The 57,671-nt window shown below is 41.3% G+C and carries 50 protein-coding genes, 6 tRNA genes, 1 pseudogene and 1 riboswitch (1 of these 58 running past the window's edge); of the genes and pseudogenes, 32 read left to right on the top strand and 25 right to left on the bottom strand.

Annotation, left to right across the window (positions count from 1 at the left end; all coding sequences use genetic code 11):
* The 4 genes from FTU16_RS11270 to FTU16_RS11255 form a co-directional block, all read right to left on the bottom strand.
* Positions 1 to 213, bottom strand: the 5' portion of a protein-coding gene (locus tag FTU16_RS11270; protein WP_180163269.1) for a hypothetical protein. Its footprint begins 9 nt before the window's first position; 213 of the gene's 222 nt are visible here — the first part of the coding sequence; its start codon is at positions 211 to 213; the stop codon falls past the left edge of the window.
* A gap of 125 nt (positions 214 to 338) precedes the next feature.
* Complete coding sequence (locus FTU16_RS11265; RefSeq protein ID WP_180163268.1) at positions 339 to 1,205, bottom strand: lysophospholipid acyltransferase family protein; 867 nt, start codon at positions 1,203 to 1,205, stop codon at positions 339 to 341.
* Positions 1,206 to 1,520: 315 nt separating this feature from the next.
* Entirely contained in the window at positions 1,521 to 3,305 is a 1,785-nt protein-coding gene (gene aspS / locus FTU16_RS11260) for an aspartate--tRNA ligase (RefSeq protein ID WP_180114450.1), read from the bottom strand.
* A 160-nt stretch (positions 3,306 to 3,465) separates the two neighbouring features.
* Entirely contained in the window at positions 3,466 to 4,245 is a 780-nt protein-coding gene (locus tag FTU16_RS11255) for a DUF4184 family protein (protein ID WP_180163267.1), read from the bottom strand.
* 146 nt (positions 4,246 to 4,391) lie between these two features.
* Here FTU16_RS11255 and znuD point away from each other — a divergent pair, with 146 nt between their 5' ends.
* A complete protein-coding gene (gene znuD, locus FTU16_RS11250; RefSeq protein ID WP_180163266.1) occupies positions 4,392 to 6,476 on the top strand; it encodes a zinc piracy TonB-dependent receptor ZnuD in 2,085 nt (694 codons plus the stop codon).
* 109 nt (positions 6,477 to 6,585) lie between these two features.
* Complete coding sequence (locus FTU16_RS11245; protein WP_111885364.1) at positions 6,586 to 8,052, top strand: phospholipase D family protein; 1,467 nt, start codon at positions 6,586 to 6,588, stop codon at positions 8,050 to 8,052.
* An 87-nt stretch (positions 8,053 to 8,139) separates the two neighbouring features.
* Here FTU16_RS11245 and FTU16_RS11240 read toward each other — a convergent pair whose 3' ends face one another.
* Complete coding sequence (locus FTU16_RS11240) at positions 8,140 to 8,598, bottom strand: hypothetical protein (protein ID WP_180163265.1); 459 nt, start codon at positions 8,596 to 8,598, stop codon at positions 8,140 to 8,142.
* 183 nt (positions 8,599 to 8,781) lie between these two features.
* On the opposite strand from FTU16_RS11240, the gene FTU16_RS11235 reads away from it, so the two are divergent.
* Positions 8,782 to 9,264 (top strand): RcnB family protein, encoded by a 483-nt coding sequence (locus tag FTU16_RS11235; RefSeq protein ID WP_373683898.1) that lies wholly within the window; start codon positions 8,782 to 8,784, stop codon positions 9,262 to 9,264.
* Between the two features lie 68 nt (positions 9,265 to 9,332).
* On the opposite strand, the gene FTU16_RS11230 is transcribed toward FTU16_RS11235, so the two are convergent.
* A complete protein-coding gene (locus FTU16_RS11230) occupies positions 9,333 to 9,830 on the bottom strand; it encodes a phosphate-starvation-inducible protein PsiE (protein WP_168378754.1) in 498 nt (165 codons plus the stop codon).
* 170 nt (positions 9,831 to 10,000) lie between these two features.
* On the opposite strand from FTU16_RS11230, the gene FTU16_RS11225 reads away from it, so the two are divergent.
* Positions 10,001 to 10,633, top strand: a complete 633-nt coding sequence (locus tag FTU16_RS11225; protein WP_180050050.1) for an FMN-binding negative transcriptional regulator — start codon at positions 10,001 to 10,003, stop codon at positions 10,631 to 10,633.
* A 14-nt stretch (positions 10,634 to 10,647) separates the two neighbouring features.
* Positions 10,648 to 11,193 carry a GNAT family N-acetyltransferase gene (locus FTU16_RS11220; protein WP_180163264.1) on the top strand — a complete coding sequence of 182 codons (546 nt, stop codon included), beginning with the start codon at positions 10,648 to 10,650 and terminating at the stop codon, positions 11,191 to 11,193.
* Positions 11,194 to 11,304: 111 nt separating this feature from the next.
* Here FTU16_RS11220 and FTU16_RS11215 read toward each other — a convergent pair whose 3' ends face one another.
* The 3 genes from FTU16_RS11215 to FTU16_RS11205 all read right to left on the bottom strand — a co-directional run bounded on the left by FTU16_RS11215 (position 11,305) and on the right by FTU16_RS11205 (position 16,009).
* Positions 11,305 to 13,086, bottom strand: coding sequence for an acyl-CoA dehydrogenase C-terminal domain-containing protein (locus FTU16_RS11215; protein ID WP_180163263.1), 1,782 nt, complete (start codon positions 13,084 to 13,086; stop codon positions 11,305 to 11,307).
* A gap of 193 nt (positions 13,087 to 13,279) precedes the next feature.
* Positions 13,280 to 15,082 carry an acyl-CoA dehydrogenase C-terminal domain-containing protein gene (locus FTU16_RS11210; RefSeq protein WP_078194152.1) on the bottom strand — a complete coding sequence of 601 codons (1,803 nt, stop codon included), beginning with the start codon at positions 15,080 to 15,082 and terminating at the stop codon, positions 13,280 to 13,282.
* Positions 15,083 to 15,400: 318 nt separating this feature from the next.
* Complete coding sequence (locus tag FTU16_RS11205) at positions 15,401 to 16,009, bottom strand: hypothetical protein (RefSeq protein WP_180163262.1); 609 nt, start codon at positions 16,007 to 16,009, stop codon at positions 15,401 to 15,403.
* A 134-nt stretch (positions 16,010 to 16,143) separates the two neighbouring features.
* Between FTU16_RS11205 and baeS the strand changes: the two genes are divergently transcribed.
* The 4 genes from baeS (at position 16,144) to FTU16_RS11185 (ending at position 22,163) form a co-directional block, all read left to right on the top strand.
* Positions 16,144 to 17,820, top strand: coding sequence for a sensor histidine kinase efflux regulator BaeS (baeS, locus tag FTU16_RS11200; protein WP_180160324.1), 1,677 nt, complete (start codon positions 16,144 to 16,146; stop codon positions 17,818 to 17,820).
* 12 nt (positions 17,821 to 17,832) lie between these two features.
* Positions 17,833 to 18,519 carry a response regulator gene (locus FTU16_RS11195; protein WP_078191240.1) on the top strand — a complete coding sequence of 229 codons (687 nt, stop codon included), beginning with the start codon at positions 17,833 to 17,835 and terminating at the stop codon, positions 18,517 to 18,519.
* A gap of 233 nt (positions 18,520 to 18,752) precedes the next feature.
* Positions 18,753 to 20,450 (top strand): carboxypeptidase regulatory-like domain-containing protein, encoded by a 1,698-nt coding sequence (locus FTU16_RS11190; protein WP_180163261.1) that lies wholly within the window; start codon positions 18,753 to 18,755, stop codon positions 20,448 to 20,450.
* Positions 20,451 to 20,807: 357 nt separating this feature from the next.
* A complete protein-coding gene (locus tag FTU16_RS11185) occupies positions 20,808 to 22,163 on the top strand; it encodes an amino acid permease (RefSeq protein ID WP_180163260.1) in 1,356 nt (451 codons plus the stop codon).
* A 229-nt stretch (positions 22,164 to 22,392) separates the two neighbouring features.
* On the opposite strand, the pseudogene FTU16_RS11180 reads toward FTU16_RS11185, so the two are convergent.
* A pseudogene (locus tag FTU16_RS11180) lies at positions 22,393 to 23,717 on the bottom strand (ISNCY family transposase).
* A gap of 185 nt (positions 23,718 to 23,902) precedes the next feature.
* Between FTU16_RS11180 and FTU16_RS11175 the strand changes: the two are divergent.
* On the top strand, positions 23,903 to 24,163 hold the full coding sequence (locus FTU16_RS11175) for a hypothetical protein (RefSeq protein ID WP_180163259.1): 261 nt from the start codon (positions 23,903 to 23,905) through the stop codon (positions 24,161 to 24,163).
* A 116-nt stretch (positions 24,164 to 24,279) separates the two neighbouring features.
* Positions 24,280 to 24,771, top strand: a complete 492-nt coding sequence (locus FTU16_RS11170) for a hypothetical protein (protein WP_180163306.1) — start codon at positions 24,280 to 24,282, stop codon at positions 24,769 to 24,771.
* A gap of 56 nt (positions 24,772 to 24,827) precedes the next feature.
* Here FTU16_RS11170 and FTU16_RS11165 read toward each other — a convergent pair whose 3' ends face one another.
* From FTU16_RS11165 to FTU16_RS11150, 4 genes are all read right to left on the bottom strand, one after another.
* A complete protein-coding gene (locus tag FTU16_RS11165) occupies positions 24,828 to 25,199 on the bottom strand; it encodes an MmcQ/YjbR family DNA-binding protein (protein WP_218955640.1) in 372 nt (123 codons plus the stop codon).
* Positions 25,200 to 25,234: 35 nt separating this feature from the next.
* Positions 25,235 to 25,840: a murein L,D-transpeptidase family protein gene (locus tag FTU16_RS11160; RefSeq protein ID WP_180163258.1), complete on the bottom strand. Its 606-nt coding sequence runs from the start codon at positions 25,838 to 25,840 to the stop codon at positions 25,235 to 25,237.
* Between the two features lie 112 nt (positions 25,841 to 25,952).
* Positions 25,953 to 27,398: a YdiU family protein gene (locus tag FTU16_RS11155; RefSeq protein ID WP_180163257.1), complete on the bottom strand. Its 1,446-nt coding sequence runs from the start codon at positions 27,396 to 27,398 to the stop codon at positions 25,953 to 25,955.
* Between the two features lie 121 nt (positions 27,399 to 27,519).
* Positions 27,520 to 28,680 carry an acyl-CoA desaturase gene (locus FTU16_RS11150; protein ID WP_078191233.1) on the bottom strand — a complete coding sequence of 387 codons (1,161 nt, stop codon included), beginning with the start codon at positions 28,678 to 28,680 and terminating at the stop codon, positions 27,520 to 27,522.
* A 189-nt stretch (positions 28,681 to 28,869) separates the two neighbouring features.
* Between FTU16_RS11150 and FTU16_RS11145 the strand changes: the two genes are divergently transcribed.
* Entirely contained in the window at positions 28,870 to 29,415 is a 546-nt protein-coding gene (locus tag FTU16_RS11145; protein ID WP_180163256.1) for an META domain-containing protein, read from the top strand.
* Between the two features lie 66 nt (positions 29,416 to 29,481).
* On the opposite strand, the gene FTU16_RS11140 is transcribed toward FTU16_RS11145, so the two are convergent.
* The 3 genes from FTU16_RS11140 to FTU16_RS11130 all read right to left on the bottom strand — a co-directional run bounded on the left by FTU16_RS11140 (position 29,482) and on the right by FTU16_RS11130 (position 32,960).
* Positions 29,482 to 30,195: a glycerophosphodiester phosphodiesterase gene (locus FTU16_RS11140; protein ID WP_078194141.1), complete on the bottom strand. Its 714-nt coding sequence runs from the start codon at positions 30,193 to 30,195 to the stop codon at positions 29,482 to 29,484.
* A gap of 185 nt (positions 30,196 to 30,380) precedes the next feature.
* The gene (locus FTU16_RS11135; RefSeq protein ID WP_180163255.1) at positions 30,381 to 30,965 is read right to left on the bottom strand and encodes a cob(I)yrinic acid a,c-diamide adenosyltransferase; all 585 of its coding nucleotides are present in this window, start codon (positions 30,963 to 30,965) and stop codon (positions 30,381 to 30,383) included.
* A 117-nt stretch (positions 30,966 to 31,082) separates the two neighbouring features.
* The gene (locus FTU16_RS11130; protein ID WP_180163254.1) at positions 31,083 to 32,960 is read right to left on the bottom strand and encodes a TonB-dependent siderophore receptor; all 1,878 of its coding nucleotides are present in this window, start codon (positions 32,958 to 32,960) and stop codon (positions 31,083 to 31,085) included.
* 35 nt (positions 32,961 to 32,995) lie between these two features.
* Positions 32,996 to 33,216, bottom strand: a riboswitch (cobalamin riboswitch).
* A 146-nt stretch (positions 33,217 to 33,362) separates the two neighbouring features.
* Between FTU16_RS11130 and FTU16_RS11125 the strand changes: the two genes are divergently transcribed.
* From FTU16_RS11125 to FTU16_RS11105, 5 genes are all read left to right on the top strand, one after another.
* Entirely contained in the window at positions 33,363 to 34,004 is a 642-nt protein-coding gene (locus tag FTU16_RS11125; RefSeq protein ID WP_180040656.1) for a phosphoribosylanthranilate isomerase, read from the top strand.
* Entirely contained in the window at positions 33,988 to 35,214 is a 1,227-nt protein-coding gene (trpB, locus tag FTU16_RS11120) for a tryptophan synthase subunit beta (RefSeq protein WP_180163253.1), read from the top strand. The genes FTU16_RS11125 and trpB overlap by 17 nt, the downstream gene beginning before the upstream one ends.
* Before the next feature lie 246 nt (positions 35,215 to 35,460).
* The gene (locus tag FTU16_RS11115) at positions 35,461 to 36,186 is read left to right on the top strand and encodes a CPBP family intramembrane glutamic endopeptidase (protein WP_180163252.1); all 726 of its coding nucleotides are present in this window, start codon (positions 35,461 to 35,463) and stop codon (positions 36,184 to 36,186) included.
* A gap of 22 nt (positions 36,187 to 36,208) precedes the next feature.
* Positions 36,209 to 36,736 (top strand): DUF1543 domain-containing protein, encoded by a 528-nt coding sequence (locus FTU16_RS11110; protein ID WP_180163251.1) that lies wholly within the window; start codon positions 36,209 to 36,211, stop codon positions 36,734 to 36,736.
* Positions 36,737 to 36,873: 137 nt separating this feature from the next.
* Positions 36,874 to 37,866: a DUF2804 domain-containing protein gene (locus FTU16_RS11105; RefSeq protein WP_180163250.1), complete on the top strand. Its 993-nt coding sequence runs from the start codon at positions 36,874 to 36,876 to the stop codon at positions 37,864 to 37,866.
* Positions 37,867 to 37,944: 78 nt separating this feature from the next.
* Here FTU16_RS11105 and FTU16_RS11100 read toward each other — a convergent pair whose 3' ends face one another.
* Positions 37,945 to 38,820 carry a metal-dependent hydrolase gene (locus FTU16_RS11100; protein WP_180163249.1) on the bottom strand — a complete coding sequence of 292 codons (876 nt, stop codon included), beginning with the start codon at positions 38,818 to 38,820 and terminating at the stop codon, positions 37,945 to 37,947.
* A gap of 146 nt (positions 38,821 to 38,966) precedes the next feature.
* Between FTU16_RS11100 and FTU16_RS11095 the strand changes: the two genes are divergently transcribed.
* A complete protein-coding gene (locus tag FTU16_RS11095) occupies positions 38,967 to 39,992 on the top strand; it encodes an AraC family transcriptional regulator (protein WP_180163248.1) in 1,026 nt (341 codons plus the stop codon).
* Positions 39,993 to 40,042: 50 nt separating this feature from the next.
* On the opposite strand, the gene FTU16_RS11090 is transcribed toward FTU16_RS11095, so the two are convergent.
* Positions 40,043 to 41,377 (bottom strand): Na+/H+ antiporter NhaC family protein, encoded by a 1,335-nt coding sequence (locus FTU16_RS11090; protein WP_180163247.1) that lies wholly within the window; start codon positions 41,375 to 41,377, stop codon positions 40,043 to 40,045.
* Between the two features lie 363 nt (positions 41,378 to 41,740).
* Here FTU16_RS11090 and trpA point away from each other — a divergent pair, with 363 nt between their 5' ends.
* The 4 genes from trpA to FTU16_RS11070 are packed head-to-tail and all read left to right on the top strand — an operon-like array spanning position 41,741 to position 45,691.
* The gene (gene trpA, locus FTU16_RS11085; protein WP_180163246.1) at positions 41,741 to 42,544 is read left to right on the top strand and encodes a tryptophan synthase subunit alpha; all 804 of its coding nucleotides are present in this window, start codon (positions 41,741 to 41,743) and stop codon (positions 42,542 to 42,544) included.
* Positions 42,541 to 43,437 carry an acetyl-CoA carboxylase, carboxyltransferase subunit beta gene (accD, locus tag FTU16_RS11080; protein ID WP_180005414.1) on the top strand — a complete coding sequence of 299 codons (897 nt, stop codon included), beginning with the start codon at positions 42,541 to 42,543 and terminating at the stop codon, positions 43,435 to 43,437. The genes trpA and accD overlap by 4 nt, the downstream gene beginning before the upstream one ends.
* On the top strand, positions 43,434 to 44,717 hold the full coding sequence (gene folC / locus FTU16_RS11075; protein WP_180163245.1) for a bifunctional tetrahydrofolate synthase/dihydrofolate synthase: 1,284 nt from the start codon (positions 43,434 to 43,436) through the stop codon (positions 44,715 to 44,717). Before accD ends, folC begins: the two co-directional genes overlap by 4 nt.
* The gene (locus tag FTU16_RS11070) at positions 44,714 to 45,691 is read left to right on the top strand and encodes an SPOR domain-containing protein (RefSeq protein WP_180123855.1); all 978 of its coding nucleotides are present in this window, start codon (positions 44,714 to 44,716) and stop codon (positions 45,689 to 45,691) included. Before folC ends, FTU16_RS11070 begins: the two co-directional genes overlap by 4 nt.
* A gap of 20 nt (positions 45,692 to 45,711) precedes the next feature.
* Here the strand turns inward: FTU16_RS11070 and FTU16_RS11065 are convergent, their stop codons facing one another.
* The 3 genes from FTU16_RS11065 to FTU16_RS11055 all read right to left on the bottom strand — a co-directional run bounded on the left by FTU16_RS11065 (position 45,712) and on the right by FTU16_RS11055 (position 48,066).
* The gene (locus tag FTU16_RS11065) at positions 45,712 to 46,251 is read right to left on the bottom strand and encodes a dual specificity protein phosphatase family protein (RefSeq protein WP_373683458.1); all 540 of its coding nucleotides are present in this window, start codon (positions 46,249 to 46,251) and stop codon (positions 45,712 to 45,714) included.
* Positions 46,252 to 46,300: 49 nt separating this feature from the next.
* Complete coding sequence (locus FTU16_RS11060) at positions 46,301 to 47,128, bottom strand: MBL fold metallo-hydrolase (protein ID WP_180118295.1); 828 nt, start codon at positions 47,126 to 47,128, stop codon at positions 46,301 to 46,303.
* A 302-nt stretch (positions 47,129 to 47,430) separates the two neighbouring features.
* Positions 47,431 to 48,066 carry a peroxiredoxin gene (locus FTU16_RS11055; protein WP_180163244.1) on the bottom strand — a complete coding sequence of 212 codons (636 nt, stop codon included), beginning with the start codon at positions 48,064 to 48,066 and terminating at the stop codon, positions 47,431 to 47,433.
* Positions 48,067 to 48,403: 337 nt separating this feature from the next.
* Here FTU16_RS11055 and secA point away from each other — a divergent pair, with 337 nt between their 5' ends.
* The 10 genes from secA to FTU16_RS11005 all read left to right on the top strand — a co-directional run bounded on the left by secA (position 48,404) and on the right by FTU16_RS11005 (position 55,058).
* Positions 48,404 to 51,127, top strand: a complete 2,724-nt coding sequence (secA, locus tag FTU16_RS11050) for a preprotein translocase subunit SecA (RefSeq protein WP_180163243.1) — start codon at positions 48,404 to 48,406, stop codon at positions 51,125 to 51,127.
* A 144-nt stretch (positions 51,128 to 51,271) separates the two neighbouring features.
* On the top strand, positions 51,272 to 51,628 hold the full coding sequence (locus tag FTU16_RS11045) for a hypothetical protein (protein WP_180055834.1): 357 nt from the start codon (positions 51,272 to 51,274) through the stop codon (positions 51,626 to 51,628).
* A gap of 160 nt (positions 51,629 to 51,788) precedes the next feature.
* Positions 51,789 to 53,009, top strand: coding sequence for a bifunctional glutamate N-acetyltransferase/amino-acid acetyltransferase ArgJ (argJ, locus tag FTU16_RS11040; RefSeq protein ID WP_180005408.1), 1,221 nt, complete (start codon positions 51,789 to 51,791; stop codon positions 53,007 to 53,009).
* A 153-nt stretch (positions 53,010 to 53,162) separates the two neighbouring features.
* Positions 53,163 to 54,230: a quinolinate synthase NadA gene (nadA, locus tag FTU16_RS11035; RefSeq protein WP_078191211.1), complete on the top strand. Its 1,068-nt coding sequence runs from the start codon at positions 53,163 to 53,165 to the stop codon at positions 54,228 to 54,230.
* A 154-nt stretch (positions 54,231 to 54,384) separates the two neighbouring features.
* A tRNA-Pro gene (locus FTU16_RS11030) sits at positions 54,385 to 54,461 on the top strand.
* Positions 54,462 to 54,506: 45 nt separating this feature from the next.
* Positions 54,507 to 54,583: transfer RNA gene (locus FTU16_RS11025), tRNA-Arg, on the top strand.
* Between the two features lie 44 nt (positions 54,584 to 54,627).
* Positions 54,628 to 54,703: transfer RNA gene (locus tag FTU16_RS11020), tRNA-His, on the top strand.
* A gap of 3 nt (positions 54,704 to 54,706) precedes the next feature.
* Positions 54,707 to 54,783 (top strand) — tRNA-Pro (locus FTU16_RS11015).
* A 105-nt stretch (positions 54,784 to 54,888) separates the two neighbouring features.
* Positions 54,889 to 54,964 (top strand) — tRNA-His (locus FTU16_RS11010).
* Between the two features lie 17 nt (positions 54,965 to 54,981).
* Positions 54,982 to 55,058, top strand: a tRNA-Pro gene (locus FTU16_RS11005).
* A gap of 114 nt (positions 55,059 to 55,172) precedes the next feature.
* On the opposite strand, the gene FTU16_RS11000 is transcribed toward FTU16_RS11005, so the two are convergent.
* Genes FTU16_RS11000 through FTU16_RS10990 form a run of 3 tightly spaced genes read right to left on the bottom strand, consistent with a single transcriptional unit; the run spans position 55,173 to position 57,375 of the window.
* Positions 55,173 to 55,652, bottom strand: a complete 480-nt coding sequence (locus FTU16_RS11000; protein WP_078191210.1) for an OmpA family protein — start codon at positions 55,650 to 55,652, stop codon at positions 55,173 to 55,175.
* A gap of 8 nt (positions 55,653 to 55,660) precedes the next feature.
* Positions 55,661 to 56,878, bottom strand: a complete 1,218-nt coding sequence (locus FTU16_RS10995; protein ID WP_180005406.1) for a diguanylate cyclase domain-containing protein — start codon at positions 56,876 to 56,878, stop codon at positions 55,661 to 55,663.
* Positions 56,875 to 57,375, bottom strand: coding sequence for a YfiR family protein (locus FTU16_RS10990; protein WP_180103195.1), 501 nt, complete (start codon positions 57,373 to 57,375; stop codon positions 56,875 to 56,877). Before FTU16_RS10990 ends, FTU16_RS10995 begins: the two co-directional genes overlap by 4 nt.
* Between the last annotated feature and the right edge of the window lie 296 nt (positions 57,376 to 57,671).

Below are 57,671 nucleotides of genomic sequence, written 5' to 3'. Positions count from 1 at the left end.
TTTATCCGCATTACCTTTCAATACCATATAAATCAAACCAACAAAGATCAACAAGGCGCCAGCAAGACTACTCACGCAGAACAAAACAATACGGTTATAAGTAGTTAAGTTAAATAATTCGTTGGCTAAAATGTAGCGCATGAACAACCATTGTACGACAGAAAAAACAATCAACACGATTGCACGACGACGGACTTCAGGACGCATAGCCATAGGAGAATCACTTAAAGTGGAAATTAAGGCTATTATGCCACTGTCGATAATCGATCTCAATTGAATAAGATTAATCCAAGCCCGTGATAAACAAATCTTAAGGTTGAGTTCTGTTCAGATCACCTTTATTTGCGGTACATATTGATGTTGCCAAAGCAGACCCGAAAGCGTTTGTAAGACCAGATATATTGTTCTGGTGCTTGGTTAATGATGTCTTGCATGGCAATGTTAAGCGTGTCGACAGAGCATTGTAAGTCTTTAGAGGAAATCTCGTCTGCTAAGGTTTGGCAATGCACATCAAAATACCGTAGTTTAGGTTGTCGAATACAACTTAAACCAATGACATTACATTGTATTTTTGCAGCAAGCTTTGAAACCAGTGTAATTGATAAAGTATTTTGCCCAAAAAAATTGGAATAAATGCCGCCTGAAGGCTTTGGTAAATGGTCTGGTAAAATGACTGTTAAGCCACCTTGTTTCAAATGCTTAAAAATGGCACGGATCCCTGTTTCATCTGTAGGAACGAGTGTTGCGTTAAACTTTTCGCGTGCTTCTAAAAGATATCGGTTTATACCTTTATTTTTATTCGGTTTATACATAATCATCGGTTCTGTATAGAGATTTAGCCATGCATTGAGTAGTTCCCAGCAGCCAAAATGCGGAACCACAACAATGACACCTTTTTTATTCGCAAGTGCTTCCGTGAGGATATTTTCACCATAAATGTTTTTCAATAAGCTCAGGCTATAACTTGGCGGCATCCCCCAACATTTAATAAATTCAATATAAGTCAGGCATTGGCTGCGGATACTTTGACTGACGAGCTGTCTCTGCGCAGTCTCTGACAAATCTGGGTAGGCCAGTTGAATATTGATGCTAGTGATACGTTTGATCGATGAATTAAATAGATTAAGAATAAACGCGATCATCAAAGCCAAGTTTTGTAACAACCAAAGTGGCAATAGCGCGATGATTTTGAATATAAAGTACATGGATCACAAGGTCTCAAAATTTACAGCATGGAATAAAATAAATTTTGCCAAGAGACCGGACTTATTCAGTGAAAAAGTACAAAAAGATCTGAATCTAAAAACAAAATAATTGGAAGTGGAAAATTGAGCTGTCCATTGCTCAAAGGATGTAGTGCAACATCATAACGTAGTTGAAGCGTTTTGATATTAGCAAAGTAAATCAAATCTTTAATTTATGTTTTGTAGGTTTTCAACGACCTTTTGTTGGTCGAAATAAAAAACCCTGCTTAGCGCAGGGTTTTTTAAACCTTAAAATCTAAATCTTAAAATGTAAGATTATTTAGATTCTTCAGCTTTTGGTTTTTCACGTAAACGGATACCAAGGTCACGCAATTGGTTTGCTTCAACTGGCGCAGGCGCTTGAGTTAAAGGACATTCCGCAGTCTTAGTTTTCGGGAATGCAATCACGTCACGGATAGAAGATGCACCAGTCATCAACATCACTAAACGGTCAAGACCGAATGCCAAACCACCGTGAGGAGGCGCACCGAATTTCAACGCGTTAAGCAAGAAGCTGAATTTCTCTTCTGCTTCTTCTTCAGAAATACCAAGCGCTTCAAAGATCGCTTTTTGCATTTCAAGGTTGAAGATACGAAGTGAACCACCACCGATTTCAGTACCGTTCAATACCATATCGTAAGCAACAGAAAGTGCAGCACCTGGGTTGTTCTTCACTTCTTCAACGCTTGATTTTGGCAGCGTGAATGGGTGGTGAACAGACGTCCATTTACCGTCATCAGTTTCTTCGAACATTGGGAAGTCAACAACCCAAAGTGGCGCCCACTCGCAAGTTGCAAGTTTCATGTCGTGACCGACTTTGATACGTAAAGCACCCATCGCATCGTTTACGATTTTCGCTTTGTCCGCACCAAAGAATACGATATCGCCATTTTCAGCGCCAACACGTTTCAATAGATCAAGCACGATAGGCTCGATAAATTTAACGATTGGAGATTGAAGACCTTCAATACCTTTTTCAAGTTCGTTGACTTTAATGTAAGCCAAACCTTTCGCGCCATAAATGCCAACGAATTTAGTGTATTCGTCGATTTGGCTACGTGGAAGCGCGCCAGCACCTGGTACGCGAAGCGCAACAATACGGCCTTTAGGATCTTTTGCAGGACCTGCGAATACTTTGAACTCAACGTCTTGCATCATGTCTGCAACATCAACAAGTTTCAAAGGAATACGTAAGTCAGGTTTATCAGATGCATAGTCACGCATTGCGTCTGCATAAGTCATACGTGGGAACTTGTCGAACTGAACGTTTAGAAGTTCTTTGAACATCTTAACCGTTAAACGTTCCATTAAATCCATGATGTCATCGTCACTCATGAACGATGTTTCAACGTCGATTTGTGTGAATTCAGGTTGACGGTCAGCACGTAAGTCTTCATCACGGAAACATTTAGCAATTTGGTAGTAACGATCGATACCGCCAACCATTAACAACTGTTTGAACAATTGTGGAGATTGTGGAAGTGCGTAGAAGCTACCGTTAGAAACACGACTTGGTACTAAATAGTCACGCGCACCTTCAGGAGTCGCACGAGTCAAAATCGGTGTTTCCACGTCTAAGAAACCATTTTCTTCGAAGTAGTTACGAATTAGGTTAGTCAATTTAGAACGGAAACGTAAACGATCTAACATTTCTGGACGACGAATATCGAGGAAACGATATTTCAAACGTACTTCTTCAGAAATATTGGTATTTTCGTCATTCAATGGGAATGGAGGAGTTTCAGACGCAGCAAGAACTTCAATTTCTTTGCCTAAAACTTCGATTTGACCACTCACGATATTCGCGTTTTCAGTACCTTCGTAACGACGACGTACACGGCCTGTAATTTTTAATACGAATTCTGAACGTGATTTATCAGCAGTCGCGAAAGCTTCAGGAGTATCAGGGTCAATCACTACTTGAACAAGGCCATCACGGTCGCGCATGTCAAGGAAGATTACACCACCGTGGTCACGGCGACGGTGAACCCAACCGCATAATGTAACGGTTTGGTCGATTTGGGCTTCAGTAAGTGAGCCGCAGTAATGAGTTCGCATCATAGCGTTAGAAATCCAACTATATGGGTTAAGGTCAGCGAATACGTAAACAGCGTACCGCTTTTATTCGAATAGGGGATTATGCCTCTTTTTGGCTGTTTTGTCACAAGGACTTATTGCTAAAACAGCCAAATTTACAGCAAATTTTTGCTCAATGAAGGGCTTAAGCCGATGACGTAGAAAAAATGTTAGTGCTCTTGCTTAAGATCAGAAATATCAGACTACCAAGGCTAAACGTGGCCAAAAATGCACGAAAAAAATAATTAATGGCTTTGCCGACATAGGCATACAGGTCATGCACAAAGGCATCTGAGTAAATACTGTCAGCAAAATAAAAATAACTTGCGATTCCCGCAGCTAGAGACAGGGCCGCTAAACCATATACATAGACTTTGATGGTTGTGGGGACGTTTACAGTACTTCGATAGTGAAGATGATGACGATAAATCATCCATGCCAAAACGGGGAGTGCCAAGCCAGATAATCCAATTTGCAACACGCGATGTAGGGGATATGAATGACCAAAAAATTGAATCGGTAGACTCAATAGATCCTTAAATGCAAAGGTACGAAAGTCAACATGGGTCAAGCCATCCCAAACAATATGCGTCGATGTTCCAACGATGAGTGCGAGGATAAGGCTGAGTATAAATCCGCAAAATTTATTGAAATTCTGTAGATTCAGTGGCTTATTTAAACCAAAAAAAGCAAATAACATCGGGCGATAGAGCACATACCACAGCACACAAAACAGCAAACCTAGGATTAAGTTTGGAAAAATTAACCCCGACCATTGATGGGATCCATTGTAGTCAGCATTAGTAAATAAACGGAATAAATCCGGCACCATGCTACCAATTGCGAGTGCTGCAATAGGCAGGCGGTTTCCGCTTAATTTGGAAATAGGCGGTGCTAGTACAGCATGGGATATGGTAAAAGGCATTGAACTAAAATAAATATATGAATAAATACAATGTGGTATAGGTGAGTGTATATGATTTGGGCAGATTAGAATGTTTTTTATTGCAAAATAAATGAAATGTTATATTATAACATTATTCAAAAATAGCCTGATTTGAGTCTCTCCAAATGTCTTTTCATAAGAATTTAATCACAATCTCAATTTTTGCAGTGATTGCACCCAATATTTATGCTGATGATCAGCAACAACAGGTACAAAAGCTCGAAACCATTAATGTTCAGGTCCATCCCTTAAACCAAAGTGCGGCAGATTTTGCTGTTGCCGATAATGTCATTCAACATAAAGCCCTTGCACAAGGTGGCGTCACAATTGGTGATGCGTTAGCCGGACAGCCGGGTGTATATTCAAATCAGTTTGGTGCAGGTTCAAGTCGTCCTGTGCTGCGTGGTCAAGATGGTCCTCGTGTCAAAGTCTTAGGACATGCCTCAGAGACTGCTGATGTTTCGACCTTATCTCCTGACCATGCGGTTGCGGTAGATCCGATTTTGGCAAAACAAATTGAAGTGATCCGTGGGCCATCAACACTGTTATACGCGGCAGGCACAGTCGGCGGTTTGGTTAATGTGACGGATCAAAAGATTCCTACCTCTATTCCTGATAAAGGTTATGAAGGGCAAGTTGGGGTTCGTTATAACTCAGGCAGTGATGAAAAATTGGCGAGTGCCGGTGTGACGGCTGCTTTAGGTGAGCAATTTGCCATCCGTGTAGAAGGTTCGAAACGCAAAGCCAATGACTATATTGCACCCAATTATTTCCATGACCATGAGGGTGAGTTAGAAAAAGAACGTCGTGTCGGCAACACCTTTGCAGAAGGGCAAAATGTCAGTGTAGGTGCGTCATGGATTCATGATCGAGGTTTTGCTGGACTTTCTTATAGCAACCGTCAAGACCAATATGGCTTGCCGGGACATAGTCATGAATATGAAAGCTGCCATCCACATGATGACCATTTGCATTGTGACGGGCATGATAATCATGATCACAGCGATGAGCATGATCATTCAGCCCATGACGACCACGATCATGACCATGATGCTGCTGGTCCGTGGGTCGATTTAAAGTCAGAACGCTATGATTTCCGTACCGAACTTGCGAATCCGTTTGCGGGCTTCCAAAAAATCCGTGCACATGCAAGTTATACCGATTATCAACATGATGAAATTGAAGGTGATACAGCGGCAACGACCTTTAAAAGTCAGGGCTATGATGGTCGTTTAGAGTTGGTGCATAACCCGATTGCGGATTGGGAAGGGGTGATAGGCGCACAATACAATCAGCAAAAGCTCAATATCAGTGGCGAAGAGTCATTGATCAACCCAAATAAAACCCAAAAATGGAGTGTATTTGGTTTAGAACATAAACAATTTGGTGATTTTCATGTCGAGCTGGGCGCCCGTGTCGATCAGCAGAAAATTCAGATCGATTCTGCACAAAAAGATTATGACGATTATGGTATTTCCTACTCAGGTGCTGTGAACTGGGCGTTTGCACCCAATTATAAATTATCCTTGGTGGGTTCTCATCAAGAGCGTTTGCCATTGGCGCAAGAGCTCTATGCAGATGGTAAGCATTTTGCGACCAATACCTATGAACGCGGAAATGAAAATCTAGATGTTGAAAAATCTAATAATCTAGAATTAGGTTTCCATTATGAAAAAGATCAGTTGGATTATCACGTTCATGTGTACCACAACTGGTATGACAACTACATTTATGCTGCAACCAAAGATAATTTTGAAAACTTCCGCTTAGTTGATTACACCCAAGACAAAGCCAAGTTCTATGGCGCGGAAGCTCAAGTGGGTTATGCCATTAATGATATGTATAAACTCAGTGTCTTTGGTGATTATGTACGCGGCAAAATTGATGGTGAAAATGCGCCACGTGTGCCTGCAGGGCGCTTAGGAACCAAGGTCGATGTTGACTTTGCCGATGGTTGGTCAGGTCTTGCAGAATATTCACATGTATTCAAACAAGACAAAATCACTGCATTTGAGCGTGAAACAGATGGCTACAATATGGTGAATTTGGGTGTGGCCTATAGTGGTCAATTGAAAGATCAAAATGATTATCGAGTCTATTTCAAAGCCAATAATTTATTGGATGAAGATGTTTACTCTCATACGTCATTCCTTGCCAATATTCCACAAGTCGGTCGTAATTTTACGGTTGGTCTTGAATTTGGTTTCTAATTGAATTTGCACAGACTTCTCTAAGTAAGTCTAGGTAAAGTCACAGAAATCCTCTTGAAAAATCAATGAATAAAACCTAGTCTGAGCGCATTAGACTAGGTTTTTTCTTATGCGCATCATTCAACGAATACATCACAAGCTCAATTGGTCACGTCGTCGCTATGTGGGTGTGGTCATTGGTTTATTGGTTTTAGGTTATTTGGCCTCGGCAACCTATCACACGCTAAAGCCACTCCCAGAAGGGTTGAACTACACAGGAAAACTTCGCCATGCTGAAGTGAACTTTTTAGTGGATGAAACCTATATCGATGCGCAAGGAAAGCAGCAACAGGAACATCGCATTTTTAAAGAAATGCTGAAAATGATTGAGGAAGCACAGTCGACCATTGTGTTGGATATGTTTCTCTTTAATCCGCAAGTTGGCGACTCTCAATTAAAACATGAACAATTAACACAGGAGTTGACCGATGCGCTGATTTTGAAGCGTCGTCTATCTCCTCAAGTGGAAATTTTTGTGATTACTGACCCAGTCAATTCGGTATATGGCGGCATTCAACCCGAACATTATCGTCAATTACGACAAGGGGGCATTGAGTTGATCGAAACCAATTTGGTACCGCTTCGTGCATCCAACCCAGCATGGTCAGGCTTTTGGTATATCTGCTGTCAAGATATTGGCAATAACCCACAAAAAGGTTGGTTACCGAATCCATTAGGTACGGAAAAAGTGACGATTCGCAGCTATATGGATCTTTTCAACTTTAAAGCCAATCATCGTAAAACCTTGGTGGTAGATACCGTTGAAGGTTGGAAAGGTTTAGTCACCTCTATGAATCCACATGATGGTAGCTCACGACATTCCAATGTGGCCTTAACCGTCAAAGGCATGACCGCGATTGATCTGTTAAAGACCGAGCAAGCCGTAGGCATGATGTCCAAAGCCAATATTCCATTTGTGGTGATTAAGGATGTTGAAGCCGCGAAAACTGAGCCTCAAGTACAGGTGCTGACTGAAAAAGCCATTTATGATGGCGTATTAGATATGATTAATACGGCACAAAAAGCGGGTACAGAAATTGATATTGCGATGTTCTACTTGTCAGAACGTAAAATTATCAAGGCACTCATTGCTGCGCATGAACGTGGCGTGAAAGTGCGTGTATTACTCGATCCGAATAAGGATGCTTTTGGACGTACCAAAAATGGCATTCCAAATCGACCTGTAGCATCCGAATTACATGAGGCGGGTATTGATGTACGTTGGTGTAATACCCAAGGTGAGCAGTGCCATAGCAAGATGATTTTAAAACGTACTGCTTATCAAGCCGATATGATTTTAGGTTCTGCCAATTTCACGGCGCGTAACTTGAAAAATTATAATTTAGAAACTGATTTACGAGTGATCGGTGTGAAAGATGCTCAAGTTTTTAAAGATGTATCACAGTACTTTAATACTGCTTGGTCAAATCTGGATGGTAAACAAATGAGTGTCGATTATAGTAAATATGCGGATGAATCGACCTTGAAATATGTGTTGTATCGCTTTATGGAATGGAGCGGAATATCTACTTTTTAGAATTGTCTTAATCTCCCAAATCCCTCTTTTAAAAAGAGGGACTTTCCTCTCTTTTTTAAAGGGAGGTTAGGAGGGATTTAATCAGTTTTAATTCTTCGGTACAGGATTCGGCGGAACGATTTGATCTAAATCTTTATCCGTCATTTGATCCAATTCTTTAATATCGGTTTTGATTTTCCATTTATCGGCATCATCTACTGGTTGTGGCAAACGAGCTTCTAACCAGTCACAGATGACATCTGGTGGAAAATCGACGTGGTTACATTGAATCACCCAAGACAAGAATTGTTTTGCTTCGCCATTCATATATGGTGGCGGAGAAACCGGTAAAAATTGAGTCGGTAAGCGTTCATTTTTAGAAATATAGTTCAATACATGGCCCAATTCTTGAACAGTTTGCCATGCTAAAGGGTGATCTACATTAATTTGAAATTTAAACCACCACGCATTTTTGCCATCGGTGCCGTAGGAGTCGATTAAGGCTTCTTGGATACTTGGTACTTTCGAAAAAAATTGATGAAGTCGGTCAAAACTTAATTCAGACACAGCGTTTGATCCACTACGAAATAAAATCAATCTTAGCATAATCCAATCAAAAACAGGCTAGCATGAAGGTGCGATCAGCTTGGTCGGAAAATTAACAAATTCTTGCATTTGATGGATTTTTATTCATTTTTTCTCCTAAAATGGGTTTTATACTTAATCTATATACCGTGAAGGAAAGCTCGAGTGAAAGCAACATTATTCTATGCAATGGCAGGTGTGATGCTGATCAGTGCTTCGGCCAGTACTTTTGCGGAAAACAAATGGGCAAACTACCAAGGTGTGGATACATCAAAACCACAACACCGCCCACCGTCGATGAATCGGCCTGGTTATCCCCAACATGGTCAAAGCTATCCACAGCATGCTCCCAATTACCCGCAGCATTACCCGAACTATCCTCATCGCCCTCAATATCCCAATTATCCAAACCGTCCATATCCACCACAGGTGCAAAATGGCATAAGTATTCAATATCAAGCACCGACTACGATTATCCAAAATTCACAAAGTTATAGCTGGGTAAATGGTGATCCTGCCAGCGCTAGTATTTCGAGTTCGACCTATACGTTTATCAGTGATTGGCAGCGTTTAGGTTTACCTGCACCCCCAAGTGGCATGTACTGGATCTTTGAAAATGGTCGCTATGTATTGGTGCCTAATCGATAAGGTTTATAACCTCTCTCTTGCGTAGTAGTGCTACTCGTCTCCTAAAAGGAGAAGGAACGAATTAGTGTTTAAGCCAATTCATCATCTTGCGGACGTGGGGTTTTTCCTTCAGGTAATGGCTTCTCGGAATGCTTATCTCGAATAACCGAAGGGTAAGTCCAAGAGGCAAAGCGCACAATCAAAATGGCCACAGCTAAAATTAGAATCGAACCTGTAGTAATGACCAAGCCCATATCTGCTTTATGGTCGTGTTGAATGTCCGAAATCAGTAAACGGGTCAGGGCAGTAATAGCAATATAAATCAGGAAGCGAACAGGCATGTGGTTGGTTTTAAAATAAATACCAACCATGGCACCGAGTTCGAGGTAAATAAACAATAATAAAATATCGTCAATCGTGGCGAATTGTTTAACTGTAATAATTTCAAAAATGGTATGACCCGCAGACCATAAGATCATACAGCCGATGACAAACAGCGCAAGATAATGAAAACCTTCCACAGCAAGGTTGCCAAATCGGTCGAGGAGGGCTTCGATTTTTTCTACTTTAGGATCACGGTGTGTCATATATATTCCTCCTGTGTAAATTGCGTGAATATTCAATCAAGAACAAGTCATTAAATACCAAGCAAATTTCATGCACATGAAGCGCATATGACAAAAATATTTTTTAGGTTTAATAAAGTTTTTAATGTTAAGTTTGAGCTTAAATTTTGTCCTATAAGAATGAAGCGACGATGTATCAACCAACGCATTTTAAACATGATGAACTCCCTGATCTGATTGATCTTATGCGTAAGTATGCTTTGGCGACAGTAATACTGACTGCACCCAATGGTGAGTTGGAAGTGAATCATTTACCACTAGAATATGACGCTGAGTCAGGCGAATTAGGTGTATTACGCGGTCATATTGCTAAGGCCAATCCAATGTTTGAAATATTGAATCAGTCAGCACATGTCTATGTTATTTTTCAGGCTGAAGATGCTTATATTTCGCCAAGCTGGTATGAAGGAAAACAGGAGCATCATCGCGTTGTACCGACATGGAATTACCGCGTGGTACATGTCAAAGGCAAGATACGTAAAATTGCAGATGAAAAATATTTACGAGGAATTCTGGCTCGTTTGACGCGTCAACATGAAGCTAGCCAACCCGTGCCATGGAAAATGGGCGACGCGCCTCATGATTTTATCGCGGAACAACTGGAAAAAATTATAGCGATTGAAATCGAAATAGACTCAATTTTGGGTAAGTTTAAAGTGAGTCAAAATCGCAGCGTTGTAGATGCAATGAATGTGGCAAAAGCTTTGGAAATGTCGAATGCTGAAATGGTTGAGTCGATCAAAAAATTTTATCCCATGAAATAACAGGCTAAAGAATCATGCCCAATATGATTGAAACTGAACGTTTATGCCTGAGAAAGTATCAGTTAGGAGATGAAATTTCATTATTTGATACATATTTTTCGAATATAGAAGCAACTCGTTATCTGCAGCGGTTGCCACATTTAACGATTCAACAGACTAAGAGTGTTTTAGAAAAGTGGGCAGATTATTATTGGTCGATACACAATCCTGATTTTGCATGGGTGATTAGTGATAAGAATACGCATTTAGCGATGGGCTTATTGTATTTCTTCAATCAAGAAAACCATGGAGAAATACATTTTGGGTTAGGGGTGAATTTTCATAGTTGTGGTTATATGACTGAGGCTTTAATTGGAGGAATTAAGTATTTAAAGCAGAATCATGTCACGAAGGTTGTTTCATCTTTTTGTGCTGAGGAACATCTAGCATCACAAAATGTCTTAATGAAGGCAGGATTTAAACAAGATAAAGATACAACGCATTGGGCTACATTTCCAATGCTAGACGATCAGCTCCATTCTTGTTTTACATATCGAATGGAATTAGGAGATTATGAATAAGTAAATATGCTTATGATTTTTTGAAAAAGTTGCACTCAGTGTTTATGTAATAAGAGCAGTAAAATAAAAAAATGCCCGATAAATCGGGCATTTTTGATTTTGTACGGCTAATTAAGCTTGGTTGGTAAAGTAATCTTCAGAGAAGTTCATGATCACTTCAGAACCTGCTTTCACTTTAGCAATGCGTAAAGCCAATTCAGGCAAAATACGCTGCGTGAAGTAAAGAGTCAGTGCAAGTTTGTTTTGGTAGAACTCGCCATCTTTGTCTTTTGCTGCATCTGCAATGCGGGCAAACATATAGGCAAAGCTGAGTAGGCCTACAGCATGTAGGTAATCAACTGCTGCTGAGTTCGGGAACTCAATGTTTTCACAAGCAGCTTCGAGTACATATTGAGTCACTGCTTCAACTTCAGCTGCTGCATCTAATGTTGCATCTTTAATGTAGTTCAAGCTGGCATCTAAGTTGTTGGTAAAATCACGGATTTCTTGGATATATTCAGCAATGAATTCACCATTGCACTTAATGGTTTTACGACCAATTAAGTCTTGAGATTGAACGCCGTTGGTCCCTTCGTAAATCTGTGCGATACGCAGGTCACGAATACATTGTTCCATACCCCATTCACGAATAAAGCCGTGACCACCGAAGACCATTTGGGCATCTAGCGTTGCTTGGAAAGCTGTATCAGTTAAATACGCTTTCGCAATCGGTGTTAATAGCGCAACACGGTTATTGGCTGCTTTGACTGCTTCTGGGTCAGTAGAGAACTTGGTAATGTCTAATTGTTGACCGACATAAACCGCAAATGCACGAGACGCTTCATTGTTGGCACGTGCGTTCAGCAACATACGACGTACATCACCATGAACTAAGATGCTGTCTGCAGGTTTTGCAGGCGATTGAACGCCAGAAGCGCTACGGCCTTGTAAACGATCAGTCGCATATTGCGCTGCATTTTGATAAGCAAATTCAGAAGCACCTAGGCCTTGAATACCCATAGACAGACGTTCGTAGTTCATCATGACGAACATCGCTGCAAGGCCTTCATTTTCTTTACCAACCAGGTAGCCTTTCGCGCCATCAAAGTTCATCACACATGTAGCAGACGCTTTGATCCCCATTTTATGTTCAATAGAACCAGGGCCTACAGCATTACGCTCACCCAATGAACCATCTGCATTCACCAAGAATTTAGGTACGATGAATAGTGAAATTCCGCGTGATCCCGCAGGCGCATCAGGCGTTTTCGCTAAAACTAAGTGGATGATATTTTCAGAAAGGTCGTGGTCACCGCCAGTGATGAAGATTTTCGTACCTGTAATGTTATAAGTACCGTCTTCATTACGTTCAGCTTTAGTTTTGATAATACCTAAATCTGTACCTGCATGCGGTTCAGTTAAGCACATTGTGCCGGACCATTCGCCTGTATACATTTTTGGCAAATAAGTTTCTTTTTGCTCTTGTGATGCATAGCTGTTTAATGCCATGCCTGCACCTACAGAAAGAAGCGGGTAGAGCATGAATGATGGGTTGGTTGCAAACAGCATTTCGTCAGACAGAACAGTCAGCATTTTTGGCATGCCTTGACCGCCCCATTCTTCATCTGCGCCTAGACCAATCCAGCCGCCTTCTGCATATTGTTTAAATGCTTCTTTGAAACCAGCAGGAGTCGTGACATTGCCATTGCTATAGGTTGCGCCTTCTTCATCACCTGTGCGGTTTAAAGGATGAGTGACGTTTTGCGCAAATTTTGCCATTTCTTCAAGAATGGCTTCTGCAGTTGCAGCATCAACGTGAGCAAGATTTTCGTTGTTTTGCCAGAATTGTTCTGCTTTAAAAACATCATTTAAGATGAATTTCATATCTGCAAGCGGCGCATTATAAATTGGCATGTTCGTTCACCTGTTTATTGTTTGAATCTATGGACTTGGGGCAATTTGTATCAACACAAAGCGTGGAGAAAATTGACCAAAGTAAAATTATGGGATTATTTATAAAGAAAAAGGACTGCCAATGCTATGACCGTCCTTTCTCTATTTCTGCACTCAAGAGTACAATTTTTTGAATATGTTTTAGATATTCACATTAGAATGCAAAGTGTTCTGCATCCAATGCCATAAGAGGATCTAGGCCACCTGCAATCACTTCTACATGAGAGCGAACGCGTGGTAAGATTTTCTTGAAGTAGAAGCGAGCAGTCGTTACTTTTGCATTGTAGAAATCAACATCTGTTGTTCCTGCAGCTAAAGTTTCTTGTGCAACTAGCGCCATGCGAGCCCATAAATAAGCAAGCGTCACATAACCAGAGAAGTAGAGGTAATCGACTGCAGCAGCACCCACTTCTTCAGGGTTTTGCATTGCTTTCATACCAATCTGCATGGTTAAGTCGCCCCATTCTTTGTTTAGCGCAGCAAGCGGCTCAACAAATTCTTTCATGGCAGCGTTGTCTTTGTTAGCTTCAACAAATTTATGGATGATCTTGGTGAAGTCTTTCAACATTGCACCTTGAGTACCCAATACTTTACGGCCTAACAAGTCAATTGCTTGAATTTCAGTCGTACCTTCGTACAAGCAAGAGATACGTGTATCACGTACAATTTGTTCCATACCGTGTTCTGAAATGAAGCCGTGGCCACCAAATACTTGAACACCGTGTTTTGCAGATTCAGAACCTGTTTCAGTCAAGAATGCTTTAGCAATTGGAGTTAATAATGACAAGATATTGTCAGAGAACTTACGTTCTTCTTCAGTTGCACCTTGTTCCACGATATCGGCATGGAAAGACAATAAGTAAACCAGAGCACGACCAGCTTCAGCAAATGATTTTTGCGTAAGCAGCATGTTGCGTACTGCAGGGTGAACGATAATTGGATCTGCTTCTTTTTCAGGTGCTTTAGGGCCTGAAAGTGAACGCATTGCCAAACGGTCTTTTGCGTAAGCAAGTGCACCTTGGAAAGCGCCTTCAGAAGCTGAAAGACCTTGTACAGCAGTACCGATACGTGCAGTGTTCATGAATGTGAACATGCAGTTTAGACCGCGGTTTTCAGGGCCAATCAAGAAGCCTTTTGCGTTATCAAAGTTGATGACACAAGTCGCGTTACCATGGATACCCATTTTGTGTTCAATCGAACCACAACGTACCGCATTGCGCTCACCAATTGAGCCATCAGCATTTACATTGAATTTAGGTACGATGAATAATGAAATACCTTTCGTGCCTTTTGGTGCACCTGGAAGACGAGCAAGTACGATATGGATGATGTTTTCAGCCATGTCGTGTTCACCAGCAGAGATAAAGATTTTCTCGCCAGAAATTGCATAGCTACCGTCTGCTTGTGGTTCAGCTTTAGAGCGGATAATACCTAAGTCAGAACCTGCATGAGATTCTGTTAAGCACATCGTACCAGTCCATTCACCTGAAACAAGTTTAGGAAGGTAAGTGTCTTTTTGCTCTTGAGAACCGTGATGTTCTAATGTACGGACAGCACCATGAGATAGACCAGGGTACATACCCCATGCCCAGTTCGAAGTACCCACCATTTCTGAAATGATGTTGCCTAAAGAAACCGGTAAGCCTTGACCGCCGTATTGTTCTTCAGCAGATAAAGATGGGAAACCGAGTTCGATATATTTTTGATACGCTTCTTTAAAACCAGTTGGTGTTGTTACAACGCCATCATTCCAAGTACAACCTTCACGGTCGCCGACTTGGTTAAGAGGAGAAAGTTCATTTTCACAGAAGTCAGCAGCAGCTTCTAGATATTGGTCAACCAACTCACGGCTTACGGTGTCTGAAAATGCAGGCAGTTGTGCATAGTGATCTTCTGCTTTTAAAAGTTCATGCAGAACAAATTGCATATCACGTAAGGGCGCTTTGTATTGTGGCATATCGTTTTCCTCAATACTGGTTTCTACCAGCGTTAGTAATCCTAAATAAACATTTGAACGTGTCTTCAATGACACGTATTGGAATGGTTCTAATCGTGCAACATCTTCTTATTGGGTACAAGCATTTCAGGGCGATTTGTTGGTGACTGTAAAGTCAAAGAAATATCCCTTGAAAATGCTAAGTGCATTGAGTGTAAACACTTTTGGCTGAAAATGAATGACACAAATAGTCAAAAAGCGTAAAAAGATATGTCCAATAAAAAAGGCACTCCTGGGAGTGCCTTTTTTTACGCAATGATATTGCGATCTAAGTTTGGATTATTTTACTGGTGCTGGCGTCGGGGCAACAGGAGCTTTAGGTTGGAAGCGAACTTCACATTTACCATTGATTTGCTGTTCGCCAACTTTAATGGCAACCGCGCTACCATCAGTCTTACCTTGGCATGCTTTCATAATCGCTTGTTGCTTCGCTTGGCGTTCAGCTAAACGTTGATCAAACTGTTTAGTCAGTTCTGCACGTTTTGCATCAGTCAGTGGCTCACCGCGTTGCATCTGACCACGCATGTCGCCACGCATTGGTTTGTGTTCACCACGTGCTTTTTTCATGTCTTGACGGTCTGCTTTGAACACCATGGTACATGTACCATCAATATTTTTATCGCCAGCTTTTACTTGAACTGTTGAACCTGTAGCCTTGCCATTACAAGCTTTTTGCATATCAGCAAACACTTGACGTTGCTCGGCACGCATTTGTTTAAAATGTTCACGTTGCTCAGGTGACATACGACGATCGTGATCACCATGATGTTGTTTCATCATACGGCCATGATCGTTATCTTTTGGTGCGGTTGTCGATTGACAGGCAGTGAGTGCACCCATGCTCAATACGCTTGCACCGATTAAAGCCATTTTGGTCATTTGTTTCATAGTCTTTACCCCACCAGATTAGATATTTTTCCGATGGTTAAAGATTAAATAATAAAGATGTAGAAACAATGGAGAGTTTTTTAGTTGCGTGTTCGCTACAATAATGAATATAGAAGAAAAATGAGAGTTCTCTTTTGAAAATACGTCGTATCCCGATTGCCCTACGCTTGTTTCTGACTGTGCTGTTGACGACGCTCGTCATCACAACGGTAAGTCTTGGCGTTTTGCATTGGAATATGCAGCGTAATTTCACCAAATATGTGGCCGATGTCGAGATGCAAAAGCTTGACCATGTCATTGAAAATTTAGCCGATGTGTATACGGTTTATCATGATTGGGGGAATGCGATTCAGGCGCAGATTTTGCAGATTGAAGGGCAGGCTGCGCCAGATGACTATGATCGTCTCTCTCGGTGGTGGCTGCGTCGTCAATATGACATTGCATTGCAGCAGCGCTATTTCCAAGATCATAGTTTGAATGCAGCATCGATGTTGGCGACACCGCAGCAAACGGCAGAACAAAAAACTGAAGAGTTGAAATGGCTGGAACAAAACTTACCGTCTGAGTTTCAACCCTTTGAAGGTTTAAAATTTCCTTTAAGTGCGAATCAAAATGTGTTCCGCCCCAAAGAGTCGAATGCGGATGAAAAAGATAAAGATGCCGGTCAATCCTCTCAAAACAATACCAACAATGGTGGTAAAAAACAGTTTATTCAAATGCCTGACCGCTTGGGCTTGAGTTCACGTTTATCTTTATATGATGCACAGCGCCAATTTGTGGTGGGTGAGCCGACAGATGAACAGATTTCTTATCGTCCGATTATGGTAAATAATCAAATCGTGGGGTATTTGGGGCTCAAACCTGTACTCGAGCAAGATGATGCGATCAGTATTAACTTCTTTAGTAAGCAAAAACGTTATTTATTATTGGTTTATGTGCTTAGTTTTATTGCGAGTTTAATTGCTGCACTGTTATTGGCGACCTACTTTAAAAAACCGATTCAGCGTTTGTTAATGGGGACACGTGAGTTAACCAAGGGCAATTATCAACATCAAGTCGCGGTGAACCGTAATGATGAACTCGGCGATTTATCAAATGAATTGAACCAGTTGGCCGTGATTCTCGATCAGCATGAAACGTCACGTCGTCAATGGGTTGCCGATACTTCACATGAATTAAAAACGCCATTGGCGGTGTTGCAGGCTCAAATTGAGGCGATGCAGGACGGTATTCGTAAGCCAACGCCAGAGCATTTTGCTTCGATGCTTAATCAAGTGAGTAGTTTGAAAAAATTGACCAAAGATTTGGCAGATTTGGCACAAGCCGATGCACAACAACTGAATTGTTATTTGACCACGCTCAATCCTTGGGATGTAGTGATCCAAGAGGTTGAAAGCTTTAAGCCGAAGTTTGAGCAAGCAGATTTGAAAATTACCGCAATGGGCGAAGGGACTTCATTACAATTAGATATAGACCGTTTTAAACAGATTATGGTCAACTTATTGGGTAACAGTATTCGTTATACGGAAGCTGGTGGTGAAGTGCATGTTCATACTGAGCAAGATGAAACCCAGTGGACCGTGTATGTTGATGACAGCCCATTTGGTTTAACTGATGAACAGTTGGCACGTTTAGGTGAGCGTTTCTATCGTGTGGATGATTCACGTACGCGTGCAACTGGTGGTACAGGATTAGGATTGGCGTTATCCGTAAAAATAGCTAGAGCATTGGGTGGAGAGTTGAGTTTTGATCATTCTCCATTGGGCGGTTTGCGTTGCAAATTGACATTTCCCAAACAGATGAAATATTAAAAGGAAGCATGCATGAAACATATCATGTTGGTTGAAGATGAAGTGGAACTTGCACAGCTAGTGCGTGATTATCTAGAGGCTGCAGGCTTTGAAGTCAGCATGTTTCATGATGGGCAAGAAGCCTATGACAGCTTCACACAACGTAAACCGAGTCTGATGATTTTAGACCTGATGGTGCCTCGTATGGATGGCTTAACCATTTGCCGTAAAGTCCGTGAGCAGTCTGATTTGCCGATTATTATGGTGACTGCACGCACTGAAGAAATTGACCGTGTATTGGGGCTTAATATGGGTGCTGACGATTATGTCTGCAAACCGTTTAGTCCGAAAGAATTGGTGGCACGTGTGCAAGCGGTATTACGTCGTTTAGAACGTAAAGCAGAACCCGAAGTCAATGATTTATTCCGTATGGACAAAGCACAGCAGCGCATTTGGTATCAACAAAAAGCGTTGAGCTTAACGCCAACAGAGTTTCGTTTACTAGAGTTGTTTTTAGAGCATGTAGGGCAGGTGTATTCACGTGCGCAGTTACTGGATCATATCAATCCAGACAGTTTTGAAGTGGCTGACCGTGTGATTGACAGCCACATTAAAAACCTGCGCCGTAAAATTTCGGATGCTGCTGAAACTGGCAACCGCCATGAGTGGATTCAAGCTGTGTATGGCGTCGGCTACCGTTTTGAATATCCAGAGGATTAAAACATAGATGGTAAATTCTAAAAGACAGGCTTTGGCCTGTTTTTTTGTACATACCTAGCTAAATTAATTTTAAAAACAAGAAAAACAAAGCAATAAAAACATAAAATGTGAAATTTGCGCATTTAGTGGAAATTGGGTATTATTTTGCTTGAATATTGACCAGTATGTTTGGGCTGGCAGAGTTCAATGTAGAGATAACAATTTTAAAAATGGAAAATTAGAGGGCAGAACAGATGAAAAATAGCGCTTTTGTAAAAATAATAATGGTCACGGGTGTCTTGGGTTTAACGGCATGTGGCGGTAGTGATCGTGACGAGACAGGGAGTGTACCGCCAGAGGCAGTTGCCGATGCTATGGTTCAAAAAAGCGTAGAAGAGCTGACTTTATTAGATGTGAATAATCTTGCTTTAAATGCTGCATCGATTCAGATTTTAACTGATGAAGAATGGCAAAAAGTACAAGCAGGCAGTCTGAAAATAGCAACGAATACAATTATAGCAGATGATTCTGAACAGTTATTTCCACCGATCAACAGTTTACCGACAGCGACTCATTTTAAAGGTCAAAGTTACCTTGCTAATGCTCAAGGCATCGTTAAGCTGCCTAAATTGGCTGCAGGCACATATTATGTTTTGGTCACTAAAAATGGACAGTCTGCAGTTTCGGCATTCTTGATCCATCCTAAAAATACCAATAAAAGCATTGTGTTGAATGTGGTTCTCAACTGCTTAGACCAAGACTGTCAGACACTAAGTGATGCACCAGTCAATGATGCAGTGGTCGGAACATTCTCTGGTCAAGTGATTTTTAAAGGGAAACCTTTGGCGAATGCGCAAGTGTCATTGTCTGGCGGTACAGCGACCAATGGCGCATTTGTTAGTGCTTTGACTGATGCCAATGGATATTTCACGCTTTCATTTAATGTGAGCAATGATCTGCTTGAAGCATTGAAAAATGCCACGCTCACCATTAACGGTGCAGGAATTAATACTATTACGAAAAAAGTTACGGTCATTGCTTCTTCTGCATCGGGCTATCAATTTGAAGTGCTACCTGAAACAGTGTCTGCAGATGCAGTTTGGCGTGAAACTTTTGAAGCGGATTCTGCTACTCGCAATGCATGGACAAGGTCGCAGCCAAGTGTGGCCAATGTTGATTGGCAGTTGCTAAACAAAGGTCACAACATCCGTAATAATCAAGTGAATCAGCGTGTACGCTTAGCGCCGAATGACCAAAGTCAAGGCAAGGTGCCTGAGCCACTGCAAGGTAATACGGCATATTGGTATGGCGACAAAGTAAATGGCAACTTTATTGGTGCTTTAAGTGATTCATCTACGGCTCCAGAGTTTGATGGCGGCACCTCGCAGTATGACAATAGGGGTGAATTGATTTCACCTGCCATTAATCTAAGCCAGTATCAGGCGCCTTTGAGTTTAAGCTTTAAAACATGGTGGGAAATTGAGTCGGTCAATCCAAATAATCAGGGATTCGATTTGATGAATATTTTAGTTTCTACCGACGGCGGCAATAGCTTCAAGACTTTGGCTCGATTAAACCCGCTGGCAGATCCATCCTCGGCATATGAGCGCGCGCCGATTCCATACAGTAATTTAGGCTTTAACCTTGCACCGGCTGCTGTTCAGCAAGAAGCGATCTCATTAGATGAATATGCAGGCAAGACCAATGTTCAACTGAAATTCCAATTCAGAACGGTCGATGGACTTTATAACGGCTTCAGAGGTTGGATGATTGATGATGTGGTGATTCAGAAAAAAGCCGGTACTTTCCCATTATTTGATGGTGCGAGTTTTGATGAAAATTCAGATAGTTTCTCTCAGGACTATAGTGGCGTCGCTGCAAAACAAGCGGACACTGTGCTGAAAAGCACGAAGAGTTATGCACGGTGGGCTGAAGTTCCACAGCGTAAATAACGATTTACATGGTGGTGCAGTATGAATGGTTAGAATAGGTTTAGACGTACTGTATTCACTATCAATCATCCATCAAGTGAAGTGAATGCTAAAAAGCAGCTCTCTATTGAGGGCTGTTTATATTTAAAGGGACAATATATTCAGCCACTTAAGTATGCTGGCAGCTAAATTTTCTGGCTGTTCTAATAGAACCATATGGCCTATATTGTCCATCCTATCAAGTTGACTATGTGCTATAGATTGATGCAGCTCACGCACTGTATTCCATAATGATTCATACAGAAATGATTTGCGAATATTTGGCTGCAAAGAGCTGCACAGGCTACAATCCACTTTTTTATAAGATGAGAACATGTTGTGAGCAGCGAAATGCCTCAATTGCAGCGCCGATTAAAGAACCGTCATATTCAGCTGATTGCAATGGGTGGCGCAATCGGGACAGGGCTATTTTTAGGCTCTGCGCATATTATTGAGTCGGCTGGACCATCGATAATTCTGGGCTATTTGATTGGTGGTTTGATTGCTTTTCTGATTATGCGCCAGTTGGGCGAGATGATTGTACAAGAGCCAGTCACAGGTTCATTCAGTCATTTTGCTTTTAAGTATTGGGGCAAGTTTGCGGGCTTTTTAACGGGCTGGAACTACTGGATTCTGTATATTTTAGTAGTGATGACCGAGCTGACCGCGATAGGCAAATATGTCAATTACTGGTGGCCGCATGTGCCTGCTTGGGTTTCAGTTTTGGTGTTTTTTGCTGTGATTACGCTAGCCAATTTAGCCAATGTCAAACTGTATGCAGAATCTGAATTTTGGCTGTCGATGATTAAAGTTGTGGCGATTGTTGCCATGATTATTTTTGGTATATATCTGCTACTTACAGCAGGCGCAGACTCTACCGCTTCGATTAGTAATTTATGGGTACATGGCGGCTTCTTCCCGCACGGTTTTGAAGGCTTATTCTACATGCTAGCCTTTATGATGTTTGCTTTTGGCGGCATTGAACTGATCAGCATGGCGGCGGCTGAAACTGAAAATCCTGATCAAAATATCCCGAAAGCGGTGAATCAGACCGTGATCCGCGTGTTCTTATTTTATATATGTTCCTTGGCAGTACTGCTGTCGCTGGTGCCGTGGAATCAGTTGAAACTTGGCGGTTTGGATCATAGTCCTTTTGTGATGATTTTTAATCAGATGGGGATTGATTGGGCGGCACATTTGCTGAACTTTATTATTTTGACTGCATCCGTTTCGGTCTGTAATAGCGGCATGTATGCCAATAGCCGCATGCTGCTGGGCTTGGCAGAACAAGGCAATGCGCCAAAAGCATTTAAGCAGGTGAATAAACACGGTACGCCGATTGCTGCAGTTTTATTTTCTGCTTTGCTGATTTTTGGCTGTGTGCTGCTGAATTATTTCTTACCTGAAAAAGCATTGAGTTATTTGATTTATATCGTGGTGAGCGCTGCGGTGCTGAATTGGATGCTGATCAGCTTGATTCACCTGAAGTTTAGAAAAGTGATGCAGCAGCAGGGTATACAAACCAAGTTTCCTGCTTTATTTGCGCCGTTCACTAATTACGTTGTATTAGCATTCATGCTGATGATTTTGTACATCATGTGGAATCAGGGTTTTATGCTTTCGGTGCTGATGCAGCCCGTATGGATTTTACTGCTGTATGTGCTGTTTAAAGTGATGCAAGCAAAGAAAGTTTAATGCAGTAAAGGCTTAGGGACGAGCCTTTTGGAATGAGAAAAGCCTTTGTTCACTGCCACTAAAGAATGATTTTGAAAAGTTCTAACAAAATAAGTAAATTGAGTGAATATTTATGTAAAGACCGCTCTAGTGCACTGAATTCTAGGGTGTCTTTTTATAAGTTTATGATTTTTATTGTATTGTTATTCCTAAGTAGAAATGTCCTACCTTAAAACCAAATAGAAATGTCCTATACAGGCATTTCCAAGTCAAGCACAGGATTCAATTGCGTTGTTGAATTGCTGTTTTCTGTGCACGTCTACGTGGCATGGATTGAGAACGACTCCGTTTGTTTTGCTGTTCTAATTCTTCATGCTGTTGTTGAATATGCGCTAGTACAGAACCCAAACGTTTATTCTCAACGATCTCTCGCTGGTTGAGCTGACTTAATTTATCGAAGATACTGTAATTGATTTTTCTACCTTGGTGTTCAATGGCTACCGTACCATCCGGGTATTCCAGAAACTCAATATACTTGCCGATCAATCTTTGATTTTCTTCTGTTTTTTTCAGGATATATACGCATTTATCATATGTAATCGTCAGGCTGTTTGTAACTTTGCGAGGTTCACGCCAGGTAAAAATATCATTTAACTCGTCAGCGGTTTCACTGACAGTCCGGTGTAGATCCTTGGGATTAATGGCCATCTTGGCAAATTTACGATTAAATTGCTCAATAAAGCAGGGCAACCATGCATTGGCTTGCTCAATCGAACTAATGCCTTCCAGACGCATTTCTTTAATCAGACGGTCTTGAAGCGTTCTATTGGCTCGTTCTACACGGCCTTTAGCTTGTGGTGAGTTGGCGAAGATGATATCGATATTGAGGGTACTGAGCACACGTCCAAATTGCGTGATCTTGGTGTCTTTATTGCTGCTTTGATTCACCCTGAAGACTGAATGTTTGTCGCTGTAAAATGCTAAAGGCTTACCGTGCTGTTCGACATATAAGCGTGTTGAAATCATATAGTCAAAGGCTGATTCTGATTCACAGAAGCGTAAATGCTGTAATTTTCCTGTGGCATCATCGATAAATACCAGTAGGCAGCACTTGGCAGAACGGCCTTCAAACCAGTCATGATATGAGCCATCAATCTGGATCAGTTCACCGACGCAATCTCGGTTATAACGAGGCTGATACGGTCGTTTCAGACGCTTGGCGCGAGGAATCCATAAATTAGCTGCAATCATCCAAGAACGTAGTGTTTCCACTGAAATATCAAATCCATGAACAGTGGTGAGCTTTTCATGCGCTAAAGTGGGTCCAAAACCGTGGAATTGCTCAGCAACAAGATTGAGGCACTTGAGCCTGATTTCTTCAGGAAGCCTGGAGTTGCTGGTTTGGCCACGTGCAGCATGTGCTAATGCAGCTGGGCCTTGAGCTTTATATTTCTGCAGTAATCGTCTGATTTGACGTTCTGAGATATGAAGTAGCTGAGCAGCCTGAGGTTGAGTTATGCGTTGATCGCAGATTTCTTGCAAGACCGACAATCGTTTAAGTTCTTTATCCGACATAGACACCAACATATCAAACCGTCCGCTAAGGAAATTGCAAAAGCGCATATTCTAAAAGCGGACATTTTTACTTTGGAGAAACCGGACATTTCTATTTTGGGCTTACACAAATTATTTCGTATAACGTGTATTATGTTAATTTTAGGTAAATTTAAAAATAACAATACATTTTGGAAGTTGATTATATGGAAGTAACACTAGATCAAATAAGATCAGTATTTGAGGTCGTGCTTCAAAATCGAATGACACGAGAAGAAGCAAGTGTCTGGGCTTTTTCAGTAATATCAGCATCAGATACTAATTCATTGACTCTAATACCGAATGAAAAAAGAAATAAGGTATGGAATGGCGTGCTGTATCTTGGTGGAATAGATTTAATGGGAAATCCAGATGAATATCTTTTCACTGAAGAGGATATTATTATCGCAATGACTGAAAAATTATAATGAATGAACTGTCAACTTAACATAATGGCGCTTACAGGACTCAGTCTTTAGAATTTAACCTTGAGTCGTTCATGGTTATAATATTAAAAATCACCATTAAATTGGATATCATTTCAATGATTACATACCTGTACAGCTACGTAATTCGATACCCTTTTCATAGTGAAATTAGAATTGATGTAAAGACGATAAGTTGGGAAGATTTAGTAACATTAATTAATAAAGTTTTTTTTCAGGGAGGAGAGATCAATATTGTTAAGGCTGATACACAATATAATGAAGAATTTTCTGCACTTACATATCATGATTTAGATAATTATAGCCTTGTTTGTGATAAAAGATATGGCTATTTATTAGGCTGTAGTATCTCTGAAAATCAGGAATACCCAGAAGGGGCTTACCTTAGTTTAATTAATAAAAATGAAATAAAGTCTAAAAAAGTATATATCTTTGCACCGTTTGAAGATGAATGGGAGGCGCAATATATTAATCAGGATATAAAAATTGCTTTAAAAATATTTAAAGAAATTTACGAAAATGGATACCTCTCAACTGACTCTAAAAAATTATTTAGAGAGAATTGTAGTACTTCTTATTCCTCCATTTAACATAAGGCGATTATACGAAATTCTCAAAATTAACCTGATCGTAAGAGAAGTGTTATCTAAACACTTCTCAGCAATTCAATCCTCTGCCGTTGTCCCTTATTTAACTTCGATACAACCAATTCATAAGAATTCAGCACCAAATCCTGCAGCAGTTCTTCTTCTAATTCTTCATCTGTAAAAACAGAAATCCAATGCTGCTTATTCATATGCCAGCCCGCACGAATAAAAGGATAAATATCCTTCAGCATCGTGCCATTATCAGGCAGCACTTTTAAATTGATGGCTGCTTTGCCATCCAAATGAAAACTCAGCATAAAAACCTTATCCATCACCTTAAACACATCACAGCCTTCACCAAAAGGCTGGCTGCACGTGGTTTCAGGCAGGGCTAAGGCCGTTTTTGCGGCTACAGCGTGTAATGCAATCATAAGAGATAACCAAAAATAAGCCTGAGTTTTAAAGCCTAAGGATGAATATGAATAACGGTATCATTATTTACCAATTGCCAAATTTCATCCATATCAATATTACGCACTGCAATACAGCCCCAAGTCCAATCTTTTTGTGGAAAATACGTCATGAGCTGAGGAGCAGCTTTCATTTGTAAACTGGTCGCTGAACCATGAATCATAATATCGCCGCCAGCAGTAACACCTAATTGCTTAGCCTTTTGTTTATCGGTCGCATTGGGGTAAGAGATATGCAAAGACTTATAAAATGAACTTTGCGGATTGCGCCAATCAATCATATAGCTGCCTTCAGGCGTTTTGCCATCACCTTCTTGAACTTTATGTCCAAGCGGTTGAAAACCCAGACGCATCGGGTAACGCCGAATGACTTGATCCTGATGTTTTAATTCCAAATAACGCTGAGCCTTATGTACCTGAATATTGTCGATCGGCGTTTCTGTGCGAATTTTTTGAATTTGTAAATCGCTTAATTCAGGTGGAAAGGCCAGTGCATTGGTAGGTGTAGGTAGATATTTTTCAAATTTTTGATAGGCAAAGCAGGCAGCAACAATGCAGACGAGGATAGCGAAACTAAAGATCGTGATATTTTTTCTTGTCATTGTAATGTAGAGAATGAGCTGCCTTCACAGCTCATCCATTTCGGCATTGTGGATAATGTCTAAATTATCCACAATTTTGATCCGAGTGAAATGTGGATTTGTGGATAAATGTTTATGAAGAACAGCTGACCATTACTTCAGGCACATCACTTGGCAAGGGGCCTAAATCTTCAGTTTTTTCTAGGTCAGGCTGTTTAGTAAATGGCTGACTGAGCAATGTAAATAAACGTTCTACCTCTGAAAAATCATTGCGTTCAGCTAGCTCAATCGCCTTTTGCGCCATATGGTTGCGCAAAATATATTGCGGATTGGCCTTTGCCATTTCAGCATCTAAAGCATCGGTGTCCTGATGCGCACGGATGCTTTCATAGTGCGCTAAGAAGCTCTCAAATGCATATCGGTCAAGGCAATCATCTTTAATGGCTTCATATTCATGATTTTGCAGATGGATAAAGCTTTGCGTGTAATCCAGTTGCTCACTTTGCAGAATGCGTAAAAAGGCCATGGCGCAGTCGAAGCTGTCTTTATGAAAACTCGGCAGCCCCATTTTTTGGCTTAAGCCCAATTTATAATGTTCCAAGAAGGTCAGTTCAAAATGCTCTAAGCATTTGGCTAGATCGTCTTTCCACTGTTCTTTGTCATAATCTGAAGGGCAGAGCGGAACGAGATTATTCAGCCATTGCCATAAATTCCAATGCCCGATACTTGGCTGCTGTTGATAGGTATAGCGGCCTTGGTAGTCCGAATGGTTGTTGATCCAGTTTGGACGGAAGCGCTCCATAAAGCCATAAGGGCCGAAGTCCAAAGTTGAACCGGTAATATTCAGATTGTCAGTATTCATCACGCCATGTGCAAAACCAATCAGCTGCCATTTGGCAATCATCACTGCGGTACGCTGAATAACTTGAGTGGCAAAAGCCAAAATGGGCTGTTCAGCATCCAAGCATTCAGGGTAGTGCCACTCAATACATTTTTGCGTGAATTCAGGTAGTAAATCACCCTGATATTGATTGATCCATTCAAAATGTCCCAATCGGATATGACAGTCAGATGTACGCAGCATCATCGCGCCGAGCTCGAGTTTTTCGCGCTTTACACCTTGCTCAGAACTGGTAAAACCCACCGCATTGCTGGATGCAACGCCTAGGTTGTTCAGCGCATGTCCTGCCAAATATTCACGAATGGTCGAGCGCAGCACTGCACGTCCATCGCCCATGCGTGAATAAGGCGTAGAGCCGGCGCCTTTAAGGTGCAGGTCAATGGTTTGCCCATGTTTATCGATGATTTGCGCAATCAATAAGCCGCGTCCATCGCCCAATTGGCCGGCCCATTGTCCAAACTGGTGACCTGCATAGACCATGGCTAAAGGTTCAAATTCAGCAAAGGTTTTTTGACCGCTGCAGATTTCAACCCACGCAGCTTGATCTTCTGCCGACCATTGCAGCTCATCTGCAAGAGCCGCATTAAAATGCCCAGCTTTTGCGCCTTTTAGAGGAACAGGTTGCTGATGATGGTACAGGCGAGGTGGCAGGGTGTTATAGCGGGCATTGAACAGCATAATGATCTTTAAAAATTCAAATTATGTTTAAACTATAGCAAAGACCAGATAGAAAAACTGTAGCTTAAAATCAATAAAGCCTCCACAAGGGAGGCTTTATCATTTGAGAGGCTTAAAAGAATTAAGCGGTTTTCTTTTTCAAGTTACGCATCAATTGATTCAGTGTTTCACGGTGCTGTGACAAACGCTGTTCAACTTGTAGGAATTCAAGTTTGAGTTTGTCATCCATTTGATGAATTTTTTCAGCAACTGCTGTTTTCTTCGCTTGAATTTCCTGTTCTTTTAATTTTGCCCAGTCATTCAAAGTTTGCGAAAACGCATCATATTCTTGAGAAATACGTTGTTTTGCTGTTGCAATGTCATCGGTCATGTTGAGACCATAGATCGCAAGGTCTTGTTCCGCATACTTGAACTTCATAGCCAACTCAGCTTTTTTAATATTAAAGCTAGGAATACGGCGTAAATTTTTGGCAAGGCCTAATTTAGAGCAGCTCCAAATTAACCATTTTGTTGGATCGTATTGCCACCATTTCACACCATTACGGTAGTCGTATTGGAAAATGTGGTGATAGTTATGATAACCCTCACCCCAAGTAGCAATAGCGAGCCAGAAGTTATCACGAGCGGTATTTTCGTCAGTATACGGACGTTTACCCCACATGTGGCACAGTGAGTTAATAAAGAACGTCACATGATGGCTCAAGATTAGACGCATTAAACCGCCCAATAATAGAACGCCCCACATGTCGCCAACAGCCCAACCAATTGGCACTAAAATCGCTGCATGCACAGCAATCACCAGTGGAATGTAGTATTTATCTTGGAACAAAACGACTTTATCTTTTAAAAGATCTGGCGCGTTTTTGTAGTTCGGTTCTGCTGCTGGATAATCACGAAGCATCCACCCGATATGGGCATACCAGAAACCACGATTAATCGAGTATGGATCTTGGTCAATATCGTCTACATGACGGTGATGTGTACGGTGACCTGAAGCCCAGAACAAAATACTGTTCTGAACAGCAAAAGTACCCATGAGCATTAAAATGATTTTTAAAGGCAAGGTTGCTTCATAAGCACGGTGTGCCCATAAGCGGTGATAACCTGCGGTAATACCTAAACTGCTGACACCCAGTAAAACAAACATACTGATCCAAGCAGCGGCACTAAAATCATGATTAATGGCATATAACGGAATTGCAATAACTGCGACAATAGGTAAAAACACCAATGCAAAAATAGCAATCCAGTTCATTGGGGCTTTGGGTAGGGGAGCATTCATCTCCAACAGCACTCCTGAAACCTTGGGAGGTATAGATAGGACGAATCCCATTAAATTTTTAAGGGATTTTAAACGTAAAGAATAGTAGCACGGGAAAACCCGTTTTCACCACTGTTATTGTACAGTTGTATTGTTCTAAACAGTAACATAATACGACTGAAGTTATTTGACTTTTTGTGGAGTAAAAAGATGCCAAAAAATCAGCAAATTTGTCAAAATAATCTGAAATTACTTATCAAATACTGCATCTGTGGCGGCTTTCTGATCAGTTGTCTAGGACTCATGGCCTGTCAAAGTTCTCTGACGCAGAAGGTGACTACAAAGTCACAAGGGAAGTCACAGGAAAAGTCACATGGCAGCAGCGTTGAGCAGCCATTAAAAGTCATTCGAGTAAATGATGGGATACAAGATATTCCATGGACGATTGTGCAAATTGCAGGGCAAAAAGCCAAGTTCTTTCATCATCAACCTTATTTGCAGTTCAGTTCACAATTTCGACAAATTCAGGGAAATACGGGATGTAACAATATCAGTGGCACTTATGTGATCGATACCTTAAAACACAGCATTGATTTGAATGCCCGAGCAGGTTATTTCAGCTGTGATTCGGCTTTGGCTCAAGAGGCTGAACTTTCAGATGCCTTGCAAGCCGCAACACAATTCCAAATAAAAGGGAAACACATGACGATGCAAAACAGTCGGGGACAAACTGTATTGGTTTTAGAAAGAAAATAGACCGATTGAAATATCGACGTGTTGATCGAGAAGTGAATTACACAAATCTAGGTGAATAAAGCAGCATTAAAAATGCTGCATCATTAATTTAGGATAGTCGGTAATTAAGCCGTTAATGCCCCAATCTTTAAGCTGTTTAGCACGATCAACGTCGTTGACAGTCCACACGCTCACATTTAATTTTGCCTGCTGCGTGGCCTGAATAATGTCTGAATTGGCGAGTTGGTTCATCCAACCAATTTGAATACAACCCAATTTGAGTGCTTGTTCAATCGCTTTAAATTTTACGTCTGTTTCAACCAGTAGCCCGCGTTTGAAGCCGGATTTTTTTTGTTGCAAAGCAAGATGAATTTTAGGATCAAAACTGGTGATCACCGCGGAATGTTCGAAACCTTGGAGCTGTTGTTCCAAGGTTTCAGTCAGCGCTTCAGCTTCAGTCTGTGTCTTCACTGCTTTCACTTCGACTTCAATATGATCGAAGTTATGAATAATTTTGAGCGTTTGTTCGAGCAGTGGCGTCGGCTCAACTTTATTCCATTCTGACCAAGTCACAGCATGGTTATAGGGTTCTAACTCTTGTGAACTACATTCATATAGATGTTTATCTTGACCTGTCGTTCGCATAAATTGGTCATCATGCATGATCACTAGGGCACGATCTTTAAGTTGCCGAACGTCAAATTCGACAGCACGAATTCCTAAGTCTTGAATATATTGGAAACCACCTAGGGTATTTTCAGGTGCTTCACCACGAGCGCCACGGTGACCGATTATGCGCATACGAGGCCTACAAAAAAGGATGTTAAGAACATAATGTCCTGTAAGAATGACAGGGAGATGACACTGTTATTTTGATCCGATCATTCTGAAATACAAGAATGATCGGACGAAATGTTTCAATTTATTTCAATGTAAAATAGACTTTTAATTGGTTAAAGGATTTGAGCAATTTTTGAATCCAAAACTTATTGATCAATCGTGTCATTAATATTTTTCTGCCACAGCACCTCAGAACCACCTTCAGCGCGTTGTAATGTACGCGATGCGACAAATAACCAGTCAGAGAGTCGGTTAAGTAGCTGCAATGACGGCGCTTGAATGTTCTGGTCACGGTTATGTACAGCCATTAAACGACGTTCTGCACGGCGGCAAACTGCACGAGCTTGATGGGCAAAGCTGCACACCAATGTTCCTGATGGCAGGATAAAGTCTTTGAGCATTGGCAGCGCTTCATTCATACGGTCAATGTCATTTTCCAAAAACTCAATTGACATAGGTTGTACCAAGTTGAAGTTTGGAATGCAGACTTCACCGCCAAGGTCGAATAACCAATGCTGAATCAGGCTGAGCGATTTATCCCAAGCCGCTTTGTCTTCAATACTGCTAAGTGCGATGTGCGAACGCAGAATACCAATGCTTGAATTGAGTTCATCGACATCTCCTAAGGCTTCAATGCGTAAATCATCCTTTGCTACACGTGATCCGTCACCAAGACCTGTTGTGCCTGAATCGCCTGTGCGGGTATAAATTTTACTTAAACGGTGGCCCATGTCTTGTCCTTAAAATGATGAAAATTTCGGGTCGGTCATAAAAAAGGATAATGCCATAGTCATGACATTATCCTCAAAGTTTTCTGCTTTCTATTGATGAAACTGATTAACTAAAAATCAGTATTTAAATGTCACACCTGCAGAAGCTAAACGACCACCATTCACATAGTAGTAACCACCACCATACGATGCAGTTTTGTATTTCACATCACCGACATTTTCAATATTGGTAAAGACTTTTACGTTTGGATTCACGTTCCAATATGCATTGAAATCTACAGTCACGTAGCCAGGATTTTCACGTTGGTAATCTTGTGCATGTGATTTAGACGATAAAGCACCGCTGATTCCATAAATTTCGTTTTGAAGCCCTGCGGTTAATGTAAAGCTTTGACGAGGACGACGATTTAACTCTTTGCCTGTTTTTTCATTTTCAGCTTTCACGTAGTTATAGGCTGCTTTTGCAAACCATTGGTCTTGTTGCCAAGCCAAATAGCTTTCACCACCTTGGAATTTAGCTTCTTTTACATTGCCAAATTTATTTTTATTCGCTGCATTGTAGTCAATTAAATCATCAACTTCTGTGCGATATAAAGATAAACCAGTACTTAAGCCATAAGCTAATTTTTGATCTACACCAATTTCATAAGATATGCTTTCTTCAGGTTTTAAATCAGCATTACCATAAGAACTATACAATTCATTGAGTGTTGGCGATCTAAATGCCGTACCAATATTGGCATAAACACTGGTTAATGGCAGGATTTTGTAACGAACAGCAGCTTGACCTACTGTATGTGTTCCATATTTTTCGTTGTCTTCAACACGTAAGCCAACTTGGGTATCTAAGCCATTATTTTTATACTGATGTTGAATATAATAACCTTGTGAATCCACGTCCCCTTTGTAAGGAGCTGTAAAGGAAATCACATCGCCTTTAATAGTTTGGTAGGTTGTGCCTAACAAGATATTTTGATGTGGGGTGAATTGCCATTTACCATACAATTCAGCTTCTTGAGTTTTGCTATGAATAAAATCGTATGACCCATCATAGTTCACATCATTTTGATCAATATCATCTTTAAATTGTGATAAACGTGCATTCACAGAAATATCAGAGGTGATATTGACACGACCTTTAACATTCACGATTTCATTTTTAAAATCTTGAGAAAGATTTTTTAAGCCTGAACAGTTATAGTTCGCATCATAAGCACTACAGTCGATATAACCTGTAGAGCCTTTATTTTGTTGATAATCTACAGAAAGCGCATAGTCTTCTTTTTCCACACCAACTTTGGCACTAAAACCTTTTTGATCATAATCAGCAGTTTTAACTTTGCTATTTTTCCAGTCAGTGACTTGTGTGCCGTCAGTTTCTAAACGTTGACCACGAATTTGAGCATAGAAACCATCTTCTGCAACATCTGCTCCAGCGATGGTTTTGTAGGTGCCATTTTCACCCATCTCGCCAGTCACAAAAGCACTGGTTTTTTCAGGTGTTTTTGAAACAAGTTGAATCACACCACCAATCGCATCTGTACCATAAAGCACAGAAGCAGGTCCTTTGAGGACTTCAATTTGTTTAATATCAGTGGTATCGATAAATGCTAAAGATGGCGCACCTGTTGTCGCTGTATTTAAACGAACACCATCACGTAACACTAAAGTTTGGTTTGAGTTTGTACCACGTAAGAAAATAGATGAAACTTGACCATAACCACCACTTTGAACCATGTTAATCGCGGCATCACTCATCAATAAGTGTGGTAGTTCCGCAATTGGTGATTGCTCAACAATTTTAGGTTCGATAATTGAAATACGTGCAGGGACATCATTAATATTTTCTTCACTGCGTGAAGCGGTAACGACGATGGTATCTAAAGTTGTGGAAGCTTTATTTTCAACTGCGTCAGCAGCCACAGTATTTGTTGAAAAACCCATTGCAATAGCGATTGCGCCCACTAATGCTGTAGGCTGAAAAAGAGTAGACATACTTTGCTCCATACATTCACCCCACGTGAATGATTGAGTTGAAGAACGCAGCAAGCAGGTATCCGGACTTAAATATAAATATTGATTAAAACAATATTGGCATATCCACCTTCCCGTAACAATGCAGTGGTGTAAACTCCTTCATGAATTGAAGGTGTTTATAAAGATATGAGGTTCATTTTACCGTTGCGGGGGCAGTGCTGGATTCTCACCAGCTTCCCTAAGCCTAAGCTCAACTTGCAGCAAGTTGAGCGCAGTATAAAGTTTGTATGAGTCTTAAACAACGGATGTAAATAAATATTCAGGATGAACTTTACGCAAGGTCTAAAAATTGCATTACAATGATTCGCCTTTATATTCATAGATAGGCTATGAATAGGGCGGAGTCAGAGCCAAAACAACATGCGAACCCGTGCCAAAATCTGCGGAATTACACGTACTCAAGATATTCAATCTGTCGTCCAAGCTGGCGCAGATGCGATTGGATTTGTATTCTTTGCGCCCAGCCCGCGCAGTGTAACGCCAGTGCAGGCCGCTGAACTGATTCAGCATGTGCCGCCCTATGTGCAGACCGTGGGTTTATTCGTGAATGCATCGGCTGCAGACATACAGGATATTTTAAAAATTTCACCTGTAGACATCCTGCAGTTTCATGGCGATGAAAGCCCTGAACAGTGCCAAACGATTGCACAAACTGTTGGGCGACGCTGGTATAAAGCCATTCAGATGAAACCTGAACTGGATGTGATTGCAGAAATCCAAGCTTTTCAGCAGGCAGGGGCAAGCGCGGTACTGTTAGACGCATGGCATCCCGAATTAAAAGGTGGAACAGGGCACAGCTTTGACTGGTCACAATTCCCTAAACTCGATATTCCTTTAATATTGGCAGGTGGTTTAAAGCCTGACAATATTGAAGAAGCGATTCAAACCACAGGCGCTTATGCCGTAGATGTGAGCGGTGGTGTAGAATTGGCAAAAGGTATTAAAGACCAACAACTCATAGAACGCTTTATGCAAGGAGTCCATCGTGGATCAGCAAAATAAGATTGACTATACCCAATTCCCTGACGCACAAGGGCATTTCGGTATTCATGGCGGGCGTTTTGTGTCAGAAACTCTAATGGCAGCACTTGAGGACTTAGAAAAACTCTATTTCCGTATGAAAGATGATGCACAGTTTTTGGCAGAATTCGACCGTGACTTGGCGTATTACGTCGGTCGTCCTAGTCCATTGTATTATGCTGAGCGATGGTCGAAAGAGTTGGGTGGTGCGCAAATTTACTTAAAACGTGAAGACCTGAACCATACAGGTTCACATAAAGTGAATAACACCATTGGTCAGGCTTTACTGGCTAAGCTTTCAGGTAAAAAACGTATTATTGCCGAAACAGGTGCGGGTCAGCACGGTGTAGCAACGGCAACGATTGCAGCGCGTTTAGGCCTTGAGTGTGTGGTGTTTATGGGTGCGGAAGACGTAAAACGTCAAGCCATGAACGTGTACCGTATGCGTTTATTGGGTGCGACTGTTGTACCTGTGGAAAGCGGTTCAAAAACATTGAAAGATGCGATGAACGAAGCAATGCGTGACTGGGTAACCAATGTTGATTCAACTTATTACGTGATTGGTACAGTTGCAGGTCCACATCCATATCCGCAATTGGTACGTGATTTCCAATCGATCATTGGCCGTGAAGCGCGTAAACAGATTCAAGAACAAGCAGGCCGTCTGCCAGATGCCTTGGTGGCATGTGTGGGCGGTGGCTCAAATGCAATGGGCTTGTTCTATCCTTTCTTGAACGATGAAGATGTGAAAATGTACGGTGTTGAAGCTGCAGGCTACGGCATTGAAACGGGCAAGCATTCTGCACCATTAAACGCAGGTCATGTCGGTGTACTTCACGGTAACCGTACGTACTTGATGTCAGATGATCAAGGTCAAATCATTGAAACACATTCAATTTCTGCAGGCCTAGACTACCCAGGTGTAGGCCCTGAGCACAGTTTCCTCAAAGATATGCACCGTGTGAACTATGTGCCAATCAATGACACTGAAGCGCTGCAAGGTTTCCGTGACTTAACCCAAATTGAAGGTATTATCCCTGCGTTAGAAAGCTCACATGCCATGGCTTATGTGACGAAACTTGCGCCGACGATGGACAAAGACCAAATCATTATTGCAACAGTGTCAGGCCGTGGCGATAAAGACTTAATGACTGTTGCCCGCATTGATGGCGTGGAAATGGTTGAGACGTAAAATCTCCCCCAACCCCTCTTTAATAAAGAGGGGAAAAGCCCTCCTTTGTTAAAGGTGAGGATTTCAGAATGTATTCTGAATCCGCAAGGGGAGGATTAAAAAAAATCGCGCAGAAGTAATTCCGCGCGATTTTTTCTTGCTGAAAATTTTATTGAGGCAAATCACTATAAAATAAATGCAGAATAAAAGTGTGAAATAAATCACAATACTGTGGAAATTTTATTGCTTTAGAAAGACTTTATAACAATGACATTTACCCAATTGGTTCGTGCAGAATCCTTTTCAACCCATATTTCTTGGCAATGGCGTGATACTTTTGCGCTGTGTATTCTTCCGCTGATCTTGCTCAACAGTTATGTCTTAGACCAATTTTTTGGTGTTTCAGCTCAGGTTGCTTTGGGTGATTCGATCTTTCGCGGTATTTTATTTATTGCCGTGTGTTGGCTCTATAAAACGATGCTATATACGCACTGGCAAAAGTATAAGCAGGCCTTTTGGCGCTCAAGTCTGTTGGTGGTTGTCGGTGCAGTCGTCTTACAAGTGGTGATTTCTTTTACACGCAGTCTGTTGCCCGTCGGTGAGAGCATTGAAAAAGAATCGACCATTGATCCTAATACGATTGCGTTTTTTAGCTTGCTGATCATCAGCCTTGGGCCATTATTTACCGCTTTGCTTGAAGATATTATTTTCCGCTATACCTTGCTGCAAAAGCTGTTTGTACAGCCGTGGCTATGGCGAGTGATTTTGGTCTTACTGAACTCAATCTTATTCGGCTTGATTCATTATCATAATTTTGATGGCGATTTGATTGCGACCATCAGTTTTATGGCGGCAGGCCTATTTCTCAACCTGATCTATTTGTGGACGCGTAACATTTGGCATGTCTTACTCATTCATTTCGTTAACAATGCAGTACTATCGCTAGGCGGCGTGATTTTATTGAAATTGCTTCAGCCCTATGTGGGCAGTTGAAGTCAAAAATAGGGGGAAGATTGTGTCCAGTTTATTTGTGGTGATGCTGGGGGGCCGTCATGCACGTGCAAATGTAGAGGTGCATGATGTCATTTTAGCAGTTGGCGATTCACTTGAAGCAGTCTATCCACAACTCAGAAATGCATGGTTTGGCGAACAAAAAGGTTTGCATATTGATGCATGGGCAAAAATCAGCGGTGTAGCATGCGAAGGCAAGAATTATCAAATTCAATTTACGGATGCTGCGCCTAATCCTGCAGATGAAAAACTGTGGCTGATCAATTTAGGCGGCTATATTGCCAGTGAATATGGTGAGCAGCACCGTTATGTTTTAGTGACGGGGCAAAATGCCATGGTCGCAAAACAACGTGGCAAAACTTATTTTGATGCACATTGGCAAAAACAGCATACTGACCGTGTGCTTGATGTAGATGATTGTATTGCTATTGATCATGTGCATGGTCGTTATGTTCAACTTGTGGCGACTGATGCAGTAATACAAAGCCAATGGGCAAATGATTACATTTTAATAAATGAACATTTGTTTTGATTAATAGCTAAAAAGTCAGCATTTATATTTTTTTGTGATTTTTGCCTGAAAACAGACGGATTGACTTTTCAGGCACTGAATAATAGGCATAATAATCATCAGGATTTAGCGATTTAAACCTTAATGGAATGGCGTATATGGATTTAATACGGCCGAATGGACAGCCCAATTATGGGCGTTTCAGTCAACTCCCTAATCATATTGATTTAAGTAAATATGAATATAAGACACCGTATGGGAAGACACTGAATGGTTGGCGTAAGCGTTTAAAATATAAAAAATTTAAATTTTGTTGTATTCAACATGAACATTATACCATTGGCCTGGCAATTGCAGATATTGCCTGGGCAGGGCACGGTTTTGTCTATGTATTTGATCATTTAACCAATGACGTACTTGAATGGAATTCCATTAATTTTTTATCTAGAAATACCGTTTTAGATGAGCAACCATTATTCAACCAAAGCCATTTTATTAAATCGGGTGTGCAGTTAGATATACAACATGCTAATGGTGTGCGCTATATCCAAATGTCTAAACATGGTGAGTTGAAACTCAGTGCGCGAGTTTTTTGTGCGGGGACTGACCCACTAAGTATGTGTAGTCCAACAGGCATCAATGGTTGGACATATACCCAAAAGCTCACAACTTTAGGTTGCGAAGGCTTTTTTATTAATAAGCAAGGCAAAACCATTCAATTTCATGAGCGAACGTTTGTATCGCTGGATGATACCTGCGGTTTTTTACGTCCAGAAACAGCTTGGTTCTGGTTATCGTGTAACTTTTGGGACAGTCAAAACCGTCGCATTGGTATTAACTTAGCTTCAGGGGTGAATGAAAGCTTTGGTAATGAAAATTGCCTTTGGGTCAACGGTAGTTTATATCCACTGGCAGATGTATTGTTTCAGCAACAAGGCGATAACCTGTGGAGCATTAGCTCTTTAGATAACACTTTAAATTTGATGGTTAGTACGGGTTGGCGGCGTTATGAAAATCTGAATCTTCGCTTAGTCGGTAGTCAGTTTAGTCAGTGGCAAGCCAAAGTCAGCGGAACCATATTAAAAGATGGCGAGGAAATTGTATTTTTGAATGAATATGGTTTACTCGAACAGCATTATGCCAAGTGGTGATTGATTTCATTAAAATTGTTAGCACTAAAAAAAAGACCGTATTCGATACGGTCTTTTTTATGGATGGGTGAACAGAATTTATTTTCCTGCCTGCCAAAATGCTTCACCCGCAGCAATGGGATCGCCGGTTTCTTCAAGTGTTTTGACCCAAACATCATACTGCGCAATTACAGGATGCTGACTTGGATGGAAGTTTGGATTAAACCAATCTGAGTATTGCCCACGCATGCGTGACAGCATGCCTTTTTTGCCAAAGAACCACGGCAAACCTTTTGCCATCATTTGCAAACGTTCTCGACGGTTAAAACCATCGTATTTCAACATGACATCGGCACGATAGGTGGTAAAACCGAACATCATTACTGTGGTAAATGCGAGTGCAAATTTACGCGTCAACTCAGGTACATCACCAACGTGTTTCATCACATCAAAGGCTACATCACGGTGTTCCATTTCTTCAATGGCATGCCATGCAAATAAAGCACGGACATAAGGATGTGCGTCTTGTAGAGTTTCTTTTTTGCTAAAGAAGGTTTCTGCCATTAAGGCTGTTAAATGTTCTGCAGCTGCCGTCATGGCAATATTGTACTGTGGTGAACGTTTCGTTAGCTCAAACTTAAAAATTTTGTTTAAACGCTGAATGAAAACATCCACGGGCATCCCTTGATCACGCATGACTTGGTTCATTTTGTCGTGAGCCATACCATGTTGCGCTTCTTGCTTAATAAAATCGGCAACACGTTGTTGTAAGTCAGGATCTTGAATTTTGTCGCGGAACATACGCACACATTGAATAAAATAACGCTCACCATCTGGGAAGGTGAGGCTCAGCGCATCAAACATACGAGTACGAAATGGGTCACCGCCAAACCAAAAGCGTGGCGCTTCATTTAGCTTAAAATCGAGTTTGGTGCGAACCACAGGTTCGACTTGATATTGGACGATTGCATTCATAATTTATTTTCTTTGCGATTCGTATTAAATGCAGTATGTCGGAGAAATGTCACTTTGTTTTGACAGATATTGCCATTTTTTATACATTTTACGCCAAAGTGAAAATATAAAATGTCAAAATACAATGATGACTTTGAGGGTAGGTGATGGCTGAAATTCATATCCCAAATGGTTATTTCCAGTTATGGAATATGTACTTGCATGAACGTGAGCAAGACTTTACTCAACTTGAGTTTTTAACGCCTTTTGTGGCGCAATTACAGCATGTGCTTTCGCTACCCATCGATTCACAATCCCCTTATTCTTTTTTTAAAACCATTATGCAACTGACCCAGCAGCATTTGGACTGCCCGCAGTTAGTATTTGAAATGGCTAAGTATATTCGTGCAGAGCACTTTGGCGTATTGGGTTATATGGCGACTCGTAGTGAAAGTGTCGCGGAGGCTTTGCAAAATGTAGTACGTTTTAGCCGACTTGTGATTGATGGTGATGAAATTGTGCCGATGCACATGACGCATCAGGGCAAACAAATCATTTTAGCGTGGCCATTGCATAACCCTGAATTTTCAATGTTGAATGAATTGACCACGGCATGTATGGCGCATTTGGCCAAACAAATATTTCCAGCTTCTTTAAAATTATTGGTTATACAGTTTGCGCATGCCGCGCAAATGGCACGTTATCATTATGAAAAGTTTTATGGCTGCCAAATTGAATTTTCAACGGCTTATTATTCTTTTGTGTTACATGCGGACAGTTTAGATTTGAAGTCTGAGTTGGCTGATCCTTCATTGATGCAATTGTTGCTCCGACAAGCTGAAGATGCGATTGCAGCACGACCACGACATTTTCAACCACTACAATATATGCAGCAGAGCATTGCTGAATATTTAAGACATCAACAACAAGCGCCGAAAATAGAATGGTTAGCCGATGAGTTGCACATGTCAGTGCGAACCTTACAACGGCAATTACAGGATCAACGCACCTCATTCAAACAATTATTAGAAACTGAACGGATGAAGCGCTGTGAACAATTACTGCTTCAAAAATTGAGCTTCACAGACATCGCTGCACAACTGGGGTATTCAGATCAGTCTGCTTTAGCCAGAGCCTATAAGTCGTATAGTGGACAGACACTCTTAGTGCGCAAGAAACAATTACAGTCTTAACACTGAGCCATAAAAAAAGCGGTCAATTGACCGCTTTGAATGACTATAAATTACGCTGCTTTTTTAAAGCGAGGGAAGCGGAATATAATTGCTAAGATGGCAAATAGCGCCAAGACCCAACAGTAATACACACTACCAATCAGTTCGACAGGTGATAATTTGGCAATTGAACAGGCCAATAATAACTGCGCGCCATAGGGAATCAGCCCTTGCACCACACAAGAAAAAATATCTAATAAGGCAGCTGCACGTTTAGGATCTACACCATATTCTTTAGCCACTTCTCGCGCCATATCCCCCGATAAAATAATCGCAACGGTATTATTGGCAACAAACAAGTTAGAGAAAATAACCAAGAAACTTACGCCAATTTCGCCAGCGCGTTGCTGTCCCACCTTAAATAATCGGGTCAAGCTGTAAATTCGTTGAATTAACCATTCCAAGCCACCTTCTTTTTGCATAATGGCCGAAATGCCGCCCAAGAACATCGAAAGCAGGGCAACTTCAAACATACTGGTGAAGCCATCATAAATTGAATTATTAAGACCCAGTAAATTAAAGTCAGGTTGTTGAATTAAGCCAATCAAGCCCGACATCACCACGCCCAGTGCAAGTACGGCTAAAACGTGTAATCTTGAAAATGCCAAAATAAACACGGCGACATACGGCAAGATAAGCCAAACATCGAAAGTTTTATACTCCACTGCTTGCGAGCCCTGACTAATCATGAGGTAAATAATTAAGCTCACAATTGAGGCAGGCACTGCGATCCAGACATTGACTTTGAACTTATCTCTTAACTGAACTTTTTGACTACTGGTTGCCGCAATGGTGGTATCTGAAATCATTGAGAGATTATCACCAAACATGGCACCACCAACCACAGCACCAATGGCATAGACGGTTTCAATTTCTGTTACTTGGCTAAAACCGAAAGCGATCGGAGCACAAGCTGCAATGGTTCCCATTGAGGTACCCATCGCTGTTGCAATAAACGCAGCAATGAGAAACAGCATTGGCAGTACAAATTCGGGTGGAATAATTGATAGTCCTAATTGTACAGTGGCATCCACACTACCAATGGCGCTACTGACACTGGCAAAAGCACCTGCCAGCATAAATACCATAAACATTAGTATGAGATTTGGATGGCTAGCACCTTTCAAAAAGGTGTCAATGGCGTCATTGAGTTTGCCACGATAGAGCAAAACGGCCAATACAATCGCAGGTAAAGCGGCAACTGGAGCCTTGACTTGATAAAAGGCAAACTCAGTTCCAATCATGGAATGATAAATGCCACTGCCTAAAAAAATGGCGAGAAAAACAATAAGCGGGAGCAGCGCAAATGCACGAGCTGGCACTTTCGCTTGTGAATCGGAGGACATAGGAGATAAAAAAATAAAAGAATGGCGCTAGTATAATGCAGGTTTTGCTATTTAAGAAAAATTTAAATGTAAAAGCTAAGCCTGTTATTTATAACATTTTTTTGTAGATAAAATTAAGTTAATCTAAATGCTTAGGATTTTATCAAATCCCGAAATTAGGCATCTTTGATCATTGTGAAAAAAACAGAAATATCGGTAAATGATGCTTTCGGGTTGTTCTGGAAAATTATGTTTGCATGAGAAATACCGACTGAAGATTGTATGCCCTGTTCAATGGGTAAAAAATAGCGTTACAATGCGATGTCTTGTATTTCTACAAAACCCACATCATAGTTTTGATTCATTCAAGGAAAGTATAACCCTATGTCACGTTTAGCCACTCGATTTGGAACGCTTAAATCTCAACAGCGTAAGGCCTTGGTTTCTTATGTTATGGCTGGTGACCCTCATCCACAGGTAACTGTTCCATTGTTACATCAAATGGTTGAGGCTGGTGTTGATGTGATTGAGCTTGGTCTCCCATTTTCTGATCCGATGGCAGATGGCCCAGTCATTGCACTTGCTGCAGAACGCGCTTTAGCAGCTGGCACAAATACTTTAGATGCTTTAAACATGGTGAAAGAGTTCCGTAAAAACGATACTGAAACACCCGTAGTACTCATGGGATATTTAAACCCTGTCGAAGTGATTGGCTATGAAAAATTCGTAGCTTATGCACATGAGTGTGGTGTAGACGGCGTGTTACTTGTGGACTTACCACCTGAAGAAGCTGCTGATCTTGATGTTGTATTGAAAAAATACGATATGAATCAAATCTTCCTGCTTGCGCCGACATCTACGGATGAGCGTATTCAGCATGTTGTGAAACAGGCGAGTGGTTTTATCTACTATGTATCTTTGAAAGGTGTGACAGGCGCTGCAACACTTGATGTTGCCGAAGCTGCCGCACGTATTCAAAAAATTAAATCATATACCGATGTTCCTGTCGGTGTTGGTTTTGGTATTAGTGATGCTGCATCTGCGAAAGCAATGGGTGTAGCTGCTGATGCAGTCATTGTAGGTAGTGCCTTCGTTAAACAATTTGCAAACTTAGCACCAGAACAAGCTGTAATTGAAACAGTGAATAAAGTGAAGGAGCTTCGAGCTGCGCTCGATGAGTTAGTATGAGTCAAGACGCAAAAACAGGCAAAATTCTGAGTGCATCTACGCCATGGACAGAGCGTGCGGTACCAGGTATTCATGTACCTGATGAACAGCAAGCATTAAAGGCGACATTTACTGAGCCGACGATTGAATGTCCTGAGTGTCATGCACTTGTGACTCGTACTGCAATGTCATTTAATGCCTACGTTTGTCCGCAGTGTGATGAACACTTGCGAATGAAAGCGCGTGATCGTTTGAACTGGTTCTTTGACCAAGTACAAAAAGAATTGGGTCAAGAATTTAAAGCCAAAGATCCACTTAAATTTGTAGATAGCAAAGCGTATCCAGACCGTATGTCTGAAGCGCAGAAAAAAACCGGTGAAACAGAAGCTTTAGTGGTGATGCAAGGAACGCTGAAAGGCATTCCAATGATTGCGACCGCTTTCGAATTTGATTTCATGGGCGGTTCAATGGGCACTGTGGTTGGTGACCGTTTTGTTCAAGCGGCTGAACTTGCGATTAAAGCTAAACAACCACTTATTTGCTTCGCTGCCTCTGGTGGTGCGCGTATGCAAGAAGGCATGTTGTCACTCATGCAAATGGCGCGTACTTCTGCTGCCATCCAAAAAATGAAAGATGCAGGCTTGCCTTATCTAGTGGTATTGACACATCCAGTTTATGGTGGTGTGACTGCATCATTGGCAATGCTCGGTGATGTTCATTTGGCTGAGCCGAAAGCCATGATTGGTTTTGCTGGTAAGCGTGTAATTGAGCAAACTGTACGTGAAAAATTGGAGGAACCTTTCCAACGTGCGGAATATTTGCTTGATCATGGTGTAGTCGATCAAATTGTCCACCGTCATGCATTACGTGATACAGTTTATCGTATTGTAGCGAAATTGATGAACTTGCCTTGAACACAGCACCACTTGCAACTGATTCTTTAAACACATGGCTCGATTATTGGAGCCATGTTCATGTTACGGGTATTGATTTGGGTCTGGAACGGGTGATTCCTGTTGCGGAACGACTAGGTGTAACCCAGCCTGATGCGAAAGTGCTGACGGTCGCGGGAACAAACGGTAAAGGTTCAACCACGACCACTTTGGCTGCGATTTTAAATGCCCAGGGGTATAACGTGGGGCTATACCAATCACCGCATATCTATCGATTCAATGAACGTGTAAAGCTTCAAGGTGTTGAAGTGGCCGACCAAACCCTGATTGATGCTTTTGTAGCCGTTGATCAGGCGCGTCGTGAATGTGAATTAAGTTTATCTTTTTTTGAAGCGACCACTTTGGCCGCTTTTGTTATTTTTAAACAGCAACATTGCGATGTATGGGTACTTGAAGTAGGCCTAGGTGGTCGACTTGATGTGGTCAATGTCGTCGATCCAGATGTTGCAGTGATTACCAATATTGGTTTAGACCATACCGATTGGTTAGGCGATACCATTGAAAAAATTGCTTTTGAGAAAGCAGGAATTATTCGTCCGAATATTCCTGTGATTTTTGGTGGGCAGCAAGTTTTGCCTGAAGCCATTCGTCAAAAAGCAGAAGATTGCCAAGCTGCTTTACATGTACTCAATCGTGATTATTTTTATCAGTACAGTGATGACGGACAATCTTGGATGTTTGCTTCATCAGGTACAACTTTAAAACTGCCCGTGGGTTCTTTGGCGCTCGAAAATATCTCTACGGCTGTAGCAGCAATATTGGCCAGTGGTTTAGTGGTCTCTCAGCAGTCGATCGCTCAGGGGATTATCAATGCCAAGTTACAAGGCCGTTTTGAAGTTAGAGAAATTGCAGGTAAAACGGTGATTTTCGATGCGGGACATAACCCGCATGGTGTTGAATTTTTGTTAAAGCAATTGCGAAATTTTCTCCAGTACAATAAACAATACACAGAAGTGATCAGTGTTTTCTCCATGCTGACTGATAAAGACATAAATTCTGTCGTTAACTTATTGAAAGATACGGTAAGAATGTGGAAAATTGCACAATTAAATGTGCCACGTGCGGCATCTATCACACAATTGGATAGCGCACTGCAGCATCAAGTCGTAGAACATTATGACAATGTGCAATTAGCTTTTAAGTCCGCGCTGGAAGAAACAAAGAATAATCAGCTGATTCTGGTATGTGGTTCATTTCATACCTTAGAAGCGGTATGGGAGTATCTGGAAGAATGTCAATGAATAACAAACAACGCTGGATGGGTGGTGTTGTTTTATTAGGTGGTGGTGTACTGCTGGCCGCACTTTTACTTAAAGGCAAAGAAGAAATACATCAAAATCAAAGCCAAACCCCTGAAATAGCTCAAGTTGAGCAACAAGGTCAGGGTGCGGGTAAAATGTCATCATTGACTGTTGATGTTGAAACTGAAAAGCGCTTGCTCGAAGAACAACGACGTACCCGTGAAAAATCGGTTGCGGAGCAAGAAGCACGTGCAGCAGAATTTTTAGCGATGCAACAACAAGCGGAAGCGGATGCAGCACGTAAAGCAGCAGAAGAATATGCGGCTTTAAACGCACATCGTTCAGCTCAACAAAGTTCGGATAATATTCCGCCCGAATTGGTTGAAGATGAAAAAGCCAAGCAAAAGCGTTTAGCTGAGGATAAGTTGGCGGCTCAAAAAAAGTTAGAGACTCAGTCGGCGCAGCAAAAGGCTGATCAGGCACGTATCGCAGCAGATAAACAAAAAGCCGAAGCAAAACGTAAAGCGGATGCTCAAAAAGAAGCTGAACGTAAAGCACATGCTGAAGCTGAGAAAAAAGCAGCAGATAAGAAAGCAGCCGAAGCGAAGCAACAGGCTGAAGAAAAGCGTAAAGCCGAAGAAAAACACAAGGCAGAAGAAAAGCGTAAAGCCGAAGCCAAGAAAAAAGCTGAAGCTGAAAAAGCACGTGATCTGTTGGAAAATGGCGATAAGCAATGGATGGTACAAGTTGCTCTAGCTGCCAATGAAGCCAATGCAGATGCCGTCGCTGCAAAATTACGTGCAAAAGGCTATAAAGTGACGAAGAGTCCTACATCTAAAGGCATTCGTATTATGGTTGGCCCTTCGAAGGACCGTGATGCTGCGGACGCAACACGTAAAAAGATCAATTCAGATGCAAGTTTGAATATGAAATCGGCTTGGGTGATTGATTGGGTACCTCTCGATAAACGCTAAGTTTATTTGAGAAATGACCTTTAATAAGATGGATTCAGTAGTTGTTGCTGAATCCATTTTATATTTTCAGGGCTGAATAAACGGTCAATATTTTTCCAAATAGGGTGGAAGCCATAGCCACCTTGTTTCATTTCACGTTTTGCTTCCTCAATGGACCAATGCTGAAAAATTATACGGTACATGGCCGCACTCGCGCCTGTACGGTCTGAGCCGTGGTAGCAATAGATTAATACTTTTTGCTGCTGTTGTTCAGCCACTTTTATGGTTTTCATCACCGCCAATAAATCTTCACGATCGATTTGCCACGTGTGTATCGGAATATGTACAAAATTAATCTTTTGCATATCAATAGCGTTGTCTAAGCGTTCTGGGTCATGATGCCGCGAACGTAAATTTATGATCACATCGATGTGCTGTTCTCGTAGAATAGGGGCGAGATCTGCATCAGGTTGTTCACTGCGAAATACTGTTGGGCTGATCTGATAAAAATTATGCTGTTGATGAACGACTTTTCCCCAATGCTTAGGACGTTCATTTAACGGTAATGGATTTGATGTCATGCAACCCGTGAAGCTGAAGCTAACACTAAGGAGGATCATTGGCAGGATTTTAGCGGTCATTGCTTGTGTTCTGATAGCGAGCGAGTTCGAATGGGTCATGTGCGCAGATGAGATCGATGTCCGGATGCTGTGCTAACTGCTGAATCTTATGAAGTGTGTGCAGTCGCTGTGTATTGTCGGTGGCAAATAAACGCTCAAGCTGATTTAAGGCCCGCGAATGAAAATTTGGATTTAATTGATGCTGTGAGTAATAAGCATCGCCGCAATATAACAACCAGCGATGGTTGTTTTTAATCGCAATACCGGCATGACCCGCGGTATGTCCCAAAAGTGGGAGCATTAAAATATCCTCTTGAAAAATAGATAGACCGGCAGTGTGCTCTAAGTTAAACCATGCTTGCGTCCCGATGTTTTCGATAAAGTTCCAATAACGATGCTGTTGGAACTGCTGTGGTCGATAGCGCAGTCGTGATTTTAAGCTATGAAGATTTTGAGTGGCATTATATTCACTGGCTAAGACATGCACGGTCGCCTGCGGAAAATCTGAGATCCCGCCAGCATGATCAAAATCTAAGTGTGACAACAAAATGTGTTGAACATCTTGAGCCTTAAAACCTAATTTTTGAATTTGATGAATCGCACTTAGTTGCGGATTAAATTTAATCTGCGCTGTGCGTGAAATAAACCGACCTAAACGATTTTGTGGATGTAAATAATCTTGTAAGCCCAGTCCTGTATCGACTAAGACGAGCCCTTTATCAGTTTCAATGAGCAGGCAATGACAAACCAAATGTGCGCGAAAGCCTTTCTGTCCAAATAAAGGGGCACACGTTGGACAAAAACTACCACAATGTAAATGATGAATTTGATGAATCACGGTTTGTTATTTTCAAGTTTTTCTTAGTTATAACGGATTTGAGAGGTTTAACCAATCTAATCCCTGAGAGGAATTTGTAATCAAAAAAAAGCTCATCCGAAGATGAGCAGGTTGGAGAATGCCAGAACGGGCTCGTCATTCGTTCTGAGGGGAAAACTATAGTAACTATAAGTAGCTATGGTTATGATCCGTAGTTGGCTCTAGTGCTGCGCTTAAAAATAGTTAAAGTTGTATCTTCGCTTGGTCACTCGCAGCAGAACTTCTTATCTTACGCTCGGACAGCGCAATGCTCCGTTTTATTCTCACTTAGGTTGAGGCGTTAAACGAAGGTAAGGCGTAACTGCCTTATACCCTTGAGGAAAGCGTTGTTTGATTTCCTCTTCATCTTTTAATGACGGCACAATCACCACATCTTCACCATGTTGCCAGTTGGCCGGTGTTGCAACTTTATGGTTGTCTGTCAGTTGTAAAGAGTCAATGACACGTAAAATTTCATGGAAATTACGCCCCGTTGATGCAGGATAAGTAATGATTAAACGGACTTTTTTATTGGGATCGATGATCACCAAAGAGCGAACAGTTAATGTTTCGCTGGCATTGGGGTGAATGAAATCATAGAGGGTAGACACTCTACGGTCTTTGTCCGCAATGATCGGGAAGTTCACCGTGGTATTTTGAGTATTGTTAATGTCATTAATCCAACCATGATGCGACTCAACATCGTCAACAGACAGGGCAATGGCCTTGACACCACGTTTGCTAAATTCATCTTTTAGTTTTGCGGTAAATCCAAGTTCTGTGGTGCAGACTGGGGTGTAATCGGCAGGATGCGAAAATAAAATGCCCCAACTGTCACCTAAAAAGTCATAAAACTGAATGCTGCCTTCGCTTGAGTCTTGAGTAAAGTCTGGTGCAGTATCACCTAAACGAATCGTCATGGAATATCCCCGTATTTATTGAATTTGTTTAACTTGAAAATAAATATGAAGGATTTTTTTTATGATTAAAAATAGTGTTTTTTCATTTCTTTATGAATATATTTCATATCAAACAGTTTTATTGGGGGATAAATGCGAAATATCTCACGACAGAGTCACTATGTTGTCTGCAGAAAATTTGTTACATTAGCTTGCCTTAAGTCTCCGGGGCTAGAACCCGAGCGCAGAATATTTAAGGGGATTTTTGTGCAAAACCCTTGTACTTCGAATTTCTAGCACCATAATAACGACTAAGAAAATATATTCATTTGACAAGCAAGATTTAGAGAGTCTATTCATGTTGGCAAGTCTGATCGGAGGAATCTTCGGTACCAAAAATGAGCGCGAACTCAAACGCATGCGTAAAATCGTAGAGAAGATTAATGCGCTCGAGCCGACGATATCTGTTCTAAGCGATGCAGACTTATCTGCAAAAACTGAAGAATTCAAAGAACGTTATAACAAAGGCGACAGCCTTGATAAATTATTACCTGAAGCGTTTGCTGTTTGTCGTGAAGCTGCAAAGCGTGTCATGGGCATGCGTCATTATGACGTACAGCTGATTGGTGGTATTACCTTACATGAAGGTAAGATCGCAGAGATGCGTACCGGTGAAGGTAAAACCCTCATGGGAACGCTTGCTTGTTACCTCAATGCGATTAGTGGTGAAGGTGTTCACGTGATTACAGTGAACGATTATCTGGCGCAGCGAGATGCTGAGTTAAACCGTCCATTATTCGAATTTTTAGGTTTAAGCATTGGGATTATTTACTCAATGCAAGACCCAACTGAAAAAGCTCAAGCGTATCGAGCTGACATTACTTACGGTACCAACAACGAATTCGGTTTCGATTACTTGCGTGACAACATGGTGTTTTCTGCTGCTGAGAAAAAACAGCGCAGCTTAACCTATGCCATCATCGATGAGGTCGATTCGATCCTGATTGATGAAGCGCGTACACCGTTGATCATTTCTGGTCAATCAGAAGACTCTTCTCAGTTGTATGCTGCCATTAACAGCATTCCACCAAAACTTCATGCACAAAAAGAAGAGAAGGTGCCAGATGGCGGTCACTTCTGGATTGATGAAAAACAGCGTTCTGTAGAAATGACCGAAGTCGGTTATGAAACCGTGGAAGCTGAATTGATTCAAATGGGCTTGCTTGCTGAAGGTGAAAGTCTATATTCATCTGCAAACTTGAACTTGGTACACCATGTTTCTGCGGCCATTCGTGCGCATTACCTATACCAACGCAACGTGCATTACATCATCAATGATGGTGAAGTGATTATTGTCGATGAAAACACCGGTCGTACCATGCCGGGTCGTCGTTGGTCTGAAGGTTTGCATCAAGCAGTAGAAGCAAAAGAAGGTTTGGAAATTCAACCTGAAAACCAAACTTTGGCAACCACCACATTCCAGAACTATTTCCGTCTTTATAAGAAATTATCAGGGATGACGGGTACTGCAGATACTGAAGCTGCAGAAATGAAAGAAATTTATGGCTTGGATGTTGTACTGATTCCAACCCATCGCCCGATGATTCGTAATGACCAAAATGATTTAATCTATTTAAACCGTGAAGGTAAATACAACGCCATCATTCAAGAAATTCAACGTGTTCATGAAGCAGGTGTTGCACCGATTCTGATTGGTACAGCAACCATTGAAGCCTCTGAAATTTTATCAGATAAGCTGAAAGAAGCTGGCATTCAACATGAAGTGCTCAATGCGAAACAACATGAGCGTGAAGCGGATATTATTGCGCAAGCGGGTTCACCGCGTGCAGTGACGATTGCTACCAACATGGCCGGTCGTGGTACCGATATTCTGTTGGGTGGTAACTGGAAAGCCTTACTGGCGAAGATTGAAGAGCCAACGGCAGCAGATGAAGCGCGTTTAAAAGCTGAGTGGGAACAAAATCATGACATGGTGTTGAACTCTGGTGGTTTACACATCATTGGTTCAGAACGTCATGAATCTCGTCGTATTGATAACCAGTTACGTGGTCGTGCGGGTCGTCAAGGTGACCCAGGTGTATCACGGTTCTACTTGTCGCTTGAAGATGACTTGATGCGTATCTTTGCTGGTGATCGCGTGGTTGCGATGATGCGTGCCATGGGTCTGAAAGAAGATGAAGCCATTGAACATAAAATGGTGTCACGCTCGATTGAAAATGCACAACGTAAAGTTGAAGCACGTAACTTCGATATTCGTAAAAATCTATTGAAATACGATGACGTAAACAACGAGCAACGTAAGATTATTTACTCTCAACGTGATGAAATTCTTGAAGAAGCATCATTGCAAGATTACATCGAAACAATGATTCAGGATGTGACTAAAGGCATGATCGAAGTATATATTCCACCTGAGTCTATTCACGATCAGTGGGATATAGAAGGTCTTGAAAAGGCGCTACGTGAAGATCTATCGATTGAACTGCCAATTTCGCAGTGGTTAGAGCAAGATCGTCGTTTGGATGAAGAAGCTTTGGTTGAACGTATTACTGATGAAGTTCTTCAGCACTACCGTTCACGTCGTACGCAAATGGGTGACGAAACGGCTGCAATGCTCGAACGTCACTTTATGTTGAATTCATTGGACCGCCATTGGAAAGAGCATTTGGCAGCAATGGATTACTTACGTCAAGGGATTCATTTACGTGGTTATGCGCAGAAAAATCCTGAGCAAGAATACAAAAAAGAAGCCTTTAATTTATTTGTAAACATGCTTGCTGTGATTAAGTCAGATGTCGTGACAGATTTATCTCGTATTCATGTGCCTACAGCCGAAGAGCTTGCAGAAATGGAAGCTCAAAAACAGGCTCAAGCTGAATCAATGAATCTTCAATTGTCACACAATGACTTTGATAATTTGTTGGCTGAAGCCAACGGTAATGATGTTATCGATGCGCAATATACACCTGCAGAGCAAGTGATTGTTCCGCCAGAAAGTCGTAACTCACCGTGCCCATGTGGTTCAGGTCTAAAATATAAACAATGTCACGGTAAAATTTAAACAGCATTGTTTAATTTCAAATAAATCAGAGCCATCGCGCTCTGATTTTTTATTTACTCAGCTGATCTGACCTGAATAGTATTTGCAGTGCAGCGGATTAAATGTTATTTAGTTTCTATCAATAACCGTAAGACGGAAAAGACAATGAAAAAAGTACTAAAACCGTTCATGATTGCTGCTTTGGCTTTGCCAACTTTTACCTTTGCAAACGCTCCTCAGACGACTTCTGTAGAGAAAGTTCAACAAGCAGTTGGTCCAACAACAACTCAAGTACAGATTGGTACTGACGGTCAAGTGACTGTAGCAAGCCCGCGTACGGGTATTCGCTATACCTTTGCCAATCCAAATCGTCCGATCGTATTGCAAACTGCGAAAATTGCAGCAGCCAATGCGGCGAATGCTGACCGTATTGTGGCTGAAAACCCAGCACTTTCTGCTGCGAGTCAACAAAAAGCGAAACAAGTGCTTCTTGATGAAGCAACTCAGCTGGCGCGTAACTAATTTACGACGAACAGTGGTAAAGACCAGTCGGAAGACTGGTTTTTTTATGTGCAAAAGAAATCCACAATAAAATTACAGCAAAACCGTGCTTCTGCTCGATTTTTTATAGATTTTGCACTAAGCTGTATTTTTTATAACTCATATAGTTGGACGTTGAAAAATGGCAGTTGGTGACGTATCTATGCCACAGATGCATGTGGTGAAAGGTGTAAAAATCGGTTCGGCTGAAGCATATGTGCGCTATCAGAACCGACGTGACCTTGTCATTTTTGAATTTGCTGAAGGTTCTAATGTTGCAGGCGTTTTTACTCAAAATGCATTTTGTGCAGCACCGGTCCATATTTCGAAAGCGCACTTATTGGCAGGTAATCCACGTTATTTAGTGATTAACACCGGAAATGCCAATGCCGGTACTGGCAAAATCGGCATGGCAAATGCTGAAGCGACGTGTGCGAAACTGGCGGAACTGGCAGGTGTTCAAAATACAGAAGTCCTTCCTTTTTCAACGGGTGTAATTGGCGAGCAATTACCTATTGATCGTTTGGTTCAAGGCTTGCAACCCGCATTAGATAGTTTACAAGAAGATGCTTGGTTGGATGCGGCAACAGGCATTATGACCACAGATACCACACCTAAAGGTGCATCTGAGCAGTTTGAGCTAGATGGGGTTTTGTATACCATGACTGGTATTTCTAAAGGTGCAGGCATGATTCGTCCAAATATGGCGACCATGTTGAGTTATGTAGCAACGGATGCACCCATTAGTCGTGAGTTAGTGCAACAGCTTTTGAAAACCACAGTTAACCTGTCGTTTAACCGTATTACAGTGGATGGTGATACCTCAACGAATGACTCATGTATTTTGATTGCAACGGGTCAAGCTGGTGGCGTAGAAATTACTTCAGAAACAGATTCACGTTATGCTGCTGTTTTAGACGTGTTAACACGTGTGATGAAACGACTTGCACAGCTTATTGTCCGTGATGGTGAAGGTGCGACGAAGTTTATTACTGTGGCAGTAGAAGGCGGTGCAGATACTCAAGAATGTTGTGATATTGCTTATAGCATTGCACATTCACCGTTGGTTAAAACTGCAATCTTCGCATCAGATCCAAACTGGGGTCGTATTTTGGCAGCAATTGGTTATGCCGGTGTGCCAAACTTAGATGTTGAAAAAATTCAGGTCTGGTTGGGTGATGTTCAAATCTGTAAAGATGGTGGCGCAGCAGCAGATTATACCGAAGCAGCAGGGGCTGCGGAGATGGAAAAATCTGAAATCACGATCCGTGTAGATTTAGGGCGTGGCAGTGCTCAAGATACTGTGTATACCTGTGATCTGTCGTATGACTATGTCAAGATTAATGCAGATTATCGTTCATAAGATATTTGATGTTTTTGAAAAGCCTCCGTTGTGAGGCTTTTTTATAAGTGGAACTTTTTAATGACCGGTAAAAAATAGCCAAGTGCCATATTTATGGGTCAGTTGTGAAGCACCTGTGTAGTAGCAGGCATTAAGGGTAGAGAAGACGTTGTGATGAATAATGCAAACAACTTAATTGCAAATGAAGCAAAATCAATTGTACAAGCGCATTTGGATCGTTTGGGCGATGTTAAAGAGCATCACTTAACGGAAGCTGCAAAGCTTGAAAAGTTTGAATTAATTAAAGCGGAACTCAAAAAACGTAACGCTGTCCTTGTTGCACACTATTACTGTGATCCTGAAGTGCAGGAACTAGCAGAACTGACAGGTGGGTGCGTTTCGGATTCACTTGAAATGGCACGTTTTGGTCGGGATCATGAAGCAACGACGTTGGTGGTTGCAGGGGTGAAATTCATGGGGGAGACCTCGAAGATTTTATCTCCTGAAAAAACCGTACTGATGCCTACTCTAGAGGCAACATGCTCACTTGATTTGGGCTGTCCGGTCGATGAATTTACTAAATTTTGCGATGCACATCCGGATCATACAGTTGTAGTATATGCCAATACCTCGGCAGCAGTGAAAGCGCGTGCAGATTGGGTGGTCACCTCGAGCTGTGCAGTTGAAATTGTTGAGCATTTAGATAGTTTAGGTGAAAAAATTATTTGGGCACCCGATCAGCATCTCGGTCGTTATATTCAAAAGAAAACCGGTGCAGACATGTTGCTATGGGATGGGGCATGTATTGTTCATGAAGAATTCCGTGCGCGTGGTATTGCCAATATGAAAGCGTTGTATCCTGATGCAGCAGTTTTGGTGCATCCAGAGTCACCAGAATCTGTGGTGGATATTGCAGATGCCGTCGGTAGCACCTCGCAACTGATCAAAGCTGCACAAACCTTGCCACACGAACGTTTAATCGTGGCAACAGATCGTGGTATTTTTTATAAAATGCAGCAAGCTGTACCAAATAAAATTCTCATCGAAGCACCGACGGCAGGTGAGGGAGCGACTTGTCGTTCATGTGCGCATTGCCCTTGGATGGCCATGAATGAATTGGATGGCATTCTGGAAGTTTTACAAAAAGGCGATCAGGAAATTTTTGTAGATCCGGCATTGGCTGAGCGTGCTAAATTGCCTTTAGATCGGATGTTGAATTTCAGTGCCAGTTTAAAACGTTAATTTTTGCTTGAAAAATGATTAAAGTGCTTGATAAATAATCGCTTGAAATGATTTTTTATGTTTTTTTGAAGATAGGTGTTGACGTTAATCAACGTCACGCCTAGAATGCACACCGTACCGCACGATATGCGATACAGCGAAAGCTGAGATGAAACGGAGCATAGCACAGCCTGGTAGTGCACCTGGTTTGGGACCAGGGGGTCGTAGGTTCGAATCCTACTGCTCCGACCAATTTCTCAAGGCAAAAATCGCGTGATAGTCTATGTCATCGGTAATGCGCCTGTAGCTCAGTTGGATAGAGCATCCGCCTTCTAAGCGGATGGTCACAGGTTCGAATCCTGTCAGGCGCGCCATTATAATGGTGTTCTGATACTAGAATCTGAAACTTGTTGTGATGGTGGATGTAGCTCAGTTGGTAGAGCCCCGGATTGTGATTCCGGTTGTCGTGGGTTCGAATCCCATCATTCACCCCAATTCGGAGCATAGCACAGCCTGGTAGTGCACCTGGTTTGGGACCAGGGGGTCGTAGGTTCGAATCCTACTGCTCCGACCATTTTCTCAAAGAAAACGGTCGATAAAAGATACCGCATACAGCGGTTTTTTTATGCCTGTAATTTAAAATGCGTTATATTGGTTATTCACAAGCAAGAACATGATGGTGGATGTAGCTCAGTTGGTAGAGCCCCGGATTGTGATTCCGGTTGTCGTGGGTTCGAATCCCATCATTCACCCCAACTTTTAAAGTTGAAAGCGGAGCATAGCACAGCCTGGTAGTGCACCTGGTTTGGGACCAGGGGGTCGTAGGTTCGAATCCTACTGCTCCGACCATTTATCTCAAAAGCAATACTATGAAAAAGATGCCGCATTTAGCGGTTTTTTTATGCCTGAAATTTATAAAAAATAAAAAAGCCACCTGAAGGTGGCTTTTCCAAATTCCGCTATTTAGGGGATGATGGTGACATTTACACGACGGTTGATGGCACGATTTGTTTCGGTGTCATTGGAAACCATCGGCTGTTCAGCACCACGGCCAATAATTTGAATATTTGAACTGTTATAACCTTGCTTTAAAAAGACGTTTGCGACGCTTTGCGCACGTTTTTCTGACAGTTGTTGGTTGTAATTGGCTTGTCCAACATTATCCGTATGACCAATAAACTTAATTTTGTTTAGGTCATATTTAATCAGTTGAGTGGCGAGTGTATTTAACTTGCCTTGTTGGTGAGGTTGAATTTGATAATCATCAAAACCAAATAAAAGTCGTTCTGGTAGGGCAAGTGTCCAACCATCATTGGTCAAGACAAAACCTTCTTTTTTAAGCATACGTGCTTGTTTATAGCTTAAGTTACCTAAACTCATGCAGGCTGTCATAGTGGCCGTGAATGCAAGTATAAATAAAACTTTAAATGCGTTCTTTAACATAGCAAATCCTATGAGTTGGGGCGGTGTAGTGCAATGCACCAATGATTATTCGAAAGTTTAGCATCATACATCGCGCGTTCCGCATCTGCGATCAAATCTTCTGGCGATTTTGCATTTTGGATCAGTGCCACACCAATATTAGCTTGTAATGCAATATTATGTTGCTCATAAACAAATGTGGAACCATAGCATTCATGTATTTTGTGACAATAGACTTCGAGTTCTGTCAGGAAATTTAAGCGATTGATAATAATTGCAAATTCATCACCACCGAGTCGCGCAACGAAAGCATCATCTGGCAGTGCTTGTTTTAAACAATGTGATGAGGCACGCAGTACTGCATCTCCAGCTAAGTGTCCATATTGGTCATTCACATGTTTAAAGTTTTCAATATCGACAAAGAACACAGCAGCATTCGCTTGTAGGTCAAATAGCTCAAACAGCTTTTCATAAAAATAATTACGATTTGGCAATTGGGTTAATGCATCATGACGTGCTAGATGAATTAGCTTGTCATTTTCTGAAATTAAGTTTTTATTTGACTGTTCGATTTCACTGAGTAAACCATTAAAGGCGGTACTGAGTGCGTGTAATTCTTGAATATCAGAGTTTGAAACCCGCATTTTATAATCTTTCTTAATACTAATGGTTTGGGCTGATTCAACAATCGAGCGAACGGATTGCATTAAGTATTGATAAACAGAATTCACCGACCAAAACACAGTAGCCAATAAAAGTATAAAACCTAAAAATAAACCCAATAAAATTTTATGGAAGAAACTAACTAAATCTGAAGAGTTTCCATATACGATCAGTTCACCATAACTTTTCTGATCATGATGGATATCTAAACGAATCGGTTGGCTAAAAAAGAAATAATCTAAAATCGCTTGGCTGGAAAATGTTGAAATTTCTTGTTGCTCAGCATGAGCCAGCGACGCATTTTGATGGTTTGTAATTTCTATCGATCGAATGGGATACAGTTGAGTGTATTCGTTTAAAATTTGATGCATCGTTGTTTGGTCATTAAACACCACAGCAGGTTGAACGCGTTCGTTTATTGCGTTCGATAAAATCGTTAAGCTGTTTTTTGCATAGGTATGCATGGTATAGGTGGAAATAACCAAAAATATCGCAGAACAAATTGTAAAAGTTAAAGCAAAGATGGTGAGCTGCGAACGCGTAAATAATTGGTGCAATGTAATTGGATTATAGAGTTGTTTCATTCAGCTGACTCCGATGACTTCGCCAGTAATAAAACGCGTGGATCAATATGTATTTGTGACTGCGTTAAACTTTCCATATTAATTTTAAACGAATAACTCTGATTTTTTTTATACAAACAAAATGCACTGCCCGACTCACACTCACTATTGTTACTACTTAGAGAGAGGGCGGGGAAATTAACATGGTTGTTTAAAATACTTTGTTCTTCTTTTGCTGATAGATTGGAAAAAAATAAAACTTGGCAATGACTGGATTTGATGTCATTCACATTGATGGCTGTAATTTTATAACTGCTGTGGGTTGGCGCAAGTTTTTTAAAATCATTGACTAAACTTGAATTATTAATCACGCAAAATTTGGGTGAAGTGGTTTCCCACTTGGCATAACTCAAAATAGAGAAAGTGGTTGTGAAAATATTTGCTGTGGGAGCTGCATATAATAAGGGTGAAATGGAGCACGCCATTATTAAATAGGCAGTTTTTTTTAAAACAACCATACGAAATCAAAAAATGTCTTAAATTAAATGGAATGAAAATTGGGTGTATATACGTTTTATTATATGAAATAGGGCGTATATAGCCCAATAATAATACAAAAGAATGTTTATGTGTTTAAAAAAGCGACATGCGTAAAATAAATCATAAAAAAGGTGTTGCAACGAATGTGAAATACTGTAGAATGCACATCCATCGGCGGTGATGAAGATTAAAACTTCTGATAAAACAATGACTTGGTTGAATTAATTAAGTTGGGTTTTATTTGATAAGTTTAAAAATAATTTGAATTACCGGT

Source organism: Acinetobacter sp. YH12069 (assembly GCF_013419675.1).
Taxonomy (GTDB): domain Bacteria; phylum Pseudomonadota; class Gammaproteobacteria; order Pseudomonadales; family Moraxellaceae; genus Acinetobacter; species Acinetobacter amyesii.
Note: the sequence above shows the minus strand (reverse complement) of the source record. Positions and strands in the feature narration are given on the sequence as shown.

Excerpts from the sequence above, each read along its gene's own strand:
- FTU16_RS11265 (WP_180163268.1), bottom strand. The coding sequence starts at position 1,205 with ATGTACTTTATATTCAAAATCATCGCGCTATTGCCACTTTGGTTGTTA.
- aspS (WP_180114450.1), bottom strand. The coding sequence starts at position 3,305 with ATGATGCGAACTCATTACTGCGGCTCACTTACTGAAGCCCAAATCGAC.
- FTU16_RS11255 (WP_180163267.1), bottom strand. The coding sequence starts at position 4,245 with ATGCCTTTTACCATATCCCATGCTGTACTAGCACCGCCTATTTCCAAA.
- znuD (WP_180163266.1), top strand. The coding sequence starts at position 4,392 with ATGTCTTTTCATAAGAATTTAATCACAATCTCAATTTTTGCAGTGATT.
- FTU16_RS11245 (WP_111885364.1), top strand. The coding sequence starts at position 6,586 with ATGCGCATCATTCAACGAATACATCACAAGCTCAATTGGTCACGTCGT.
- FTU16_RS11230 (WP_168378754.1), bottom strand. The coding sequence starts at position 9,830 with ATGACACACCGTGATCCTAAAGTAGAAAAAATCGAAGCCCTCCTCGAC.
- FTU16_RS11225 (WP_180050050.1), top strand. The coding sequence starts at position 10,001 with ATGTATCAACCAACGCATTTTAAACATGATGAACTCCCTGATCTGATT.
- FTU16_RS11220 (WP_180163264.1), top strand. The coding sequence starts at position 10,648 with ATGCCCAATATGATTGAAACTGAACGTTTATGCCTGAGAAAGTATCAG.
- FTU16_RS11215 (WP_180163263.1), bottom strand. The coding sequence starts at position 13,086 with ATGCCAATTTATAATGCGCCGCTTGCAGATATGAAATTCATCTTAAAT.
- FTU16_RS11210 (WP_078194152.1), bottom strand. The coding sequence starts at position 15,082 with ATGCCACAATACAAAGCGCCCTTACGTGATATGCAATTTGTTCTGCAT.
- FTU16_RS11205 (WP_180163262.1), bottom strand. The coding sequence starts at position 16,009 with ATGAAACAAATGACCAAAATGGCTTTAATCGGTGCAAGCGTATTGAGC.
- FTU16_RS11195 (WP_078191240.1), top strand. The coding sequence starts at position 17,833 with ATGAAACATATCATGTTGGTTGAAGATGAAGTGGAACTTGCACAGCTA.
- FTU16_RS11190 (WP_180163261.1), top strand. The coding sequence starts at position 18,753 with ATGAAAAATAGCGCTTTTGTAAAAATAATAATGGTCACGGGTGTCTTG.
- FTU16_RS11175 (WP_180163259.1), top strand. The coding sequence starts at position 23,903 with ATGGAAGTAACACTAGATCAAATAAGATCAGTATTTGAGGTCGTGCTT.
- FTU16_RS11170 (WP_180163306.1), top strand. The coding sequence starts at position 24,280 with ATGATTACATACCTGTACAGCTACGTAATTCGATACCCTTTTCATAGT.
- FTU16_RS11165 (WP_218955640.1), bottom strand. The coding sequence starts at position 25,199 with ATGATTGCATTACACGCTGTAGCCGCAAAAACGGCCTTAGCCCTGCCT.
- FTU16_RS11160 (WP_180163258.1), bottom strand. The coding sequence starts at position 25,840 with ATGACAAGAAAAAATATCACGATCTTTAGTTTCGCTATCCTCGTCTGC.
- FTU16_RS11155 (WP_180163257.1), bottom strand. The coding sequence starts at position 27,398 with ATGCTGTTCAATGCCCGCTATAACACCCTGCCACCTCGCCTGTACCAT.
- FTU16_RS11150 (WP_078191233.1), bottom strand. The coding sequence starts at position 28,680 with ATGAATGCTCCCCTACCCAAAGCCCCAATGAACTGGATTGCTATTTTT.
- FTU16_RS11145 (WP_180163256.1), top strand. The coding sequence starts at position 28,870 with ATGCCAAAAAATCAGCAAATTTGTCAAAATAATCTGAAATTACTTATC.
- FTU16_RS11140 (WP_078194141.1), bottom strand. The coding sequence starts at position 30,195 with ATGCGCATAATCGGTCACCGTGGCGCTCGTGGTGAAGCACCTGAAAAT.
- FTU16_RS11135 (WP_180163255.1), bottom strand. The coding sequence starts at position 30,965 with ATGGGCCACCGTTTAAGTAAAATTTATACCCGCACAGGCGATTCAGGC.
- FTU16_RS11130 (WP_180163254.1), bottom strand. The coding sequence starts at position 32,960 with ATGTCTACTCTTTTTCAGCCTACAGCATTAGTGGGCGCAATCGCTATT.
- FTU16_RS11125 (WP_180040656.1), top strand. The coding sequence starts at position 33,363 with ATGCGAACCCGTGCCAAAATCTGCGGAATTACACGTACTCAAGATATT.
- FTU16_RS11115 (WP_180163252.1), top strand. The coding sequence starts at position 35,461 with ATGACATTTACCCAATTGGTTCGTGCAGAATCCTTTTCAACCCATATT.
- FTU16_RS11105 (WP_180163250.1), top strand. The coding sequence starts at position 36,874 with ATGGATTTAATACGGCCGAATGGACAGCCCAATTATGGGCGTTTCAGT.
- FTU16_RS11100 (WP_180163249.1), bottom strand. The coding sequence starts at position 38,820 with ATGAATGCAATCGTCCAATATCAAGTCGAACCTGTGGTTCGCACCAAA.
- FTU16_RS11095 (WP_180163248.1), top strand. The coding sequence starts at position 38,967 with ATGGCTGAAATTCATATCCCAAATGGTTATTTCCAGTTATGGAATATG.
- FTU16_RS11090 (WP_180163247.1), bottom strand. The coding sequence starts at position 41,377 with ATGTCCTCCGATTCACAAGCGAAAGTGCCAGCTCGTGCATTTGCGCTG.
- trpA (WP_180163246.1), top strand. The coding sequence starts at position 41,741 with ATGTCACGTTTAGCCACTCGATTTGGAACGCTTAAATCTCAACAGCGT.
- accD (WP_180005414.1), top strand. The coding sequence starts at position 42,541 with ATGAGTCAAGACGCAAAAACAGGCAAAATTCTGAGTGCATCTACGCCA.
- FTU16_RS11070 (WP_180123855.1), top strand. The coding sequence starts at position 44,714 with ATGAATAACAAACAACGCTGGATGGGTGGTGTTGTTTTATTAGGTGGT.
- FTU16_RS11065 (WP_373683458.1), bottom strand. The coding sequence starts at position 46,251 with ATGACATCAAATCCATTACCGTTAAATGAACGTCCTAAGCATTGGGGA.
- FTU16_RS11055 (WP_180163244.1), bottom strand. The coding sequence starts at position 48,066 with ATGACGATTCGTTTAGGTGATACTGCACCAGACTTTACTCAAGACTCA.
- secA (WP_180163243.1), top strand. The coding sequence starts at position 48,404 with ATGTTGGCAAGTCTGATCGGAGGAATCTTCGGTACCAAAAATGAGCGC.
- FTU16_RS11045 (WP_180055834.1), top strand. The coding sequence starts at position 51,272 with ATGAAAAAAGTACTAAAACCGTTCATGATTGCTGCTTTGGCTTTGCCA.
- argJ (WP_180005408.1), top strand. The coding sequence starts at position 51,789 with ATGGCAGTTGGTGACGTATCTATGCCACAGATGCATGTGGTGAAAGGT.
- nadA (WP_078191211.1), top strand. The coding sequence starts at position 53,163 with ATGAATAATGCAAACAACTTAATTGCAAATGAAGCAAAATCAATTGTA.
- FTU16_RS11000 (WP_078191210.1), bottom strand. The coding sequence starts at position 55,652 with ATGTTAAAGAACGCATTTAAAGTTTTATTTATACTTGCATTCACGGCC.
- FTU16_RS10995 (WP_180005406.1), bottom strand. The coding sequence starts at position 56,878 with ATGAAACAACTCTATAATCCAATTACATTGCACCAATTATTTACGCGT.
- FTU16_RS10990 (WP_180103195.1), bottom strand. The coding sequence starts at position 57,375 with ATGGTTGTTTTAAAAAAAACTGCCTATTTAATAATGGCGTGCTCCATT.